Raw genomic sequence first — 40798 nt, forward strand, 5'->3', positions numbered from 1 at the left:
GATTAGGGGGTTGGAAAGATACCAAGCGGACAGGTCGAGCTTGTGTAGAGGTATTGTGGGAAGGATGGTTTAGGTTACAAACCATCCTTGAGGGTTACGAATTGGCCATGTCTCTCAATCACGAAGACTTGTGATCAAGAGACAGCCCCATGGTGCCTTTTCCTCTGCACGCCAGTCCCGTAAAGGTTTTATGGCGATGAATACGTAGGTTATGACACACTTTGATGCTGGTTGAATCAACAAATTCAATGCCAGTGGGNTNACTCTTGAGGCTGGCAAAGTAGCTGCAAAGCGGCACTAAAGCCGTGGGCATCACCTCAAGAAAGCGGGTATAGCTGAGTAAATTAGGAAAAGCAGATTTGTAGAAATGAGCCAGATAGCCGATGTAGAAGTTCTTGAAATCACGGTGGTGGGACATCTGAAAAAGTATGATGATGGTCATCACTTCGCTCATCGTCATACGGCCAGCGCGTTGACGCTTGCGTGTGCCATCGGTTAACAGCGTTTTTTCCCATTCAGGAATGAAAACAGCGCAAAAATCATCGACATCGCAAAACACTTCCACTAATTTATGCATAGGCCCTCCGGTGTGATGGGGTTTCTCTTGGTCGAAAGATCCGATCACTTGGAGGGCTATTAGTTCAAATTTTCTTATCCCGAGTTCAGGTTAAGTAGGACGCAGCTCATAGTTTTCCCGTGCCAAACTAGCTTTAACAATTCAGTGCGTTATAAATAGGCCTCCTCAATGTTAACGCCCGTTTTTTATGTCTTTTTACCACTCGCCGAAAGAATTAAGTGCCTTTGATGCTAAGTTTGAGGCGCAAAAGATCGCCTTTGCACCTATTAGCTTTCAGGTAGCCCATTGCCTACTGAAGTTTGAAGTATTAGCCACCATTGACCGAGCAGGCGAACAAGGGCTGAACATTGCTCAACTCGCGCAAACCAGTGTGTTAAGTAAAGAATCCACCTTCTGAAGAAGGTGGCTTTGTTTTAACCCCCTAAAAGGGGGCCTTTATTCAAGAGCAAGTTGACCCTGCTCTTGCCGCTCTACTTTCTCTTGATGCCTAACGTATCTACGGATTATTTCCTCGTTAATTCCAATCGAATCGACGAAGTATCCTCTCTGCCAAAAATGATTTACCCAAAGTTTATTCTTACGTAGGTAAGGAAATTTACTGAATATTTTCAAAGCTATCTTACCTTTTAACGCCCCCATTAAATTCGATATAGATATCTTCGGAGGTACCTTCACCACTAAATGAACATGGTCAACTTGAACATTTAGCTCCATGACTATGCATCCCATTTGATGGCAATAAACCTGAATACATCGATAAACCTCTTTTCCGACATTACCTTTCAATATCCGAAAGCGGTACTTTGGTGTCCAGACTATATGATATTGACATCGCCAGAACACATGCGATGCTTGCTCGTATCTACTCATGTTATTTGCCTCTTTTGACTTCGCTAAAAATCAAAGATGCATTTAACATGGGTAGGTATACAGGCAAAGCCTCAAATGATGATAACCACCTACTGAAGTAGGTGGTTTTGGGCTAAAAACGAATACGCCCTTGGCGTGTTACTCGATATGGGATTGAGCATGGGGCTGGTATGACTCAATAGCGATGCCTATGTGCTCGATAAAACAGGCTATTTTTTACTGCACGATGATATGGCGGCCATTAACCTCAATTTTGTGCAGGACGTGTGTTATCAAGGTCTGTTTCAACTCGATAAAGCCTTAGTCGCGGGTAAACCCTCAGGCCTAGCAGTATTTGGCGATTGGCAGACGATTTACCCCGCCCTTAAGGATTTACCTGCTAAGGCGAAGGCCAGTTGGTTTACCTTCGATCACTATTATTCTGATCATGCTTTTCCACAGATTTTACCCTTAGTGTTTGCCCACTCTCCCAAGCACTTAGTCGATATTGGCGGAAATACAGGTAAATGGGCGCTAAGCTGCTGTGAGTTTAACCCTGAGGTAGAAGTCACTATAATGGACTTCCCTGGGCAATTAGCCGTTGCCAAAGACAATGCCGCCAAGCATGGATTTGCCGAGCGGATCCACAGCTTTGCCACCGATTTGCTCGATGAATCACGTCCCTTTGTCAAAGGCGCCGATACCTATTGGATGAGCCAGTTCCTCGATTGCTTCTCTAAAGAGCAAATCTTCAGCATTCTGCAACGTACCGCTCAGGCGATGACACCAAACAGCCAGTTATTCATTGTCGAAACCTTCTGGGACAGGCAACCCTCTGCAGCCTCAGCCTATTGCATCAATGCGACGAGCTTGTATTTTACTGCAATAGCCAATGGTAATAGCCGTATGTACCACTCTAAGGACTTGATAAAGTTACTACATCAAGCGGGTTTATACGTCGATGAAGACACTGACAACCTTGGTCTTGGGCATACTTTGCTGCGATGTAAACGCAAATCTTGAAAGTGATTAAATTTGAACCTACGAATAGAATTAATTAAATCTGAATCTACGAATAAAATTAATCAATTTTATTTATCATCACCTCAGTCATACACTGACATTAACAAATAGATACATCGAATTAATGTCAGTGTTGAGAGGTAACGAACATGACTTCAAAACGTAAACGTTGGACGGCACAGGCAGCAAAATTACCTAGCCCTATGGGCGGCCTCGCCCTTGCGATTGCGAGCTTAGGTTGGACCTGGGAGAGTGTGATGCCCTCACTCAATGGTTGGGGCCAATTGACGGGAGCCGTTATTGCTTCTGTCTTACTAATACTGCTTGCAGCAAAATTTATACTGCATCCCACAGTGCTGAAGAACGAACTCAGCCATCCCGTCGTCGGTAGCGTAATCCCGACATTCGCCATGGCGCTAATGGTTGTTTCAAACCTACTCGGCCATTATTTCCCCCATGCAGGCTTAATCCTTTGGCTAACCGCCATTGCTATCCATGTCATCTTTCTAGGCGCTTTTATCTACTTCCGCGCTATCGACTTCAAACTCGAACATATGGTGCCTAGCTGGTTTGTACCACCTATTGGTATCATAGTCGCGGCAGTATCCTTCCCAAGTAATGGCGCGCCTTGGTTAGTGAACTTGATCCTAGCTTTCGGTATGATCGCATATTTAGTCATGTTGCCATTGATGCTCTATCGATTAATCTTCTGTCAGGCCGTACCCGATGCAGCTAAACCCACCATTGCCATCCTCGCTGCGCCAGCCAGCTTATCACTTGCAGGTTACCTAACCGTGTGCGAGCAGCCATCAATTGTCTTAGTCGCCGTATTGGCCAGTATTGCAGTATTGATGACAGCTGTGATTTATCTCGCTTTTTTCCATCTACTCAAATTGCCCTTTAGCCCAGGCTATGCTGCGTTCACCTTTCCCATGGTAATCGGCGCGACAGCACTGTTTAAAACCTCCCACTGGCTCGCGCAATTTAGTCAAATGAGCGACCTCACCCAATGGGTAAGGTTACTTGCAGACTTCGAACTTGGTGTTGCCACCTTAGTCGTTTGTTATGTCGTTATTCGATATTTAACCCATTACTTACCCAACCCAATTGATTATATTTTTACCAGCCACCATGTTGAGCTCAAATAATCAGTATAGATAACCGTATAATAAATAGATTAATTAATAAGCAAACTAATAATATGGCATACAGAATAAAAGGAGTGAATTTATATTCACTCCTTTTATCTATTTAACATTCATTAAAATAACGATACGGAGTATGTTCAAAATTCAACCCAAAATAGATATATGCCTTTTTGATTAAACATCATGCTTAGCAACAAAAATAAACAATACGCCAACCATTAAATTAAACTTAAGTTCAAAACCATCAAACCAAACGGTACAGCAGACTATAAAATAATATTTTCATTAAGAAATAAATTTAAAATGTCACCAAAACCAAAATAGAAAACAAAAACAAACAAAATCAAAACGAAAAACAACAAATTTTAAACAAATTAAACCATTAAAAAACATTTTAATCATAAAAAACATATTAAAAGATATCAAAAATGGGATAAAGCGCATGTTTGTTCTGTTTTAACAACAAAAATTAACATTTCGTTAAAACTTGACGCTGTTGCACTTGTTATATTCTTGTGGTTATATCCTGAACCTAATTAAAAGGAACACTCTTTAATTTACAAAAGAATCCTTTTAATAAAATAAAAACGAAATAATAAATAAGAGTTAGGGAGAATAACATGCGTGCTAATTCAGTATTAGCTAAAGCGATTCGCTTTGCGTTAATTGGTGGTGCGACCACGGCAGCATTATCAACTTCTGTAGCCATCGCTGCTGAAGATGGTGCTAAAGTTGAACGTATCGAAGTAACAGGTTCACGTATTAAGCGTACCGATCTAGAAGGTTCTTCACCTGTCACTACAATTGATGCTTCACAAATTGAAAAGACCGGCGAATTAAGTATTACTGATGTTCTAAGAAGAAGTAACTTAAACTCATTCGGTTCTTTTTCTGAACGTTCAGGTAGCAGCGCTCAGTCTCAAGCCACGATTAACTTACGTGGTGCAGGTTCAGACCGTACATTAGTATTATTAAATGGCAAACGTATGCCTGGTTCACCCACTTTAGGTGGTACTGCCGTCAACTTGAACACTATCCCTACTGCGGCGATTGAACGTGTTGAAGTGTTAACCGATGGCGCATCAGCGGTTTATGGTTCAGATGCGGTAGCAGGTGTAGTTAACATTATTTTGAAACAGGGTTATGAAGGCCTAGAAGTTTCAGCGACAGCAACACAACCGACACAGGACGGTGGTGAAGAATGGAAAGCCCACATTGTGGGTGGTACTGTCGGTGAAAAAGGTAACGTGACCTTCTCATTTGAACACTTAAATCGTGAAATCATTTATCAACGTGACCGTTGGTTCTCTAGCTCAACCAACGTTTTAGCACCTAAGTTTGATGATACCACTGGTGTGTCTATCTATGCCCGTAACTTCTTAGATATGACGACTGGTGGTTTCCAACCACTTACTGCGTGTAATAACCCGAAAATGGTTGGCGGCGGCCACATTTATGATGCAGGTAGTGGTGACTATGTTTGTGGTTATGACTATACCTCAGAAGCTGCTGACCATGCTGCACGTTCATACACTGCAGGTTATGTGAATGGTGAATATGAACTGTCTGATGAAATTACCTTCAAAGGACAGGGCCTTTTCGCGCGCAATGAAACCTTCGGTCGATATGCCCCAGCCGCAGGTTGGTTCAACGTTGCTCCAGGTCAAGTAGACGTTCAAAACTATGATGCCGCTGGCAATATGACTGGTGTAAGCAAAAACCAAAATGCGGGCCGTGTTTACTATCGTTTTACCGATGTAGGGACTCGCGATGCCAACACTATCGATTACAGCACTGATATCCAATTAGGATTAGTGGGTAGTCACGATAGCTTTGGTTGGGATGTGACTTACCACTATAACCTAGCTGAAAACAGCAACTATGGTACTGGTTATGTTCACAGACCGACTGTAGAAAAATATGTTAAAGACGGTATCTTTAATTTCGGTCCAGAAGGTAACTCTGCCTCTGTTATCGCCGACATGGCGCATCAAACACTCAAGCAAGACATCATGGAATTCCAAAGTCTGAATGCTGGTGTGAACTTTGAGGCCATTGAACTACCAGCGGGTAACATTGGTTGGTATGTGGGTGCCGAAGCACTTCAATACAAATACGAAGCGAACGTAGATGCGCAAACTGCTGCCGGTGATGTTATTGGTTCATCTGGTAATGGTTCATCAGGCGACCGTGATGTTTACGCTGTATTTGCGGAATCTATCATCCCTGTAACTGAAGATTTAGAGTTGAACTTAGCTTACCGCTACGACAAATACTCAGACTTTGGTTCAGCGACTACGCCTAAAGTTGCATTAAGATACCAAGTTATTGATGGTGTTGTTTTCCGCGCTTCTTGGGGACAAGGTTTCCGTGCTCCGTCATTATCTGACTTACTCGCTGCAGATGCATTTAGTGCTGATACTGCAACTGACTACCACTACTGTGACGTACAAGGTACGCCTGTTGCCGAATGTAAGGCAAAACAGTATGACGTAACACGTAAAGCAAACAAAGAGCTTGATCCTGAAACTTCAGACTTCTACAACTTAGGCTTAGTATGGGATATTACAGATAACCTAAGCACTAAAGTTGAGTACTACAACCTGAAGATTGATGACGTAATCACTTTTGTGTCTTTAGACTCACTGCTAAAAGAAGAACAAAAAGTAGGTTATGGCAACTTAAGCCGTGGTGAAATTGTCCGTGCAGGTAACACTGCAGATGGTAAATTACTGGCCGCTACTACACCAAAAGCAAACGGCAATGGTTTTGAAACCTCAGGTATTGACTTCAACATCACTTACTCTGGCTTTGAAACAGCAATCGGTGAGTTTGGTACAAGCTACGACTTAACTTACGTATTGAACTATGACGAAGAAGAGTATTTTGATGGTCCTGTAAACGACAAGATTGGTCGCAATGGTATGCCACAAATTCGCTTCACTTGGGCAATTGACTGGACTTATGGCGAACATTCGGCATCGATTATTTCTCAATATATCGACAGTCAAGCAGAACGTACCGATCCTAAGACATATCAACAAATCGGTCACTTAACGTCCCAAACAACGTTTGACTTAAGCTACGCTTATAATACGTCTTGGAATGGTAAAATTGGCTTGGGTATCCGTAACTTAACTAACGAAGACCCTGTACTAAACTCTGACTTAGAATATGATTCATCACTGTACAACCTATACGGTCGTACATACACAATGACTTATACTCAGAAGTTCTAATCTAGATTAGCACTCATAAAAACGGCATCCTCGGATGCCGTTTTTTTATCTCCTTTTTCACCGTTCGACTGAGTTAGCCCTTAGCCTATTTACCCGCTGTTTTAGGTTATCCCTAACGCTTAGCTAAATCCTCGCTCCTAGTTAAATCCTAGATAGTGCGCCCCTATCACCAGCACGCTTGAGACCAGCATCAGCAGCAACATAAAACGCCAGACAAATTTCAGCCAGTTGCCCCAATCGACGCGGCATACGCCAAGGGTCGCCATTAAAGAGGCAGAGGTGGGCACTATAATATTGGTGAGACCATCGCCGAGCTGAAAGGCCAATACCGCCACCTGGCGCGTCACACCGACGATATCAGAGAGAGGTGCCATCAGTGGCATAGTCAATGCGGCCTGCCCTGATCCTGAGGTCACAAAAAAGTTGAAGACGGATTGAAATAACAACATAAACCACGCCGAGAGTGCATCCGGCAGATGGCCAATCACCCCACCTGCACTGTTCAGTATCGAATTAAGCACACTCGGTTCCGTCGGAGCGCCGCCACCAAGGAGCAGTAAAATCCCCGAGGCGCATCCCACTAAAAGTGCTGGCTCTAACATGGTTTTAGCGCCGTCCTTAAAACTCTGCGCCACCCTGTTAAGCGTTAAACCATTGAGCTTAAACACGCAGCCAATAACGCCGGCCACTATACCCATGGTAAAAAACTGACTAGCGATCTCGGGGATAAACCATGCCTTTGCCACAACGCCCCAAATCACCCATACCATAGTTAACACTAACAACAACAGCACCAATACATCCCCAAGATTAAAGCGGCTCTCGAGCTTTGTATTAGCATGGTGCTCACGGAAATAAGCATCAGACTGATAGCTATGGGAAAGACTGGGTTGCTGCTGAATACGATGGGCGTAACGCATGGTAAAAACAATGCCAAGCAAAGTGAATCCAGCCCACATGGGGAAGCGAAACTCGCTGCCTGAAAGGACTGGGACCCCCGCAATCCCTTGGGCAATCGCCACACTGAAGGGATTCATCCAAGAACTGGCAAAACCAATTTGGGTCGCCACATAGGTCACCATCACAGTGGTAATGCCGTCATACCCTAAACGGGTCATGAGTGGGCAGATGATAATCGCGAAGGCAATGGCCTCTTCTCCCATGCCAAACACGGCGCCGCCTAAGGAAAACAACGTAAATATCACCGGAATGAATAACTTTTCATTGCCACGGGTTTTATCGATTAACTTTAAGATACCGTTATCTATGGTGCCTGTGGCCATCACGACCCCAAAGGAGCCGCCGATCACCAACATAAACATGATCACGCCAATCGCACTGCCCCACTTAGAGCCCGAGGTTAAGCCCTCAAAGGCGAAGTTAAAAAAGCCAACACCGCCCTCGCCTTTAAACAGTGCTACGGGTTGCAATTTAGGCTCGCCCGCATCATCCAATTGATAGGCAAAAGAACTAGGGTCGACCACAGTCCGCGCTTTATCGACGCCATCGGCCAGATAATGCACCTCTTGGGTTTGAAACGAGCCGATGGGGATAAAGTACGTCATTAATCCCGCAAGTAATGCCACAAAAAAGATGATCACTAAGGTATCGGGCATTTGAAAGGTTGAGGGAGTATGTGAAGCGGATGGTGCCATAGCAGTCTGAGCTGCTTTTGTTGGCTGAGTCGAGGGTGGAGTCGTCATAGATGCGCCATTTTATGTCAAACGGAAAATGCCGCACTATAAACTAAAGCGCTGTAAATCAGTACATAAAATCTTCATTCGCTTGCATGAATACGCAAAATGCTTACATCTATCACACACAAGCAATCCGCATAAAAATATCTTCGACGGCGAATACAGTAAAAAAATGCCCAGTCACACTGGGCATTTCTATAAGCCTAAGGTAAACAGTCACTCAAGGAACACTTACCACAAATCTAAGCGACTGACTCGCTTAGTTACAAACTCTCTTACTTACTCTCTTGGCTATTTTTCGCCTTTTCGGTATGCAAGGGCGACGCAAAAAAGTGCGGTTGATGGGATTTTTGCGGATCGGGTAAGGCAATTTGGCCCTGCTCAATCCACCAATAACCGAGACCGACGATCACACCGCCGCCGACAATGTTCCCTAAGGTCACGGGAATTAAGTTATTGAATACGAAGTGTGCCACGGTTAAGTCGGCAAATTGTTCTTGGGTCACACCTAAAGAAACAAAAAACTCAGGGCTGGCGACCGATTGAATAGTGATCCCAAGCGGCACCATAAACAGATTTGCAATACTGTGTTCAAAACCACTGCTGACAAACATGGCTACAGGGAGGATCAGCAAAATTGCTTTGGTCAGGGATTCGCGGCTGGCGAAGGTCATCCAAATACCCAGACACACCAACATGTTACATAAAATACCTAAGCTAAATGCCTGTATCCAAGTATGGTGTAGCTTATGTTGTGACACTTTTAGCGCATTTAAGCCCCAGTTGCCGCCATCGAGTTCATATAAACCCGCCGCCATAATCAAGCCAACCATTAACATGGCACCGACAAAGTTGCCGATATACACGCGGCTCCAGCATTTGAGCAATTCACTGGTAGTCACTTGTTTTTGCGCCCATGCAACGCTGCTCAGCACTGAGCTGGTAAACAGCTCACCGCCGCAAATCACCACCAAAATTAAGCCTAAGCTGAAGGCAATCCCGCCCACGAGGCGCACTAAGCCCCAGGCACTATCACCCGCGCCAGTAGTGACGGTCAGATAAAACACAAAGGCTAAGGCAATAAAAGCGCCAGCAAATACCGCCAAACCAAAGGATTGCCAAGGCGCCTTAACCACTTTGCTTTTGCCGTAAATTTCAGCCTGGTGATAACAACTAAAATGCGAAGAAACCTGCACAGGCTCATGACCATTTGATGATGTCTGTGGAGCGTTAGCATGTGAGTCTTTCATAACTGAACTCCCAAAACCGATAAACAAACGCGAACTTGCAACATAGGTCTCTCCTACAGCGCCCAAGCGCAGATCAAACCAATCAAAATTTACATTAAGACTTGCTTAAATGATGACTCACTAAAGTCACGCTTTGTAACATACAAATCGTATTCGCTGTGAAGCAGAGATTGCCAAAGCGTGATGTTATTCACAGGTAAAATGTAAAATTTTTGAAGCCACAAACACAAAAGGTTAATTGGTCATACCAATTTTAGTCGGTTTTCACCTTTTTGCCATTGCTCTTTTAAAGAGCATTTTTAGGTAAGATGAAGCAGATTTAACCTTACAGAAGGCGAGTTTCACTAATCAAGATGACGGCTTGTTGACGACGCTACTGTTCGCGCTACATTCATTTGAGGAAAAGCAATCATGTTTTCTATCCCCTCAAACGAAACGATTTCATATCGGCTCCTTTTCCGTCAAATGCCCTACCACCAAGCATCCCGTATAAACGAGCCTTTTGTGACGACTGTATTATCAGGCCAAAGGCCGCCTAAATCGTAAACAATTAAAATCATTCGATACGGTGATAGCTTTCGTCGGTTAAAAGCGCGACAGTCAATCAAATAAGCGATGAGATTGGCAGCCATTAGGCCAGCAAAAGCGTGCTTTAAACCTTATTGTGCTAAAAAAATGCTACCTTGCTAGCAAATTTGCGATTAACCGGGCACAAACTCGCCCGTTTAAGATGCGAGAGAATAAGAGCTATGTTAATATGCTTATGGATAATTGGTCTTACCAATTTATAAAAGAGTTATCGATAGCCGATAATCCAAGTTAAACGAATATTTGTCATCTTATCGGGTATCAATAGATAGACACTTGGCGCGATAAACATCCCCAAGTTCCAGTTCCCATCATAGGGCGTCATCTTGAAGGGAGCTTTAATCAGGAAATAGCGATTGGCCTATACTCAACATGGTTTACCCATGAGCGCCAATGACCTTTATCTCAACCAAAAGGTATTAGTACGATGACCGACAAAACTGAACTGTTTGCCAACGCATGGGAAGGTTTTACCCCTGGCGATTGGAAATCTGAAGTCAATGTACGTGACTTTATTCAACAAAACTATGCTCCCTATGAAGGTGACGAGTCATTCCTAGCCGGTGCCACCGAAGCCACAACTCAGTTGTGGGACAAAGTAATGGAAGGCATCAAGCAAGAAAACCGCACCCACGCGCCAGTAGATTTTGATACTAAGATGGTCTCTACCATCACTTCCCATGACGCGGGTTATATCAATAAAGATTTAGAAACTATCGTTGGTTTACAAACCGATGCGCCGCTCAAGCGCGCTATGCTACCTAACGGTGGTATTCGCATGGTTGAAGGCTCATGTGCCGCTTACAACCGCGAACTCGACGCCGATGTAAAATACATCTACTCAGAACTGCGTAAAACCCACAACCAAGGCGTATTCGACGTCTACACCCCTGAAATCATGGCGTGTCGTAAATCCGGCGTATTAACTGGTTTACCCGATGCCTATGGCCGTGGCCGTATCATCGGTGACTATCGCCGTGTTGCACTTTACGGTATCGACTTCTTAATGAAGGATAAATTTGCCCAGTTCAGCTCACTGCAAGCCCAGTTTGAAGCCGGCGAAGATTTATCTAACGTTATCCAACTGCGTGAAGAAATTGCCGAGCAGCACCGCGCTCTAGGTCAAATGAAGACCATGGCGGCTAAATACGGTTTCGATATTTCTCGCCCAGCCGCTAACGCCAAAGAAGCGATTCAATGGACATATTTTGGCTACTTAGCCGCTGTGAAGAGCCAAAACGGCGCGGCAATGTCTTTAGGCCGTACCTCATCTTTCCTCGATATCTACATCGAGCGCGATCTGAAAAACGGCATCATCACTGAGCAACAAGCTCAAGAAATGATTGACCATTTCGTGATGAAACTGCGTATGGTGCGTTTCCTACGTACTCCAGAATACGATGAGTTATTCTCAGGCGATCCTATTTGGGCAACTGAATCTATCGGCGGTATGGGCTTAGATGGCCGTACATTGGTGACCAAATCCAGCTTCCGTTTCTTAAACACCTTATACACTATGGGCCCAAGCCCAGAGCCAAACATCACTGTGCTCTGGTCTGACAAACTGCCTGTAGGCTTTAAAAAGTACTGTGCGAAAGTGTCTATCGACACTAGCTCAATCCAGTACGAAAACGATGACTTAATGCGCCCAGATTTCCAATCTGACGATTACGCTATCGCTTGCTGCGTGAGCCCAATGGTTGTGGGTAAACACATGCAGTTCTTCGGCGCCCGTGCAAACTTGGCAAAAACCATGTTGTATGCGATTAACGGCGGTGTTGACGAAAAACTGAAAATCCAAATCGCGCCAAAAGCCGACCCAATCACTGACGAAGTATTAAACTTCGATGACGTGATGAATCGCTTAGACGGCCTGATGGATTGGTTAGCAACCCAATATGTCACGGCACTGAACGCTATTCACTACATGCACGACAAGTACTCCTACGAAGCTGCGCTAATGGCGCTGCACGACAGAGACGTACGTCGTACTATGGCTTGTGGTATCGCAGGGCTTTCAATCGCAGCCGACTCACTGTCAGCCATCAAGTACGCTCAAGTTAAACCTGTACGCGATGAAAACGGCATTGCCGTCGACTTTGAGATCAGCGGTGATTATCCAAAATTTGGTAACAACGACCCACGCGTCGACGATATCGCCTGTGACTTAGTTGAACGTTTTATGTCGAAGATCCGCGACCGTAAAATGTACCGCAACGCTATCCCAACTCAGTCAATTCTGACCATTACCTCTAACGTGGTTTATGGTAAGAAAACCGGTAACACGCCAGACGGTCGCCGTTCAGGTGCACCATTTGCACCGGGCGCAAACCCAATGCACGGCCGTGATGAGAAAGGCGCGATTGCCTCGTTAACCTCAGTGGCAAAACTGCCTTTTGCCCACGCTCAGGACGGTATCTCTTACACCTTCTCCATCGTGCCTAATGCCTTAGGTAAAGATGAAGACGGTCGCCGTACTAACCTCGCGGCGTTGATGGACGGATATTTCGCCCACAACGAAGGACACGAAGGCGGTCAACACTTGAACGTTAACGTGATGAACCGTGAAATGCTTGAGGATGCGGTCATTAACCCTGACAAGTATCCGCAACTGACCATCCGGGTATCGGGTTACGCAGTGCGCTTTAACTCTTTGACCCCAGAGCAGCAGCAAGACGTGATCACACGTACTTTCACAAAAGGTCTGTAAGCTAAATTAGGTAAGGCTGTAGTACAATGTGCTACAGCCTCACTTATTTCAACAGGAGTCACAATGGCAGTTACCGGTCGGATCCACTCAGTGGAATCCTTTGGCACAGTGGATGGTCCAGGCATACGGTTTATCACCTTTATGCAGGGCTGTTTAATGCGCTGTCAGTATTGTCATAACCGTGACACTTGGGATCTTGATGGTGGCAAAGAAGTACAGGTCGACGAGTTAATGAGCCAAATCATTAGCTACCGCCCCTTCCTCGATGCCAGCAACGGCGGTGTGACCGCCAGCGGTGGCGAAGCCATATTACAGGCGGAGTTTGTCGCCGAACTTTTTAAAGCCTGTAAAAAAGAAGGCATTCATACCTGTTTAGATACCAACGGCTTTGTGCGTAAGTACACGCCAGTGATTGATGAGCTACTCGATCATACCGATCTGGTGTTGCTTGATATCAAACAAATGAATGACGATAAACACATTGAACTGACAAAGGTCAGTAACCACAGAACGCTGCAATTTGCCGAGTATCTCGCCAAACGCAATCAGCCTACCTGGATACGTTATGTGGTCGTGGGTGGATTTACCGACGATGAAGCCTCGGCATTACAACTGGCCGAATTTATCAAGCCCATGAAGAATATTGAAAAAGTTGAACTCCTGCCCTACCACGAGCTGGGTAAACATAAGTGGGAAGCGATGGGAGAAAGCTATCAACTCGATGGCGTCGAACCACCGAGTCGCGACACCATGGAAAAAATTAAAGCCGTGTTTAGCTCACAGGGGATTAATGCGGTGTATTAAGACGCCAAGGGAGGCTTAAAGCTCCTCCCAATAACTGGCATCTAAGCGCTCAAAGGCTATTTTTAAGATGAGCGCCATATCAAGGTAACACGCCTTAGCGCCCAAGGATTGGCAATGAATGCCCATGGCAGACAATTTCGCACTCAACTGATTACTCCAGTCGAACAGCGATAAAGGTAATGGATGGCGCGCACGCCAGCCTAACCATAATAAGCCCTGCAACGGCAGGCTAATAAAGAACAACGCGACTGTGATGGCTTGAGGTAAAAACGCCCAACCATAGGTATAAATCTGACTCACACTCGCCAAAATCGCCAGCACTGGCATCACCAGAATGGCAAGCTGAGTGGCGCGTACCACCCGATACTCAGGAAAATACAAACCCAGTTGTCTAACCATAGGCCACGTCTTCATATAACGACGACCGTCACCTAAGGTTTTGAGAATATTGATGCTCAATTTTAGACACCTACAACAGAGGAACACTGCTTTTACCATAGCACAATCTGGCACAGCGCCCCAAGACTGTGATGGCAAATTACGCAAGCGTTCCCAAGATTTTGAATCGTTAACTTAAACACAATGGCAAAAGGTTTACACATGTCTAATAAACTGGTTTTAGTACTCAATTGCGGTAGCTCTTCACTCAAATTTGCCGTCATTGACGCGCAAACAGGTGACGATCAGATCTCTGGCCTAGCCGAGTGTTTTGGCTTAGAAGACTCGCGCATTAAATGGAAAATCAACGGTGAAAAGCATGAATCCTCTTTAGGTGCATTTACCGCTCACCGCGAAGCCGTTGAATTTATCGTCAATAAAATCCTTGCCGGTCAACCTGAATTAGCCGCGCAAATTCAGGCCGTAGGTCACCGTATCGTACACGGCGGCGAGAAGTTCACCCGCTCAGTGCTCATCGACGAGCATGTGATTAAAGGTATTGAAGAGTGTTCATCTCTGGCGCCACTGCATAACCCTGCGCACCTTATCGGTATTCGCGCAGCCATTGCGTCTTTCCCTAAACTGCCACAAGTGGCGGTGTTCGATACTGCATTCCACCAAAGCATGCCTGAGCGCGCTTTTATCTACGCTCTACCATACAAGCTGTACCGTGAACACGGTATCCGCCGCTATGGTATGCACGGCACTAGCCACCTGTTTGTCAGCCGTGAAGCCGCTAAAGTGTTGAACAAACCTTTAGAAGAAACCAACGTGATCTGCGCGCACTTAGGCAACGGTGCCTCGGTGACGGCGGTTAAAGGCGGTAAGAGTGTTGATACCTCAATGGGACTGACGCCACTTGAAGGCTTAGTCATGGGCACTCGCTGTGGCGATCTCGACCCATCAATTATCTACCACTTAGTGCACCAACTCGGTTACACACTGGAAGAAGTCAACAGCCTGATGAACAAGCAAAGTGGTCTGCTAGGGATTTCTGAGCTGACCAACGACTGCCGTGGCATCGAAGAAGGTTATGCCGATGGTCACAAAGGCGCGACCTTAGCACTGGAAATCTTCTGCTACCGTCTGGCGAAATATATCGCGTCTTACACTGTGCCACTCGGTCGTTTAGATGCCGTGGTCTTTACCGGTGGTATCGGCGAAAACTCCGATCTCATCCGCGAGAAAGTGCTCAACCTGCTACAAATCTTCAATTTCCATGTCGATAGTGAGCGAAACAAAGCAGCCCGCTTCGGCAAGAAAGGCATCATCACCACAGACAACAGTACTGTTGCCATGGTCATCCCGACCAACGAAGAGTGGGTTATCGCCGAAGATTCGATTAAACTCATTACTAAATAATAAGATGATCCAAGCCGTTTGCTCTGCCAAACGGCTTTGTTATTAGCGACCTACAGCTAAATAAACACAAGCAAAGCTGCAGAGACGACTCACTCTGCCAAAAACCATCGAACTTAGAGGTTTTTATGTCTCGAAATATTATGTTAATCCCCATAGGCACAGGAGTTGGCCTGACCTCCTTAAGCCTAGGTATGGTGCGTGCATTAGAGCGCCACGGGGTAAAAGTCCAATTCTTTAAACCCATTTCCCAGCTACGTCCTAATGATAATGGCCCAGAGCGCTCTACCACGATTTTAAGCAAATCGCCCACGGTTAATCCATTAGAGCCCTTCGATATGGCCCATGCCGAAGCACTTATCCGCGCTGACCAAACTGATGTGCTGATGGAGCAAATCATTGCCCGCGCCGCGGAATGCGCCAGCAACACCGAAACCCTGATTGTTGAAGGTCTGGTACCTACCCGCAACCATCCCTTTGCCGATGACGTTAACTACGCTATCGCCAAGGCAATGGACGCGGACGTAATTTTCATTGCCACCCCCGGCAGCGACACGCCAACTGGCCTGATGAACCGCCTTGAAATTGCCTACAACTCATGGGGCGGCAAAAACAACAAACGTCTGATTGGTGCCGTGATCAACAAGATTGGTGCACCGGTGGACGATGAAGGTCGCGCGCGCCCAGACTTATCGGAAGTGTTCGATCATCAAGGCGTGCAACGCTCTGATGCGTCCATCATGTTCCAACTGCCGGGTAAGAGCCCACTGCGGATCTTAGGTAGCGTGCCTTACAACCTCGATTTGGTCGCGCCACGCGCATCGGATCTGGCTAAGCATCTACGTGCCCGCATTCTCAATGCCGGCGAGATGAACACCCGCCGCCTACGTAAAGTCACCTTCTGCGCCCGCAGCTTGCCGAATATGGTCAACCACATTAAGACAGATTCACTGCTGGTAACTTCTGGCGATCGCTCCGATGTGATTGTGTCAGCGTGCCTTGCCGCCATGAACGGCGTGAAGATTGGTGCCCTGCTGCTAACGGGTAGCTACGAGCCAGAGCCTGAAATTCTGAAACTATGTGAACAGGCCTTCGAGACAGGTTTACCGGTATTCCTCATCGATACTAACACTTGGCAGACTTCATTAAATATCCAACGCTTCGACCACGAAGTACCGGTGGATGATGCAGTACGTATCGATCTAGTTCAGGAATACGTTGCCAGCCATATCGACCAAAGCTGGATTGAAAGCGTGACCAAAAACTCTCCAAGAGAACATCGCTTATCACCTCCAGCGTTCCGTTATAAGCTCACCGAACTTGCGCGCGCCGCCCACAAAACCGTGGTGCTGCCAGAGGGTGATGAGCCACGTACCATCAAGGCCGCCGCGATTTGTGCCGAACGAGGCATTGCGCGTTGCGTGCTGTTAGGTAAAAAAGATGAAATCTTGCGTATTGCAGCCCAACAAGACGTAGTACTTGGCGAAGGCGTTGTGATTGTCGACCCCGATGATGTACGTGATCGCTATGTTGAACCAATGCTCGATCTGCGTCGCAGCAAAGGCCTGACTGAAGTCGTTGCCAAAGAGCAGTTAGAAGACAACATGGTGCTCGGCACTATGATGCTGGCGCAAAACGAAGTTGATGGTATCGTCTCTGGCGCGGTAAACACCACAGCCAATACGATTCGTCCGCCGCTGCAACTGATCAAAACCGCACCGGGTTCTAGCCTTGTTTCTTCTATCTTCTTTATGTTGATGCCAGACCAAGTGCTGGTTTACGGTGATTGTGCGATTAACCCCGATCCTAACGCTGAACAACTGGCCGATATCGCCATTCAATCGGCAGAATCTGCTAAAGCCTTCGGCATCGAACCAAGAGTGGCAATGATCAGCTACTCAACGGGTAACTCTGGTACTGGTTCGGATGTGGATAAAGTGCGTGAAGCTACCCGTATCGCGAAAGAAAAACGTCCTGATCTGGTTATCGACGGTCCACTGCAATACGACGCGGCCGTTATGCCAAACGTGGCTCGTTCTAAAGCGCCTAACAGCCCTGTTGCGGGCCAAGCGACTGTATTCGTATTCCCCGATCTCAACACGGGTAACACCACCTACAAAGCAGTACAGCGTAGTGCTGACCTCATCAGTATTGGCCCAATGCTGCAAGGCATGCGTAAGCCTGTGAACGACTTATCCCGCGGCGCCTTAGTGGACGATATCGTCTACACTATCGCACTGACGGCGATTCAAGCATCACAAAACGATGCTAACAAAGCCTAATATACTCAGCTAAAGCATCATCACAAAAGCACTGACCTGTTCAGTGCTTTTTTATTTCCGAAGGGAAAGGCTCACAAAAAGCGGACAGCATTAAACGCTTAAAATATCCACAAAACACCATGAAAATGCTATTTTTTTGAAAATCACAGGTTGTGAATAGACTGAGAAAATCTAAGAAAATATCCACAAGGAAATGGTAAAAGAAGCAGGCTTCAGAAAAGCGTCACTTTTTAACCAGCAAATAAAACAATATACAATCAGCCACTTAAAAAGTATCCATCTAGTCTTCAACATGGTTTTCCACAGATTCTGTGGATAACCTAATGAAGTCATCCTTTCAGATATGCCACAGGCGGCCGATCCGAGTCAAGGTATTTTCGGCAGTGACCGCCATTATTACAAAACTTGAACATGACCGCTAAAATCGCGATACTCATGACAAATTCCTATAACGAAAAGCCATGAGAACCTTATTTTTCCTTTCACTATTGTTTTTGTTTGGCTGTGGCGAGCCTGCAAATACAGAGCAACCCGTGCTAACACCAGAAGAAGTTAGCCTTGGTTTTTTTAGTGCGATTTATGTTGAGCGCGATGTCGAAAAAGCCAAGCAGTATGTCAATGAGCCGCTCAAAGAGGTACTCACCCACTACTATATCGCGGCCGCGGTACAACGTAATGTGCTTAGCCTGTCGATGACCAATGTCGAAATGGAAATTGATGATATTGATATCGATTTTTTCCGTAAGTTCACCAAAGACGTCATGGTAGTTGTCAAAATGAAGGGCTTAAAGGGCGGACAACCTTGGATTGATGACAGAACGATTCGTTTACATAAAATCGCAGGCAAGTGGATTATCGTCGAGATCATGCCCGAAAAACGTAAGGTGAATGGTTAAACGATTTATCACTCCCTTCAGCTTGATATCCAACATCAGATAAAAAAATCGCAACCCTAAGGTTGCGATTTTTTTGTGCTTGTATTTGTTACTTCAGACTCAGAACCCGTACTGTAATTGTTGGCTTACAGAACTTATACCGCTTCTTCTTCGCTCTGTTCAGGTAAAGACGTCATTACATCGTCTTTAACTTGGTAGTAAGCGTTTTCGTATTCATGAACTTCCATAACAACTCCTGCTCGATTTTGTAAGGTCGCAAAGGCATGCCGTTCTATGCTGACATTTTGCCCATGAGGAAAGGGAATTTCCGTGGCGCTGAGTATATCAAAGCCAGAACAGCAATTACAGAAAACTTTCAGTTTTGTTTCGATTTAAAAGATAAAAATGGCTTTAAAGGCTAAAAAAGCCTTTAAAAAGTATAGATAGCTGAAAGTCTTTCAGTTTGCATAGCCATAATGAGCTTGCACACAAAGCATCCTGTGAGACAGACATGATCAGCTCTACAATAATGGTGTGAATAGAAGGTCGATTGAATGCTTTCATGAGTGTTAAGCCGCAAAACTCACCATCCAATCCAGCCATAGCCATGATTGAGATATTGGAGTTCCATATGTTTATCGTTCGAATGAATATCCCACTCGATGCAAAGGATAAGTTAGATGTTGGTATTTCAATGCTTATGCTCGGAGATACGCATAATGTCAGTCTTGACATTGAACATCATAGGCAATCGCAACGCTCTGAGTGGTTAGGTTATTCACTGGCTTGGTAGAGGATAAGGGGATAAAGCGCGAAGTACATCATAAACGCCATCATAAGGCCTATCTAGCTCTTATTATGGCGTTTTATGAGGAGTGGCTTTAAGCCTTTAAGCGGTAACGCAGCACCTTTAATGATTTCTCCTCAGAGACATCAACAAAGGCGGCGGGATTGGGTAAGCGCTCAAGGTATTCGAGTGCAGGCGCGGCGTCTTCGACCTGCTGGCGTAAAAACTGGGTATCGAGTTCCGGCGCATTTAAACAGAGTAGCACTTCGGCATTCTCGGCTAACAACTCGGGTAAATGCCTGATCAAACGCACATAATCCTTAGTCGCCACGAAACTGCCCTTTTGATTACTCGGCGGATCGGCAACCACTATGTCATAGGGTCCTAACTTGCGTAACTTACCCCATGACTTAAAAATATCGTGCCCTAAGAAGCGTGCACCCGCACTAAAGCCATTCAGCAGATGGTTCTGCTTGCCTATGGCTAACGCCCCTTTACTCATGTCCATATTCACTACTTCGTCGGCGCCGCCCTGTAGCGCTGCCACCGAGAAACCACAGGTATAAGCAAACAAATTCAGCACTTTCTTATGGCGAGCATGGGCTCTGACCCATTCACGGCCATTGGCCATATCGAGGAACAAACCGTGGTTTTGTCCCCGTAATAAATGCACCAAAAACTGGGCGCCGTTTTCGCTGACCACATGGGGATCGGGCACCTCACCCGCCAGTACTTGGCTAAAGGTTTCGCCACCGCTGCGGTATTGATACACCAAGTTTAACGGCCAATTAGGCTGTATCACTTGCCAACGCGCCGTAATCGCCTGTTGGCATAGGGCCAACTCGGCCACATCAAGGGGAGTAAAACTAGTCAATAACAACACGGGCGCGAACCAATCTAAACAAAGATGTTCGCAGCCTGGGTAATAACCGCCGCGACCATGGAATAATCGCGTGGCATCCTCACCGACTTCAATCGTCGCCAGTGCTTCTATAAAACGTTGCATTATCTACTACTTATTATCTGTTGAATGGGTATCGACAGGTTCAGAAATCGGAGCGGTGCTTGTCGATTGGCCCACCAGTTTATCATCCACATCGTCGGATAATAAAATGGCTAACCAGCTACCACTCTTGCTGGATTCGAGGGCGATTTTCACCACCATGGTTAAGGGAACCGACAGCAACATGCCGACCGAACCCAGCAACCACCCCCAAAAAATTAACGATAAAAACACTACTAAGGTAGAAAGCCCAAGACCGCGGCCCATAAATTTAGGCTCAACCACGTTACCCATCACCATGTTGGCACCAACGTACAGCAGCGCGGTTCCGCCCGCCGCTGCGGGGCCTAATTGGATAAAGGCCAACAACACGGCGGGAATAGCCGCGATAATCGAGCCAATATTAGGGATATAGTTGAATAAAAAGGCGATAACCGCCCAAAGCAGCGCGTAATCCACGCCGATAAACGCGAGCCCAACACCGACAATCAAGCCCGTCGCTAAACTGACCAAGGTCTTGATCACCATATATTGATTCACCGATTGCAGAAAACGGTCAATCTGCTTTAAACGCATATCCGGATCATCCAGTGCCAAATGCAGTTTTTTCGGCAGAGACTGCGCCTCAAACAACATAAAGACGATGGTCAGAATGATCAGGAACAAATTTGCCATCACATTGCCGACACCCGAGAGCATATTGGTGGTCATAGACAACGCCATGCCGGGGTCGAAATAGGCCAGCACTTGCTCCTTGGAGATTTGGATATTTAGCGCCTGCAACTTATGCAGCACCCAGGAAAACTGCTCCACCAGCTGATCGCGATACTGCGGCAACTGCTTTGAAAACTCATTAATAGAGCTGCCCACTAGCGAAGCCAGCCATAAGCCCATCAACACGATAAAACCCATTAACAGGATCACGGCGAGCCATTTAGGTACGCGGTATTTGGTCATCAAGCCAATCGCCGGATTACAGATCACCGCAATAAAACTGGATAGCACAAAGGGAACAACAATCGGGCTGGCGGCCTTTATCCCTGCCAAAATAATCACCACAAAGGCCATGACGGCAAAACCTTTGTAAGCGGCAGACGGCGTATTGGAACGTGTCATGGCGTAAAAATCCTTCTTGATCTTCGATAAAGTTGTTAGGCTAGCCCAAGAAAAGTCTCAAACTCAATCACCTAAGCCATAAAACTAGATTGTCATTATGAAACCAGAAACCGCGATTATACGCATTAAAAACTTAAGACTGCGCACTTTTATCGGTATAAAAGAAGATGAAATCCAAAATCGGCAGGATGTGATCGTCAATGTCGTCATTCACTACTGTGCTGATAAGGCGCGCAACAGTGATAATGTCGACGATGCGCTGAATTATCGTACCATCACAAAAAAAATCATTGAGTTGATTGAAAACAATCGCTTCTCACTGCTCGAAAACCTCACCAGCCAGACATTAGCCATCGCCAGCGAGCATCCTTGGGTCGAATTTGCCAGCGTCGAAATAGATAAACCCCACGCCCTGCGCTTTGCCGATTCGGTGTCGATGGAGTTGTGTTACCAAAAACAGCAATAAAGTGATCCCCGCACGCCCGTTATCGTATATTGCTTATAATCAAAGAAAACCATCAACCAAGGACTCGACGATGAAGATATTGATAACGGGTGCAAGTGGGTTTATTGGCCAGCAGTTAGTCACCCATTTAGCCAATCAACATGAATTAGTTTTGCTGACCCGCCACCCCGGCAGCAGTCGGCAATTATTAGGCCCGCAGCACCAATATCTAAGTACCTTGGATGAAATTGATAATTTAAATCATATCGATGCGGTAATAAATCTCGCCGGCGAGCCCATTGTTGCTAAACGTTGGAGCGCGCAGCAAAAACAGCGCATCTGCGATAGCCGCTGGAATACCACAACAAAGCTTAGCCAACTAATTTTGAACAGCAGCACCCCGCCCAAGGTGATGATAAGTGGTTCTGCCATCGGTTTTTATGGCCGCCAAGGCGCCATCCCCATCGATGAAACCGCGGCCCCACATCCCGAATTTAGCCATGAGATTTGTCAAAAATGGGAGCGATTCGCACTAGAAGCCGCCAGTAAAACCCGCGTCTGCATCCTACGCACGGGTATAGTACTTGGCCATGGCGGCGCACTCGCAAAGATGTTGCCGCCGTTTAAATTAGGACTCGGTGGACCGATAGGCCATGGCTGCCAAGGCATGAGTTGGATCCACATTCAGGATATGGTTGCGTTGATAGACTTCTTACTCAACCATGACGAATGCGAAGGTATTTTCAATGCCACCGCGCCCAATCCTGTCAGTAACGCCGAGTTTGCCACCACCCTAGGCCGAGTGTTAAATCGCCCGACCTTTATCACGACCCCAGCCGCTATGCTGCGACTCGCCATGGGCGAAATGGCGGAATTACTTATCGAAGGACAATTTGTGCTTCCCAAACATGCGCTCGATGCGGGGTTTAGTTTCCGTTTTGAGCGGCTCGAACCTGCACTAAGGGACGTACTCGCGAGTTAATCGCTTTTTTCGACTCCAGCATTTTCGGTAACAGGCTTGAGAATAAAATGTTACCAGGCGCGTGAGACTGGGTTAACGCCATGCTGAATAATGGCTTGAAAATCAGAGATAAAAATCCCCTAAGGCGATTTATTTATCGATTTGGTTTTAGGCGATGCTGCGCTCGCATCTGGCAACAGCCGAAAAACATAAATGTAACACAATGATTTTAAAGACAATTTAACGACAATAACGCATTTTTCTGTTACACTCCCCGCCTCTTGCTTATCGCTATTGACGTGTTAGCGCCTGCACTGAAGCACAGTTAACGCTCCAAGCAAGTTCATTATCTTCAGTATTCGCCCCCTCAGTGGCGATACTGATCAACTACACCAATACGGTTCATATTCGCGCTTAATACTCCTTCTCCAACCTTGGGGATTGACAAGAATCTGTCCTTAGATCGCGCGTTTAACACTTAGCATTAGTCAATGCTAAATAACGAGATGGGTCGCCCTCACTCAGCTTTAGTACAGCCTGCTTGAGTACAGCGGTATTCCCACACAAACCATTTTTAAGGAACTATCATGCACACCACTTATACAATTGGCGAACTAGAGTCGTTCTTAATTGCTATCTTCGTGCTGTTTATTGGCCATTCCATCAATCGCCATGTGCGTGTTTTTAGACAATACAATATTCCCGAACCTATCGTAGGCGGGCTGGTCGTCGCCGCCGTCGTGGCCTTTTTACATTTCCAAGACATCACCCTCGCCTTCAGTTTACCCATGCAAAATACCTTAATGCTGATGTTTTTCAGTACCATAGGTTTATCGGCAAACTATAAGTTACTGCTTAGTGGCGGCAAAAAAGTGTTTATCTTTTTAGGCGTAGCGTCTGTCTATATCGTCATTCAAAATGCGGTGGGTGTGAGTCTTGCCAGCCTCCTCGGCTTAGATCCCATCTTGGGTCTTATCGCCGGCTCGATTACGCTGTCAGGCGGCCATGGGACTGGTGTTGCCTGGTCACAAACCTTTGCCGAAAACTACGGGATTAATACCTTAGAGCTTGCGATGGCGGCGGCCACCTTTGGCTTAGTCATGGGCGGCATTATCGGCGGCCCAGTTGCGCAGCGATTAATTGGCAAACACAATCTAGTATCCAGCTATGGCGTTGGTCGAAAGCACCACGCCACGCATCCACAACTGGTGACCTATGATCAGCTCGAAGAGGACCAAGTCACCGCCAAGACAATCATCGAAACCCTGTTTGTACTGCTGATCTGCGTTGCTGGGGCGAAATGGTTTACTGTGTTTGTCAGCGAATATCAGCTGAATTGGCTCAAGATGCCGGACTTTGTCTATGCCCTGTTTCTTGGGGTTATCATCGCCAACATCACCGAAGTGACCCGAGGTTATAAACCCCATACCGAGAGTATCGATGTAATAGGTACTGTGGCGCTGTCGTTATTCCTGTCTATGGCCTTGATGAATCTCAAGTTGTGGGAAATTTTGGATCTGGCTATCCCCTTACTGATTATCCTGTTGGTACAAACCGCAGTGCTGGCGGTATTCGCCTATTTTGTGACCTTCAAAATTATGGGTAGCAACTACGACGCGGCGGTGATCACCGGCGGTCACTGTGGCTTTGGTATGGGCGCCACTCCTACGGCGGTGATGAATATGGGCGCACTGGTGTCACGCACCGGCCCCTCGCCTCAGGCCTTTATGGTGGTACCGATTGTCGGCGCCTTCTTTATCGATATAGTTAATTTAATTGTATTGCAGGGCTACCTCAGCTTTTTGATGTAAGCGTACAACGCTTCGTAATCACATAAAAATGGCGCCGATAAGGGCGCCATTTTTATATCTCGTGAAGAGTGTCATCTAGGGACAAATTAGAACGCGCGCATCATGCGCTCTGGCTGCGGCAGGTAATAATCGTTGTAATCCAATGAGAAGACCACTGAGCTTGAGCGGCCAATAATCTCCTCTCTGGGCACAAAGCCTATGACTCTTGAATCGGCACTGTTATCTCGATTGTCCCCTAGCGCCAAATACTGGTTATAAGGCACCGTAACTGGGCCAAAATTGGCCAGCGGTGAGGGCTGCGGATTGAGGCGAATACTGTGCACTATGCCGAGGAGCTCCTCCTGCCACTCGGTGACATTCGCCGGCGCATAGGCACTTAATGCTTGCGATGTATAAACGAGTGGTTTGCCATTTAAATACAAGCGATTATCTCGCATCATCACAGTATCACCGGGTACGGCAATTACCCGCTTAATCAGCTTTTTATCAGCCTTTTTAGAGTCGAACACGATAATATCCCCACGAGTGGGGTCTGCAAGTTTAACGAGTGGAATATGGGTAAAGGGCACTCTGATATCGTAAGCCATCTTATTCACTAGAATACGGTCGCCCTCGACAATCGTCGGCAACATAGAACCTGTCGGCACTGTATTCCAATCGGCCACCGCACTCCTAAACACCAGCATTAGGCTGATAAACAACAAAAAGGAGCGATTATCTCTAAGTAATGTTCTAAGTTTTTTAAACATTCTGTTTATCTCCCTAAGGCCAAAATCCAGCAATCTTCTCGTTTGATGACAGTGCTAACTTATCAATTGACTGACGTAAGCAACTCATGCTCGTTAAATAGACTCATCAATCTCGGCGAAGTTCTTTACGGATAACATCTTGGCTTTTTCCATTTGTAAGCCAATGTGACAAATGCTCAAGCTTAGGCTCAGGCTAAAACACTCAAATAATCGCCATAAAAAAGCACTGATTTAGGCCAGTGCTTATTTTTTACATTTTGATTTTACATCTGATGGTGTTGCGGCATTCGCCTTAAGTCCAAACAGGCCTCATCTTAAGCGCCCGCTTTTAATAATTCGGCGCAGGATTGATTGAGTAATTGGCGGCAGCGCCAAACACCCAGCAATGCAACTAACAAGGCGCCGCAGACAGGGGCAATCCCCCACCATGGCCAGTGCATATACACATTGAGCTCAAACACTTGGGTCTTTAACAGATACAGTGCAAATTCCGCTACTATCACTGCAAGCACCCCTGCGATGCCTCCGAGTAATGCAAATTCAAGCCCAGTGGCGCTACGCAGTAACCAACCCGAGGCACCAAAGGTACGCAACACTGCGAGTTCACGCTGGCGCGTGGCCATTCCCGCCTCGGTTTGCGCAATAAGCACTAAAGAACTGGCCAGTAAGACGAGGACCAAGACCAACGTCAGCGACAGGGACACCTGCTCAATAATTTGTCGCAATTGCCCCACCATGGCGCCGACATCGATAATCGACACAGTAGGAAACTGCTGGATAAGTTCGAGGATCACTGTATTCTTTGGTGCATTATTCCCTAGCTCATCCGGCTTTTTGTCGTCGAGGTAGAAGCTTGCCATCGAGGTATAGGCAAAGGGCACCAGCGCTTCTTGCGTGAAGATCATAAAGAAGTTTGGCTGCATGGTTTCCCAGTGCACAGCACGGATACTGGCGACTTTAACCCTAAGCTCTTGGTTATCAATCATGTAAGTCAGCGTATCGCCCAGCTTTAGCCCTAAACGCTCGGCAACACCTGACTCGACAGAAACCTCATCCGCCGCCTGATTAAAATGCCCTTCAACTAACTCATTGTTGGCGGGTAAGCTATTGCGCCAAGTGAGATTAAGCTCGCGGGAGATCCCGACTCGTCCCTTCTCACCCGCTTCGGCCTGCTCGTTGGAAATCAAGGTTTCACCATTGATTTGAGTCAAGCGGCCGCGAATAACGGGATAGATATCCGTCGCTGCTATGCCCCTTTGTGCCATAAAGTCATTTAATGGCTTAGCATCATCGGGGGCGATATTGACCAAGAAATAGTTAGGTGCATTCTCGGGCAGCTGTTTTTGCCACTCATTCAGTAAATCTTGCCTTAGGGCCAAAATCGTCAGTAGCAATACCAAGGCCGCACTAAATCCCACCAGTTGCACCGCATTTTGCCGCGCGCGGCGGCGTAACCCCGCCAGTGCCAGTTGCAAGGGATTGGTAGTTTTCATGCCGACACTGTGGCCAAGGCGGATCATCACAAAGCCTAAAATACTCAGCAATACGCCGAGTAGCAGCACAGCCGCGACCACAGTCAGTGTCAGCGCCCAGCTTTGGGAATACAAATATCCCAACAGTGCCATCGCCCCTAAACTTAAGAGTAAATGCAGCCACATGCCGAGCTGCAAGCCTTCGAGTTGCCTTTGTAAAACGCGCAGCGGCGGAATCGCCAGCAGACGCATTAAAGGATAGGCCGAAAACATAAAGGCGCTGATAAGCCCAGTGCTGATCCCAAGCAGCAGCGGCCGCGTCAACGGTGGCGAATAGGCAGCGATTTCAGGGGGTAACAGTTGATTAATGCCTAAATCCAGCAGTGCCCCACCTATAAGCCCCAGCACAATGCCAAACAGCGTCACCAGCAGCAAATGGATACCAAACAGTCGACGAATTTGTGTTGATGAGGCGCCAAAGGTTTTAAGCATAGCCACCACGTCATAATGACGTTGGCAGTAACGCTGGGCGGCAATCCCAATCGCGGCGCAGGCCAGCGCAATACCGAGCAGGCTTGCCAGCAATAAAAAACGCTCCGCCCGCTTCACCGCGCCCGCTATCGGTGAGTCGCCGGACTGCACATCGACCCAGCGCTGGGAATTATTTAGCAGCGGTTTAACGCTATTTTCAAAGGCGCTTAAGGCGCTTTCTGCACCCGCAAATTGATACAGATAGGTCACTCGGCTGCCGGGTTGGATAACCCCAGTCTTGGCGACATCTTCTATCCGCATTAATACCACGGGGGAAGAAGCAAACGGATTAAAACCCGCATCGGGTAAGCGGCTGATTTCTTGACTTAAATGAAACTCACTGTTGCCCAATTCCAATGTTTTCGGGTATCCCAAGAGTCCCCCTAAGCGACTCTCGAACCACACCTCATCGGCGTGGGGCAAGCCTTGGGCTTTAACATCTTGGCCATTGGCCGCTTTAAGTTCGATATCTCCCTTAAGTGGATAACCAGACTCAACCGCCCGCACTGTGACTAACTGAAATTTATCCCCCGCATACACCATGGAGTTAAATTGCATATTGGTCACATGCTTAAGACCAAGCTCGTCGGCCTTGGCCAGAATGCTGGCGTCAATTTGAACGGGAGAGTCGATAATACGATCGGCGGCGATAAACTGGGTCGCCTGCCCGTTGATTGCGACTTGCAAACGCTCACTGACCCGCGCAAGACCGCTAACCGATAGCACCGCCAAGGTAATGGCGAGGATAATCAATAACAACTGCCCCTGTTGCAGCTCGCGCTTAAACAGGCGCCATGCCAAATTAAGCTCCATGGGTTAGGCCTCCTTGGCGCTTAATTCAAGGCTGTCATTCATGCTGTGCGATTGAGCCGAATCTAACTCTTCCTGCAAGTGGCCGTTATCCATAACCAGTTGCCGCTGGCAGCGTTTCGCCAATTGCAAGTCGTGGGTAACTAAGATGAGCGTGGTGTGGCTCTCTTGGTTGAGCTCAAACAACATATCGGCAATTTTATGGCCGTTAACACTGTCTAAATTGCCGGTTGGCTCGTCGGCAAATAGTACTTTAGGTTCACAGATAAAGGCGCGGGCAATGGCCACCCTTTGCTGCTCACCGCCGGATAATTGTTTAGGTAAATGGGTCAAACGGTGGGATAACCCTACGCGCCCCAGCATGGCCTCGGCCTTCTCCTTGGCATTTTTTACCCCAGCAAGCTCGGCCGGTAGCATCACATTTTCGAGGGCGGTTAAGGTATCAACTAACATAAAAGACTGAAAAATAAAACTCACTTTTTGCTTACGCAGCGCGGCTTTCTGTTCTTCATTGAGCGGTGATAGGGCTTGGCCATCAAGCCAAATCTCCCCCGACGTGGGGGTATCGAGCGCGGCGAGTAAGCCAAGCAATGTCGACTTGCCCGAGCCGGAGGGGCCTAATATCGCCACACTTTCCCCCTGCTTGACATCTAAGTTAATGCCCTTGAGGATAGTGAGCGAACCTTCCTGAGTAGTCACCAATTTTTCGAGGTTAACAACATTGATGGCACTGTTTTTTGAAACGACGTTAGACATAGGATCCTTCTTATACAAATCGTTCTTGCGTCAATCGCTAAGATGCAAGCCGATGGCAAAGGCCGTGAGCGCCTGCATCCTGTTAAGTCTGTTTATAACCACGCCAGTTCAGGCGGCGAAAGTATTGATCCTCGGCGATAGCTTAGGTGCCAGCTATGGCATGTCGGAACAAGTAGGCTGGGTGGCGCTGCTGCAAAAAAAATTACCCGAGCATGAATTTACCAATGGTTCGGTGAGCGGTGAAACCACAGCGGGCGGTTTGCGTCGTTTGCCTGCGCTGCTCGATTCAGTAGCCCCCGATTTAGTGGTGGTCGAACTCGGTGGTAACGATGGTTTACGTGGATTCCCCCCAACGCAACTCAAAAATAACCTAATCCAAATCATTACCCTAGCTAAAAATAGCGGTGCTAAAGTGCTACTGACCGAAATCATGGTACCGCCTAACTATGGCCCTCGCTATACCCAAAAGTTCACCCAAGTGTATCAAGAGATTGCTAAAGACGAGGAGATTGCATTAATCCCCTTCTTTATGCAGGAGATTGCGCCCTATCCTGAGTTGATGCAAAGGGATGGAATTCATCCCAATGAAAAGGCCCAAGAGAAGATAGCCACTTGGATGCAACCTTGGATTGAAAAAGCATTAACTCAATAAAATCGCTGCAATTTTAAGCTAATAAACAGCTTGCTGATGTAAACTTGCATTTAAGCGATAAAAACATGCTCCAACGCAACATTAACGCCTGAGATAAACAGTAAAATTCGTGTTAGCAAATGGTTAACCCAACAAGGAGTCAATATGTCCCTTAGCCATCAGCAAAAAGTGTACATACCCAAGGAAGCTCGTACCAACCAGTACATCACCGCCGAAATTAAAGTCACGGATGAATTACTGGCGCAATACCCCGATTACCATAGCTGTTATCAAACCTTAAGCCGCATTATTTTTAACTTGGCAGAACAACACGATCTCCGTAACGTTCATGTGATCACTAACGATAAACTGCCAGTCGTGCGTTACCACACCGAAGCCTATTGCTTCCAAACCGCTGAACAAATTCTGTTTTTTTACAATCCTGCCTATCACGAGGCACAAAACCTGTTTACCGAGGATAACTACCGCGCTCGCAAACTGCGTATTGTATTCTTAGCGACTGGCGATGAGATCCGTAGCAACTCGGCTAATTTCCATACCCGAGTACGGGAACTCCTAAACGAATTAATGCCTAAGCTGCCGATTAACGATCTTAAGGTGAAGATCCGCGACCACCAGCATTTATCCTATGATTTATTCGCTAAATCAAAAGGTAATAAAGAAACCTATGGCTATAAACTCAGAGCCATCGCACCAAGATACAAGGCCAGAAAATGTGACCTGCCGGAAAATGTTAGCTCACTCACCTATGTCACCGTCAGTCTGCCGCTGAGTCGCAAACTCAAACAAGGTTTACTCCCCGACTCTGCAACAGACTTTAGCCCGTTATATCAACATCTTGAAGATAACTTCCTCAAGGCGGCTGCCAATAAGCAATTAACGCGATTGGCTATGATCGCCAACGGCCTAACCCCCTTAGTTCGTAACAGTAAGTTTGAGAAACTCGACAGCAAGGCCGAAGTGCAAATGATCGGTTTTGACCCTAACGCAACCGAGCAGCAAGTGATCCGCCGCTGGGATGCCGACAACTTAGTCGAAGCCGCGCATTTTACTATCGTCGCGGGCGCCAAGGACTGTGATGACTCTGGCTATGGCCGTTTTATGAATAACGTCGAAGCCGCACTGAAGACCTTTGCCGCCGAGATTGGGCTAGATCCAGAGCGTGAAGATCTCGTGGTGCGCTTCCACCAGCACATTAGCTACCAGCTCTAGTCATTCGCTGTAGCACAACCTAAAACAAAGGGCGCATCCGCGCCCTTTTTATCTTTTATTCCAAAACATTAGGCTCATAGGATGCCATGCACAAAAGCGCGCTAACTTGGCTTTAGCCAACCTTTTATCAACTTGACCACTTTATCATAGTCATCATCAAAACTGTGGCCACCGCTTAACTCCATCACAGTGACATTAGGCTGCTTGACCGCAGGGCATAAATGCAGCGGCGCATCGTCCTCTTTTCCATAGAGGCAAAGCATAGGCACAGTGGTTTGTTTGTTCACTTCGGGCAAGGTTAAGTAACGAGCCGATTGATTATCCGAGGTGACCATCTCGCTCACATGGATTTCAAAATCCGAGGATTGTGAAGGAGAGAGCAGCACAGCGCCCAAGATATTCTTCCGATACCGCGCGGGCATCTCATTTAGCACAAAGGGAATGACTTCAGCCCCGAAGGAATAACCAATTAAAATCACTTTTTGCGTGCCAAATTCGGCCTGGTACTTGTCGATGATTGCTAAGGTATCTTGGGTGACATCTTTGGGATCTTTTTGTTTCCAATAGTATTTCAGCGAGCTCCAGCCGACGACTGGCCAGCCCTGCTGCTGTAAAATGCCCCCAACGGCTTTATCGAGGGTCGCCCAACCGCCATCGCCACTCAAAAAAATCACCAGCGGTGGTTTGGTATGGGATGACGCAGCGTTTACCTGAGTTGATGGTTCGACAGGTAACAGAGTCAGCCCTAGATTATCGGCAAACTCATCGGCAAAGGCATTAGCAGTTGAACATAACAGTAAAACGCTCAGTATCTTGATTAAGGATTTCGTCATCTCGCACCTACTTTTTAAATACGCCAGTTGCACCACGACTCGTTAAGGTCACTAAACTACCCAGCACTACGGGTAAAGAGAGTCCGCCATAACAAATCAAATACTTAGCTTCCCACCTCGGATTAAACTTATCCTTATACCTTCTAAGTCCCTGAAAGTTGTAAAATTTATTCCCATTCTTATAAACCGTTTTGGCAAGCTTGGTCCAAAACGGCACTATGGCTCTATCTGTTAATCCAGACATGGGCGCCATGCCAAGATTAAACTGCTGATATCCTTGCTGTTTGCCCCAAAGCAGCAGCTCAGTAAACAAAAAGTCCATTATGTTGCTGCCCGATAAATTCGGCAGATAACGCATCAAATCGACGGAAAACTCCATTTTGGCGGCACTGGCCCACACATTGGAAAAGGCCACCGGCTCGCCGTTCAAATACACTAAGGCCATTGGCGTGGCACACAGGTAAGCGGCTGAGAAATAACCAACCGAAAACCCCTTTTCTCGCCCCTGTTTGGCCTTAAGCCAACTGGTTGAAATAGCCTCTAATGTTGGCAATAGACTCTGCACCTCACTGGCATCGATAAGCTTAAAGCTCAAGCCTTCCCTTAATGCCTTGGCATGGCTCTGTCGCAAACTGCGATACTTGCTTGACTGCAACTCAAATTCCGCCAAAGACACTATGGCCTCTTCGCCGAGTTTATACAGGCTCAACCCTTGCTCTAAAAAGTGAGGTAAATACTTTTGCGTCACTTGATAAAACACAGGCCAACCATCGTAGGCGTCACACAGCTCGCGAAACTGCCACAGGAGATCATCAAATTTATCTTGATTACCGATAGGATCGCCCATCACCACCCAGCAATGTCCGGCGCGGGCATACATTAAGAAGGCATCTTTATCTTCATTAAATAACAGCGACTTATCTTGTACTAAGGCGAGATAACCATGACTACTCGGTGCATCGGCAACAATTCCCATGGCGCAGCTCAAGGCTGAACTATCTAGGCGACGGGTATCGGGTTTTCGCACCGCGATCACATAGCGAATGGCAAAGCCGAGCAGAATTACTAAGGCTATCGCACCGCCCCGTAACGCGCGAGACACATGGCTATCCTGCGAGAAGGTTAACCAGAGCGAATCGTCATAATCCACATCTTGGTAGGCAAAAAACAATACCCACACCATCAAAAATAATGCCGCGGCGAGGGATAATATCCAGCCGAAGGAATACTTAACGCCCACAATCGAACCTTGGCGATAAAACACCTGTTCACAGGGCAGCATTAATAAATAGATTAGACCGAGCGCTAGAGAAATCTGCCACTCTGCGCCCTTAAGCACAATAAAAACAATGGCTACTAATAACAGCTTTTGGGTGAGTACGAAGGCTTTTTGATAACGCTTAAACAAGCCATGGGATAATAACAGTAGTAAAATACCACTGGCACTCAATATTAAGCTCGACAATTCAACTATCGACAGCGGCACTATCTCCCCTAGCCAATGATATTTGTGCACAATGGAAGGGTTAACCACTGAAAGCAATAAAACCAAACCAATGGAAAACACACTAATGCTTAATAGTGGTGGCAATAACTGCCTGACAATATGTAAATCAATATCTATCTTAGATAATTTATCCTTATTATTTAACACCAAGCCTACCACAAAATAAATCAGGGCCAGCATAAAAGGCACAATATAATAAATGACCCGATACACAATGACCGAGCCCAGTATTTGCTCAACGGGTAAATACTGGGACAATGTCACTGTAACTACAGATTCAAAAACACCAATCCCCCCAGGCACATGAGCAAGTACCCCGATGGCATTCGCCACAAAGAAAATACTAAGCACTTGAAGGTAACTTAATCCATCTACCGCAGGCAGCAGGCAATAGAATAATGTTCCCACTACTAACCAATCGAGTGTCGAGACCACAAACTGCTTCAACGACTGAGACAATTCGGGAGGCGCAAACTCAAACCCTCGAAAATAAATAGGTTTTTTACGCCACAGGCTAAAAAGAAAATACCCTACTACGCCGAGCAGCATCAGAACGCCAAACACTCGGCTCAAGGAAAATAACCACGTCGGCAATGGTAAATCAGCCAGTTGCTGCGCTGGGAAGTTAATCAGCGCGATACCACAAATAAAGAATAATCCGAGGAAAAAAGTCACCGAGCAGGCAAGCACTATTTGAGTAATCTGATTACCGCTTAACCCTAACTCTGAATAAAACTTATAGCGTATCGAAGTGCCTGTGAGTAATGAAAACCCTATGGTATTGGAAAAGGTAAAGGCTAAAAATGAAACGGGAGCGACTTTTTTATAGCTTAATGATGAGCCAAGTTGTTTAATCGCAAGATAATCATACAGGGTTAAGATTAAGTAGCTTGTCACTGTCAGTGCAATTGCAAGCGCAAGCTGTGAAAATGAAAATAATTTAACCTCAGCCAAAATATCATTTAATTGATAATCCTGCTCAAGGTTATACAAAAGCAATAACGAGACTGTGAATATTATTAAGCTAATAATCACACGAATGCGTTTCCCCATTTTCATCTCCACGTATTGTTAAGGGGCAAGTCAAGTTTAATGACTATTATGAATAAGGTATTAAATTTGAATTAATTTTAATTTATTATTAAGTGATATTTTAGCGAAAGATTTTTAACATAGTGATTTTTGAGTGGCAATAAAATTAAGCATTATCTAGATGATGTTTTATTCATCTTGTAACAAGTATGTTTTAATTTGCATTAATAATATCAAACTGCCTTATCTGAACATAAAAACACCAGAAAGGGTATTCAGTCCCCCCAATGACTCACCCATATTTTGGGTTGAGAATGTTGAGCTTAAATCGAGTCGCGTAAAACCATCTCCCCTTACCGCAGCGATGACTTGCACCATTTTGGCCATATTTCACATTGCCTTTTTCAGCTCCGAGCGCATCCTGTTAACGAAATTATAACAAAAAGCAGGAGCACCTATGTTCAACAAGACGATACACCCACTCTCACGCAAGGGCATTAAGGCAAAATCACGCCAGCTCTGGCCGAGCAACTCCCACAGAAATATAACTCAAGGTAAAGCGAATTGGCTGATGCCGACAGGGGTCGCCCTACTGATGGCTTTTAATCTAACGGGTTGTTTTTCTGACGATGATCCAGCACCAGTGGTGACACCACCTGTAGTTCAGCCCCCTGAAACAGGACCAACCTTCCCCGAAGGCGCCATCAAAATCCCCGCGGGCGATAACCTCACAATGCGTATCCAAGAAGCCTTAATCAACGCGCAAAGTGGTGCAGTGATCGTGCTTCCTAAAGGCACTTTTAATATTGACTCGACCTTGCTGTTTGATGGTGACGTGGATGGGGATGGCAGCTATGCCAAAAACGTTACTATCATGGGTTATGGGATGAAGGACACTGTGCTTAATTTCTCTCAAGCTAACTCGGGTGATGGGATTTTCGTTCAGAATGCGCTGAACATTACCATTCAAGATCTGTCGGTCAATGAAGCCAAAAACAACGGTATCAAGCTTAAAAATACCAATGGCATCATACTGCGCCGCGTGGGGGCGGTGTGGGAAGGCGAACTCGACAAAGATAATGGCGCCTATGGTCTGTATCCCGTAGAGTGTGAAAACATTTTGATTGAAGACAGCTATGTCCGAGGCAGTGCCGATGCGGGCATTTATGTGGGCCAATCCCAATATATTGTGGTGCGTCGCAATATTGCCAAGGAAAACGTTGCCGGGATTGAAGTCGAAAACTCTAAGTATGCCGATGTGTATGACAACGAAGCCATGGGCAACACCGGCGGGATTTTAGTGTTCGACTTGCCGATCAACAACCACAGATACGGCTCTAGCGTGCGGATTTTCAACAACAAAGTGTATGACAACAACACGCCTAACTTTGCCAACGCCTCGGCCAACCCCGCTGGGGTGCACATAGTGCCGCCGGGGACTGGGGTGATTGTGCTGTCTACCGCCGATGTGGAAATCTTTAATAACGAAATTACCCACCACGATACCTTAGGCGTAACAGTCAGCAGTTTCTTTATTGCAGAACCCGATATGACCTCCTTTGTCGGCAACTATGGGCAACCAGGTCAAGCTATTGAAGACGGCTGGCGCCCAGTGCCGCGCAATATCTACTTGCACGACAACGTGATCACCGACTATGGCAGCAAGCCTAAAGGTTATTTAATTCAAGATATTATCCGCGCCTATGTAATAAGCCACGGCACCTTGCCCGGCGTACTCTACGACGGCCTAGGGGAAATGCTTGCCAATAACGGCACAGCCGCTTACCTCGGTTTGAAAGAGGCCCCCTTTGCCGCAGATGGCAGCGATAACGTCTGCGCCAGTGATAACGGTGATGTGTCCTACGGCAGACTCTATGCCAACAGCAACACCGACATCAGCATCGCCGATGTGCAATACGAGAAAACCCAAAACAACCTGCTGAAATGTACTCAAGTGAGCCTCCCCGTACATACGGTGACCTTCGCGGGCCAAGTATTTGGCTGTGGAGTTGACGATAATACCGCAGGTTGTGATGGCGGCGTGCTCGTTGGCGGCGGAGGCACTATCGGTGAAGGCGAAGGCGGTTTAGTGGGTGATGGTGACCAAAGTCTTTGTCAGGCGACGGGTTCAAACGTCAGTTGGGATGCGCTGCTTAAAGCAAACTGCCCTAAACTGTCGGATTACAACCTGTTCAGCGATGCTAAAAACCCCACGGCAGGGCCCAATTCGGGTGGTGTCCCTTATGATCTTAACACTCAGCTCTTTACCGACTACGCCAGTAAATACCGCTTTGTATATTTGCCTTCGGGACAAAAAGCCAGTTACTCCGAAAACGAAGCGTTTGATTTCCCCGTGGGTAGCGTCATAGTTAAAACCTTTGCCTTGCCAAGCGATACCAGTAAGCGCGGGATCAGTAATGAGAGTTTGATTGAAACCCGTTTGCTGATCCATCGTCCAACCGGTTGGAGCGCCCTGCCCTATGTGTGGAATGCCGATAAGACAGATGCGACGCTGGCGAAAGCTGGTGCAATTAGCAGCCAAACCTTAAGCCATAAAGGGAAAAGCCTCACCTTTAACTACATGGTCCCGAGCATGAACCAATGTAAGCAATGTCACCAGTTTAAGGCCGATGACAACAGCAACGCCGTGTTTGTGCCAATTGGTCCTAAGGCGCGCCATTTGAACCGCAATTACAACTATCAAGATGGCACCATGAACCAACTGCTGAAATGGGAAAGCCTAGGTATTTTGCAGGGATTACCAAATCTGAGCCAAGTACCACAAGTGCCCGCCTACCACGATGGTGACGAAGCCACAGTCGCAAGCTTAAGCGATACCGCATTAATGCAAACGGCTAAGGGTTATCTCGACATCAACTGCGCCCATTGCCATAGACCCGAGGGCAACGCCTCTAACACCGGCCTCAAACTCGAGTACTGGCGTGGCTACAGCGATGATGCGGGTTTCTCCCACGGCACCTGTAAATCGCCAGTCGCCTATGGCGGTGGAAACTTAGGTTTTGACGTAGTGCCCGGCAATGCCGCTAAGTCAATCATGCACTTTAGAATGCAAAGCACGACCCCAGGCGATCGTATGCCTGAAATTGGCCGTAGCTTAGCCCATGATGAAGGTGTAGCACTGATCAGCGAATGGATTAAACGTCTACCCGCGGCAAGCTGCTCACAATAGCGTCAACGGTGACAGTGGGTGAAAGCTGGCTTGCAATCACCCACTTGCTTACCACGCCAAGACAGATCAACCCTGACAGAGAAGGCCGACTTAGGCCTTCTTATTTCAAGCAACAACTTAAAGAGCGGATAATCCGATGACAAACCGCCTAACACTCATCGCAATCTTCAGCTTAACGATGTTAGTAACAGCCTGTGGCGGCGGTGACAGCCAAAGCAACGATAATGGCCAAACGCCAACTCCGCCAACGACACCCACTGTACCGACAACGCCCACTAGTTTGTGTGTGAATACGACTGGGCAAGTTAACTGGCCCGCCTTAATGGCAGAGGACTGCCCAGAGTTAAGCCAATACGGGCTCTTTATCGACCCCGCGAACCCTACCGCGCAGCCGCAAGCACCGGGATTTGGTTATCAGCTCGCCACACAGCTGTTTTCTAACTATGCCAGTAAATACCGTTTTATCTATTTACCCACAGGCAGTAGCATGCAATACCAAGCGCAGGAGACATTCGAGTTTCCAACTGGCACCGTGCTGGTCAAAACCTTTGCTCTGCCACAGGATACGGCTATCACAGGCATAGCCAACGAAACCCTTATTGAAACGCGGCTATTGATCAAACGCTCCCAAGGCTGGACGAGTCTGGTTTATCAATGGCAACAAGGTGAAGCAAAGCTGCTTACCGCGGGTGCAAGCGTGCATCATACCCTGATTAATCAAGGTCAAAACCAAAGCTTCGATTACAGCATACCGAGCCGCGCCGAGTGCAAAATTTGCCACCAAATCAATCAAGATAACAGTAGTCAAATCATTCCGATTGGCCTTAAAGCCCATCTCTTGAATCGCGATATCATCGACCAAGGGCAAAGTGTCAACCAACTCAGCCTGTGGGCCAAACAAGGCAAGCTTGAGCAGTTACCCGAGTTAAGCCAAGTCGCTAAAACCTATGCCATAGACAACCTCCAAGCCGATTTAACCAGCCGTGCAAAGGGCTATTTAGATGTTAACTGCGCCCATTGCCACAGCGCCAAAGGCTATGCCAGCATCTCCGGCTTACGCCTTGGGTTTTATATCGACCACACCAGTTATCAATATGGCATTTGCAAACAACCACCCGGCTGGGATGGCGGTGCTAAAGGACTCGATTACGATATCGTCCCAGGCAATGCCGACCATTCGATTTTGCTCTATCGCCAAACACTGTCAGAACCCAAAGATCGCATGCCGCCCATCGGCCGCAATCTTGAGCACCAAGAAGGCGTGGAATTAATTCGTCAATGGATAGATTCACTGGCACCGAGTTTAGGGAATTGTACTTAGATGGATGACTAGCGGTTATCAACACTTAGGAGAGATACAGGCATATGACTGTATCTCCAACCAACCGCCAAATGATTTAACTATGACTTTAACGGCAAAATTGCGGCTTCAAGGGCAAGGTTCAGTCAATCGCCTTACTTAGTTAGCCCGTTCACCACCATTCAGCTGACTAAAATACCCGGGTGGATGGCCAATCCAATGCTTAAAGGATTGACGGAAATGGCTCACATCACTGTAGCCTAAGGTCTCGGCAATCGCCTCAATATCAAGCTCGTTAGCTAAAATCAACTCGACCGCCCTTTGACAACGCACCTGATCGATTAAGCGTTGATAACTCGAGCCAAGCTGTGCCAGCTTACGCCGAAAGCTGCGATCGCTCATATGCAGTTGCATAGCCATGTCATCTAAATGAAGCACTTGGGGAAAATGCTCACGAATTGCTGCCAGTACGGTTTCGATAAAAGATGTGGTCGAGACATAAGCAGTATTTTCGGTGTAGGCAGGGAATGGGTAATTGATAGCAAGTGAAAGATAATTTAGAGAAATACTCCATTCATAATATTCGCAATTAAACTGCACTTGAGCACCCGTGGCTTCGCTTAAAAAACGGCTGTCACGGACAGGTTCCGCCAAATTGATTTGCTTAAGCATAATCGCCTCCCCTGTGAGCTCTCTGGCAAGCCCTAACAGCGAACCTATGCTATGCAAGAACTGGAATCCATATTGTGCTTTGTCGATACGGCCGGTGTTGAGCCAGCGAATACAAATACCGTCTTCTTCAAAACGTACTAAAGTATCGGTAAAACTGCCGACTAAACGGGGATGATTGAGCACAAACTGCAAGCAGGCCTGTAAGGAAGTCAACTGCGCCAGATGGGGTAAGAGCACATCTAAACTACTCACCCGATAGCTCAGGCCTAATTTGGTTCCAATATCGGGATTACCAACCCGCATACGCAAAAACTCCATCGCATATTCTACCTGCCATACATAAACAAACTGGCAATGATTAAGCTCTGCTTGGCCAACGCCAATGTGAGCACACACCTTCTGTAAGGCACTTTCACCTAACTCCATGGCAATAAAATCAAGAATATTGCGTAATTCGAATGCGGGATAGGTTTGATCACCCACCATCAGGTTCGTCTTGTAGTCGACGCGCTGTAACATGGAAAATCCTTAATATGATTTGTTCAGCTTTTAATTCCCTAGGTGATTAGTTGTATAAGATCTCACTTAATTTGAATAGTCTTAAACCAAACTTAATGTTAAAAAAATGTGTTTTTTATTTCATACTCAAATTCAAACAAAAAAGCCTGCATATTCGCATAATGCCACTCGCTTAAGAGCGAGTGGCATTTTTACTTGGATATTTCACCGTTTTCTTTAGCACCACACGCGGGTAGCTGGGCCGCTTCCTCTTTGGGGCCTTTTGCCATTTTCCCTCAGTCGTTTTAAGTGCTGTGGGATCGCTCCAGGACTCCCTCTGTCGCTCCAACCAAACTCATCTTGGATTAAAAACAGGGCATTAATGAAACTTATTCTCTGTGGCTCAACTTGATGCTGCACTGCCATGGCAGCCATCTCTAGCCGAACAATATTGTAGGTCGTCAAGATCCCCCATAATTCTTGATACACCCCATCCTTCTTCTTACTGCGCAGGACAGGTTTATTTTCCAGTTGATATTGCTTCAGCTCACCATAACCCCTCTCTATCTCCCATCGCTGCCAATACACCTTGAGCAAATCGTTCACTGGATAAGTGTCGGGA

The 40798-nt window shown here is 46.7% G+C and carries 28 protein-coding genes and 3 pseudogenes; 17 read left to right on the plus strand and 14 right to left on the minus strand.

Annotated elements, in window-relative coordinates:
* Positions 1-145: 145 nt before the first annotated feature.
* Positions 146-577: pseudogene (locus EYR25_RS20885) on the minus strand (transposase); the annotation flags it as partial.
* Positions 578-764: 187 nt separating this feature from the next.
* Between EYR25_RS20885 and EYR25_RS20890 the strand changes: the two are divergent.
* A pseudogene (locus EYR25_RS20890) lies at positions 765-959 on the plus strand (SAM-dependent methyltransferase); the annotation flags it as partial.
* A 53-nt stretch (positions 960-1012) separates the two neighbouring features.
* Here the strand turns inward: EYR25_RS20890 and tnpA are convergent.
* On the minus strand, positions 1013-1447 hold the full coding sequence (gene tnpA / locus EYR25_RS20895) for an IS200/IS605 family transposase (RefSeq protein WP_133182647.1): 435 nt from the start codon (positions 1445-1447) through the stop codon (positions 1013-1015).
* Positions 1448-1564: 117 nt separating this feature from the next.
* Between tnpA and EYR25_RS20900 the strand changes: the two are divergent.
* The 3 genes and pseudogenes from EYR25_RS20900 to EYR25_RS20910 all read left to right on the plus strand — a co-directional run.
* Positions 1565-2449, plus strand: a pseudogene (locus tag EYR25_RS20900) (methyltransferase); the annotation flags it as partial.
* A 149-nt stretch (positions 2450-2598) separates the two neighbouring features.
* Positions 2599-3597: a TDT family transporter gene (locus EYR25_RS20905; RefSeq protein ID WP_133182649.1), complete on the plus strand. Its 999-nt coding sequence runs from the start codon at positions 2599-2601 to the stop codon at positions 3595-3597.
* A 620-nt stretch (positions 3598-4217) separates the two neighbouring features.
* The gene (locus tag EYR25_RS20910; protein ID WP_133182651.1) at positions 4218-6836 is read left to right on the plus strand and encodes a TonB-dependent receptor plug domain-containing protein; all 2619 of its coding nucleotides are present in this window, start codon (positions 4218-4220) and stop codon (positions 6834-6836) included.
* 137 nt (positions 6837-6973) lie between these two features.
* On the opposite strand, the gene yfcC is transcribed toward EYR25_RS20910, so the two are convergent.
* On the minus strand, positions 6974-8539 hold the full coding sequence (yfcC, locus tag EYR25_RS20915; protein ID WP_165953531.1) for a putative basic amino acid antiporter YfcC: 1566 nt from the start codon (positions 8537-8539) through the stop codon (positions 6974-6976).
* 269 nt (positions 8540-8808) lie between these two features.
* A complete protein-coding gene (gene focA, locus EYR25_RS20920; protein ID WP_133182653.1) occupies positions 8809-9783 on the minus strand; it encodes a formate transporter FocA in 975 nt (324 codons plus the stop codon).
* 1015 nt (positions 9784-10798) lie between these two features.
* Between focA and pflB the strand changes: the two genes are divergently transcribed.
* Entirely contained in the window at positions 10799-13081 is a 2283-nt protein-coding gene (gene pflB, locus EYR25_RS20925) for a formate C-acetyltransferase (protein WP_133182655.1), read from the plus strand.
* 63 nt (positions 13082-13144) lie between these two features.
* Positions 13145-13885, plus strand: coding sequence for a pyruvate formate lyase 1-activating protein (gene pflA, locus EYR25_RS20930; protein WP_133182657.1), 741 nt, complete (start codon positions 13145-13147; stop codon positions 13883-13885).
* Positions 13886-13900: 15 nt separating this feature from the next.
* On the opposite strand, the gene yfbV is transcribed toward pflA, so the two are convergent.
* Complete coding sequence (yfbV, locus tag EYR25_RS20935; RefSeq protein WP_133182659.1) at positions 13901-14344, minus strand: terminus macrodomain insulation protein YfbV; 444 nt, start codon at positions 14342-14344, stop codon at positions 13901-13903.
* A gap of 141 nt (positions 14345-14485) precedes the next feature.
* Here yfbV and ackA point away from each other — a divergent pair, with 141 nt between their 5' ends.
* From ackA to EYR25_RS20960, 4 genes are all read left to right on the plus strand, one after another.
* Positions 14486-15685: an acetate kinase gene (gene ackA, locus EYR25_RS20940; RefSeq protein WP_133182661.1), complete on the plus strand. Its 1200-nt coding sequence runs from the start codon at positions 14486-14488 to the stop codon at positions 15683-15685.
* 125 nt (positions 15686-15810) lie between these two features.
* The gene (pta, locus tag EYR25_RS20945; protein ID WP_039977696.1) at positions 15811-17964 is read left to right on the plus strand and encodes a phosphate acetyltransferase; all 2154 of its coding nucleotides are present in this window, start codon (positions 15811-15813) and stop codon (positions 17962-17964) included.
* A 461-nt stretch (positions 17965-18425) separates the two neighbouring features.
* Entirely contained in the window at positions 18426-18860 is a 435-nt protein-coding gene (locus EYR25_RS20950; RefSeq protein ID WP_023266330.1) for a hypothetical protein, read from the plus strand.
* Positions 18861-19470: 610 nt separating this feature from the next.
* Positions 19471-19632 carry a hypothetical protein gene (locus EYR25_RS20960; protein ID WP_243729920.1) on the plus strand — a complete coding sequence of 54 codons (162 nt, stop codon included), beginning with the start codon at positions 19471-19473 and terminating at the stop codon, positions 19630-19632.
* A gap of 88 nt (positions 19633-19720) precedes the next feature.
* On the opposite strand, the gene EYR25_RS20965 is transcribed toward EYR25_RS20960, so the two are convergent.
* A complete protein-coding gene (locus tag EYR25_RS20965; protein ID WP_133182663.1) occupies positions 19721-20632 on the minus strand; it encodes a class I SAM-dependent methyltransferase in 912 nt (303 codons plus the stop codon).
* Between the two features lie 6 nt (positions 20633-20638).
* On the minus strand, positions 20639-21745 hold the full coding sequence (locus EYR25_RS20970; RefSeq protein WP_133182665.1) for an AI-2E family transporter: 1107 nt from the start codon (positions 21743-21745) through the stop codon (positions 20639-20641).
* A gap of 97 nt (positions 21746-21842) precedes the next feature.
* Between EYR25_RS20970 and folX the strand changes: the two genes are divergently transcribed.
* The 3 genes from folX to gltS all read left to right on the plus strand — a co-directional run bounded on the left by folX (position 21843) and on the right by gltS (position 24962).
* The gene (gene folX, locus EYR25_RS20975) at positions 21843-22211 is read left to right on the plus strand and encodes a dihydroneopterin triphosphate 2'-epimerase (RefSeq protein WP_011622266.1); all 369 of its coding nucleotides are present in this window, start codon (positions 21843-21845) and stop codon (positions 22209-22211) included.
* Positions 22212-22281: 70 nt separating this feature from the next.
* Positions 22282-23172, plus strand: a complete 891-nt coding sequence (locus EYR25_RS20980; RefSeq protein WP_133182666.1) for a TIGR01777 family oxidoreductase — start codon at positions 22282-22284, stop codon at positions 23170-23172.
* A gap of 566 nt (positions 23173-23738) precedes the next feature.
* Complete coding sequence (gltS, locus tag EYR25_RS20985; RefSeq protein WP_133182667.1) at positions 23739-24962, plus strand: sodium/glutamate symporter; 1224 nt, start codon at positions 23739-23741, stop codon at positions 24960-24962.
* 86 nt (positions 24963-25048) lie between these two features.
* Here the strand turns inward: gltS and lepB are convergent, their stop codons facing one another.
* From lepB to EYR25_RS21000, 3 genes are all read right to left on the minus strand, one after another.
* The gene (lepB, locus tag EYR25_RS20990; protein WP_133182668.1) at positions 25049-25711 is read right to left on the minus strand and encodes a signal peptidase I; all 663 of its coding nucleotides are present in this window, start codon (positions 25709-25711) and stop codon (positions 25049-25051) included.
* A gap of 314 nt (positions 25712-26025) precedes the next feature.
* A complete protein-coding gene (locus EYR25_RS20995; protein WP_133182669.1) occupies positions 26026-28527 on the minus strand; it encodes an ABC transporter permease in 2502 nt (833 codons plus the stop codon).
* Positions 28528-28530: 3 nt separating this feature from the next.
* Positions 28531-29280 (minus strand): ABC transporter ATP-binding protein, encoded by a 750-nt coding sequence (locus EYR25_RS21000; protein WP_133182670.1) that lies wholly within the window; start codon positions 29278-29280, stop codon positions 28531-28533.
* Positions 29281-29332: 52 nt separating this feature from the next.
* Here EYR25_RS21000 and EYR25_RS21005 point away from each other — a divergent pair, with 52 nt between their 5' ends.
* Positions 29333-29932 (plus strand): arylesterase, encoded by a 600-nt coding sequence (locus EYR25_RS21005; RefSeq protein WP_023266342.1) that lies wholly within the window; start codon positions 29333-29335, stop codon positions 29930-29932.
* Positions 29933-30076: 144 nt separating this feature from the next.
* The gene (locus EYR25_RS21010) at positions 30077-31144 is read left to right on the plus strand and encodes a DUF3083 family protein (RefSeq protein ID WP_133182671.1); all 1068 of its coding nucleotides are present in this window, start codon (positions 30077-30079) and stop codon (positions 31142-31144) included.
* A gap of 101 nt (positions 31145-31245) precedes the next feature.
* Here EYR25_RS21010 and EYR25_RS21015 read toward each other — a convergent pair whose 3' ends face one another.
* Together EYR25_RS21015 and mprF are read right to left on the minus strand one after the other, a co-directional pair.
* The gene (locus tag EYR25_RS21015; protein WP_023266344.1) at positions 31246-31977 is read right to left on the minus strand and encodes an AcvB/VirJ family lysyl-phosphatidylglycerol hydrolase; all 732 of its coding nucleotides are present in this window, start codon (positions 31975-31977) and stop codon (positions 31246-31248) included.
* 7 nt (positions 31978-31984) lie between these two features.
* Positions 31985-34537 carry a bifunctional lysylphosphatidylglycerol flippase/synthetase MprF gene (mprF, locus tag EYR25_RS21020; protein ID WP_133182672.1) on the minus strand — a complete coding sequence of 851 codons (2553 nt, stop codon included), beginning with the start codon at positions 34535-34537 and terminating at the stop codon, positions 31985-31987.
* Between the two features lie 436 nt (positions 34538-34973).
* Here mprF and EYR25_RS21025 point away from each other — a divergent pair, with 436 nt between their 5' ends.
* Together EYR25_RS21025 and EYR25_RS21030 are read left to right on the plus strand one after the other, a co-directional pair.
* Positions 34974-37706: an SO2930 family diheme c-type cytochrome gene (locus EYR25_RS21025; protein WP_133182674.1), complete on the plus strand. Its 2733-nt coding sequence runs from the start codon at positions 34974-34976 to the stop codon at positions 37704-37706.
* Positions 37707-37842: 136 nt separating this feature from the next.
* On the plus strand, positions 37843-39027 hold the full coding sequence (locus EYR25_RS21030) for an SO2930 family diheme c-type cytochrome (RefSeq protein ID WP_133182676.1): 1185 nt from the start codon (positions 37843-37845) through the stop codon (positions 39025-39027).
* A 138-nt stretch (positions 39028-39165) separates the two neighbouring features.
* Here EYR25_RS21030 and EYR25_RS21035 read toward each other — a convergent pair whose 3' ends face one another.
* Together EYR25_RS21035 and EYR25_RS21040 are read right to left on the minus strand one after the other, a co-directional pair.
* Positions 39166-40197, minus strand: a complete 1032-nt coding sequence (locus EYR25_RS21035) for an AraC family transcriptional regulator (protein ID WP_133182679.1) — start codon at positions 40195-40197, stop codon at positions 39166-39168.
* A 216-nt stretch (positions 40198-40413) separates the two neighbouring features.
* A partial coding sequence (locus tag EYR25_RS21040) for a transposase (protein ID WP_207953666.1) occupies positions 40414-40798 on the minus strand: 385 nt, incomplete at its 5' end.

Source organism: Shewanella decolorationis, from assembly GCF_004354305.1.
Taxonomy (GTDB): Bacteria; Pseudomonadota; Gammaproteobacteria; order Enterobacterales; family Shewanellaceae; genus Shewanella; species Shewanella decolorationis.

Coding starts and splice junctions, on each gene's coding strand:
- focA (WP_133182653.1), bottom strand. CDS start 9,783: ATGAAAGACTCACATGCTAACGCTCCACAGACATCATCAAATGGTCAT.
- folX (WP_011622266.1), top strand. CDS start 21,843: ATGAAACCAGAAACCGCGATTATACGCATTAAAAACTTAAGACTGCGC.
- EYR25_RS21005 (WP_023266342.1), top strand. CDS start 29,333: ATGGCAAAGGCCGTGAGCGCCTGCATCCTGTTAAGTCTGTTTATAACC.
- EYR25_RS21025 (WP_133182674.1), top strand. CDS start 34,974: ATGTTCAACAAGACGATACACCCACTCTCACGCAAGGGCATTAAGGCA.
- EYR25_RS20965 (WP_133182663.1), bottom strand. CDS start 20,632: ATGCAACGTTTTATAGAAGCACTGGCGACGATTGAAGTCGGTGAGGAT.
- EYR25_RS20995 (WP_133182669.1), bottom strand. CDS start 28,527: ATGGAGCTTAATTTGGCATGGCGCCTGTTTAAGCGCGAGCTGCAACAG.
- pflB (WP_133182655.1), top strand. CDS start 10,799: ATGACCGACAAAACTGAACTGTTTGCCAACGCATGGGAAGGTTTTACC.
- EYR25_RS21000 (WP_133182670.1), bottom strand. CDS start 29,280: ATGTCTAACGTCGTTTCAAAAAACAGTGCCATCAATGTTGTTAACCTC.
- EYR25_RS20905 (WP_133182649.1), top strand. CDS start 2,599: ATGACTTCAAAACGTAAACGTTGGACGGCACAGGCAGCAAAATTACCT.
- pflA (WP_133182657.1), top strand. CDS start 13,145: ATGGCAGTTACCGGTCGGATCCACTCAGTGGAATCCTTTGGCACAGTG.
- EYR25_RS21035 (WP_133182679.1), bottom strand. CDS start 40,197: ATGTTACAGCGCGTCGACTACAAGACGAACCTGATGGTGGGTGATCAA.
- EYR25_RS20950 (WP_023266330.1), top strand. CDS start 18,426: ATGAGAACCTTATTTTTCCTTTCACTATTGTTTTTGTTTGGCTGTGGC.
- mprF (WP_133182672.1), bottom strand. CDS start 34,537: ATGGGGAAACGCATTCGTGTGATTATTAGCTTAATAATATTCACAGTC.
- lepB (WP_133182668.1), bottom strand. CDS start 25,711: ATGTTTAAAAAACTTAGAACATTACTTAGAGATAATCGCTCCTTTTTG.
- EYR25_RS20960 (WP_243729920.1), top strand. CDS start 19,471: ATGTTTATCGTTCGAATGAATATCCCACTCGATGCAAAGGATAAGTTA.
- tnpA (WP_133182647.1), bottom strand. CDS start 1,447: ATGAGTAGATACGAGCAAGCATCGCATGTGTTCTGGCGATGTCAATAT.
- ackA (WP_133182661.1), top strand. CDS start 14,486: ATGTCTAATAAACTGGTTTTAGTACTCAATTGCGGTAGCTCTTCACTC.
- EYR25_RS20980 (WP_133182666.1), top strand. CDS start 22,282: ATGAAGATATTGATAACGGGTGCAAGTGGGTTTATTGGCCAGCAGTTA.
- EYR25_RS21030 (WP_133182676.1), top strand. CDS start 37,843: ATGACAAACCGCCTAACACTCATCGCAATCTTCAGCTTAACGATGTTA.
- gltS (WP_133182667.1), top strand. CDS start 23,739: ATGCACACCACTTATACAATTGGCGAACTAGAGTCGTTCTTAATTGCT.
- EYR25_RS21015 (WP_023266344.1), bottom strand. CDS start 31,977: ATGACGAAATCCTTAATCAAGATACTGAGCGTTTTACTGTTATGTTCA.
- yfcC (WP_165953531.1), bottom strand. CDS start 8,539: ATGACGACTCCACCCTCGACTCAGCCAACAAAAGCAGCTCAGACTGCT.
- EYR25_RS20970 (WP_133182665.1), bottom strand. CDS start 21,745: ATGACACGTTCCAATACGCCGTCTGCCGCTTACAAAGGTTTTGCCGTC.
- EYR25_RS21010 (WP_133182671.1), top strand. CDS start 30,077: ATGTCCCTTAGCCATCAGCAAAAAGTGTACATACCCAAGGAAGCTCGT.
- pta (WP_039977696.1), top strand. CDS start 15,811: ATGTCTCGAAATATTATGTTAATCCCCATAGGCACAGGAGTTGGCCTG.
- EYR25_RS20910 (WP_133182651.1), top strand. CDS start 4,218: ATGCGTGCTAATTCAGTATTAGCTAAAGCGATTCGCTTTGCGTTAATT.